At 70.2% G+C, this 56,088-nt stretch carries 50 protein-coding genes and 1 pseudogene (2 of these 51 only partly in view); 30 read left to right on the forward strand and 21 right to left on the reverse strand.

Features of this window, described 5'->3' with window-relative positions:
* The 12 genes from ACZ7L4_RS03665 to ACZ7L4_RS03720 form a co-directional block, all read left to right on the forward strand.
* Window positions 1-380: the end of a thiamine pyrophosphate-binding protein gene (locus ACZ7L4_RS03665; protein ID WP_472099353.1), read on the forward strand. It extends 1,273 nt beyond the left edge of the window; the window shows 380 of its 1,653 coding nt (coding positions 1,274-1,653); its start codon lies beyond the left edge, outside the window; it ends in the stop codon at window positions 378-380.
* Between the two features lie 5 nt (window positions 381-385).
* Window positions 386-1,297, forward strand: coding sequence for a substrate-binding domain-containing protein (locus ACZ7L4_RS03670; RefSeq protein WP_472099355.1), 912 nt, complete (start codon window positions 386-388; stop codon window positions 1,295-1,297).
* A 70-nt stretch (window positions 1,298-1,367) separates the two neighbouring features.
* A complete protein-coding gene (locus ACZ7L4_RS03675; protein WP_472099357.1) occupies window positions 1,368-2,525 on the forward strand; it encodes a DUF3500 domain-containing protein in 1,158 nt (385 codons plus the stop codon).
* A 10-nt stretch (window positions 2,526-2,535) separates the two neighbouring features.
* Complete coding sequence (locus tag ACZ7L4_RS03680; RefSeq protein WP_472099359.1) at window positions 2,536-3,414, forward strand: substrate-binding domain-containing protein; 879 nt, start codon at window positions 2,536-2,538, stop codon at window positions 3,412-3,414.
* 59 nt (window positions 3,415-3,473) lie between these two features.
* Window positions 3,474-4,457, forward strand: coding sequence for an ABC transporter substrate-binding protein (locus ACZ7L4_RS03685; protein WP_472099361.1), 984 nt, complete (start codon window positions 3,474-3,476; stop codon window positions 4,455-4,457).
* 55 nt (window positions 4,458-4,512) lie between these two features.
* Entirely contained in the window at window positions 4,513-5,364 is an 852-nt protein-coding gene (locus ACZ7L4_RS03690) for an amidohydrolase family protein (RefSeq protein ID WP_472099363.1), read from the forward strand.
* A gap of 75 nt (window positions 5,365-5,439) precedes the next feature.
* Window positions 5,440-6,141, forward strand: a complete 702-nt coding sequence (locus ACZ7L4_RS03695) for a GntR family transcriptional regulator (protein ID WP_472099364.1) — start codon at window positions 5,440-5,442, stop codon at window positions 6,139-6,141.
* A gap of 26 nt (window positions 6,142-6,167) precedes the next feature.
* Entirely contained in the window at window positions 6,168-7,748 is a 1,581-nt protein-coding gene (locus ACZ7L4_RS03700; protein WP_472099365.1) for a carboxylesterase/lipase family protein, read from the forward strand.
* A 14-nt stretch (window positions 7,749-7,762) separates the two neighbouring features.
* Complete coding sequence (locus tag ACZ7L4_RS03705) at window positions 7,763-8,809, forward strand: ABC transporter substrate-binding protein (RefSeq protein WP_472099367.1); 1,047 nt, start codon at window positions 7,763-7,765, stop codon at window positions 8,807-8,809.
* Between the two features lie 32 nt (window positions 8,810-8,841).
* A complete protein-coding gene (locus tag ACZ7L4_RS03710) occupies window positions 8,842-9,708 on the forward strand; it encodes an ABC transporter permease (protein ID WP_472099368.1) in 867 nt (288 codons plus the stop codon).
* A 117-nt stretch (window positions 9,709-9,825) separates the two neighbouring features.
* Window positions 9,826-10,983 (forward strand): lactonase family protein, encoded by a 1,158-nt coding sequence (locus ACZ7L4_RS03715; protein ID WP_472099370.1) that lies wholly within the window; start codon window positions 9,826-9,828, stop codon window positions 10,981-10,983.
* Complete coding sequence (locus tag ACZ7L4_RS03720) at window positions 10,980-12,872, forward strand: TolB family protein (RefSeq protein ID WP_472099372.1); 1,893 nt, start codon at window positions 10,980-10,982, stop codon at window positions 12,870-12,872. Before ACZ7L4_RS03715 ends, ACZ7L4_RS03720 begins: the two co-directional genes overlap by 4 nt.
* 114 nt (window positions 12,873-12,986) lie before the next feature.
* On the opposite strand, the gene ACZ7L4_RS03725 is transcribed toward ACZ7L4_RS03720, so the two are convergent.
* On the reverse strand, window positions 12,987-14,057 hold the full coding sequence (locus ACZ7L4_RS03725; RefSeq protein ID WP_472099374.1) for a saccharopine dehydrogenase NADP-binding domain-containing protein: 1,071 nt from the start codon (window positions 14,055-14,057) through the stop codon (window positions 12,987-12,989).
* Between the two features lie 47 nt (window positions 14,058-14,104).
* The gene (locus ACZ7L4_RS03730) at window positions 14,105-15,037 is read right to left on the reverse strand and encodes an NADP-dependent oxidoreductase (RefSeq protein ID WP_472099375.1); all 933 of its coding nucleotides are present in this window, start codon (window positions 15,035-15,037) and stop codon (window positions 14,105-14,107) included.
* A 118-nt stretch (window positions 15,038-15,155) separates the two neighbouring features.
* Between ACZ7L4_RS03730 and ACZ7L4_RS03735 the strand changes: the two genes are divergently transcribed.
* Window positions 15,156-15,722, forward strand: coding sequence for a TetR family transcriptional regulator (locus ACZ7L4_RS03735; RefSeq protein ID WP_472099376.1), 567 nt, complete (start codon window positions 15,156-15,158; stop codon window positions 15,720-15,722).
* A gap of 102 nt (window positions 15,723-15,824) precedes the next feature.
* Here ACZ7L4_RS03735 and ACZ7L4_RS03740 read toward each other — a convergent pair whose 3' ends face one another.
* The gene (locus ACZ7L4_RS03740) at window positions 15,825-16,565 is read right to left on the reverse strand and encodes an IclR family transcriptional regulator (protein ID WP_472099378.1); all 741 of its coding nucleotides are present in this window, start codon (window positions 16,563-16,565) and stop codon (window positions 15,825-15,827) included.
* 80 nt (window positions 16,566-16,645) lie between these two features.
* Here ACZ7L4_RS03740 and ACZ7L4_RS03745 point away from each other — a divergent pair, with 80 nt between their 5' ends.
* Window positions 16,646-18,553, forward strand: a complete 1,908-nt coding sequence (locus tag ACZ7L4_RS03745; protein ID WP_472099379.1) for an FAD-dependent monooxygenase — start codon at window positions 16,646-16,648, stop codon at window positions 18,551-18,553.
* A 282-nt stretch (window positions 18,554-18,835) separates the two neighbouring features.
* A complete protein-coding gene (locus ACZ7L4_RS03750; protein WP_472099381.1) occupies window positions 18,836-20,140 on the forward strand; it encodes an RNA polymerase sigma factor in 1,305 nt (434 codons plus the stop codon).
* Between the two features lie 11 nt (window positions 20,141-20,151).
* Here ACZ7L4_RS03750 and ACZ7L4_RS03755 read toward each other — a convergent pair whose 3' ends face one another.
* Window positions 20,152-20,493 (reverse strand): YciI family protein, encoded by a 342-nt coding sequence (locus ACZ7L4_RS03755; protein ID WP_472099383.1) that lies wholly within the window; start codon window positions 20,491-20,493, stop codon window positions 20,152-20,154.
* Window positions 20,494-20,641: 148 nt separating this feature from the next.
* Between ACZ7L4_RS03755 and ACZ7L4_RS03760 the strand changes: the two genes are divergently transcribed.
* The 3 genes and pseudogenes from ACZ7L4_RS03760 to ACZ7L4_RS03770 all read left to right on the forward strand — a co-directional run.
* Window positions 20,642-21,355, forward strand: coding sequence for a DUF899 domain-containing protein (locus ACZ7L4_RS03760; RefSeq protein WP_472099384.1), 714 nt, complete (start codon window positions 20,642-20,644; stop codon window positions 21,353-21,355).
* A 59-nt stretch (window positions 21,356-21,414) separates the two neighbouring features.
* Window positions 21,415-22,695: an MFS transporter gene (locus ACZ7L4_RS03765; RefSeq protein WP_472099386.1), complete on the forward strand. Its 1,281-nt coding sequence runs from the start codon at window positions 21,415-21,417 to the stop codon at window positions 22,693-22,695.
* Window positions 22,696-22,975: 280 nt separating this feature from the next.
* Window positions 22,976-23,165: pseudogene (locus ACZ7L4_RS03770) on the forward strand (NAD-dependent formate dehydrogenase); the annotation flags it as partial.
* Window positions 23,166-23,321: 156 nt separating this feature from the next.
* Here ACZ7L4_RS03770 and ACZ7L4_RS03775 read toward each other — a convergent pair.
* From ACZ7L4_RS03775 to ACZ7L4_RS03785, 3 genes are read right to left on the reverse strand one after another with little or no spacing between them, the layout of a single operon-like run.
* Entirely contained in the window at window positions 23,322-24,713 is a 1,392-nt protein-coding gene (locus tag ACZ7L4_RS03775) for an MFS transporter (RefSeq protein ID WP_472099387.1), read from the reverse strand.
* A 58-nt stretch (window positions 24,714-24,771) separates the two neighbouring features.
* Window positions 24,772-25,692, reverse strand: a complete 921-nt coding sequence (locus ACZ7L4_RS03780) for an amidohydrolase family protein (protein WP_472099389.1) — start codon at window positions 25,690-25,692, stop codon at window positions 24,772-24,774.
* 51 nt (window positions 25,693-25,743) lie between these two features.
* Entirely contained in the window at window positions 25,744-26,769 is a 1,026-nt protein-coding gene (locus tag ACZ7L4_RS03785) for an amidohydrolase family protein (protein WP_472099391.1), read from the reverse strand.
* A gap of 236 nt (window positions 26,770-27,005) precedes the next feature.
* Here ACZ7L4_RS03785 and ACZ7L4_RS03790 point away from each other — a divergent pair, with 236 nt between their 5' ends.
* From ACZ7L4_RS03790 to ACZ7L4_RS03800, 3 genes are read left to right on the forward strand one after another with little or no spacing between them, the layout of a single operon-like run.
* Window positions 27,006-27,689 (forward strand): response regulator transcription factor, encoded by a 684-nt coding sequence (locus tag ACZ7L4_RS03790; RefSeq protein WP_472099392.1) that lies wholly within the window; start codon window positions 27,006-27,008, stop codon window positions 27,687-27,689.
* 11 nt (window positions 27,690-27,700) lie between these two features.
* The gene (locus ACZ7L4_RS03795) at window positions 27,701-29,101 is read left to right on the forward strand and encodes a sensor histidine kinase (RefSeq protein WP_472099393.1); all 1,401 of its coding nucleotides are present in this window, start codon (window positions 27,701-27,703) and stop codon (window positions 29,099-29,101) included.
* Window positions 29,098-30,078, forward strand: coding sequence for a TAXI family TRAP transporter solute-binding subunit (locus ACZ7L4_RS03800; protein WP_472099395.1), 981 nt, complete (start codon window positions 29,098-29,100; stop codon window positions 30,076-30,078). Before ACZ7L4_RS03795 ends, ACZ7L4_RS03800 begins: the two co-directional genes overlap by 4 nt.
* A 329-nt stretch (window positions 30,079-30,407) precedes the next feature.
* On the opposite strand, the gene ACZ7L4_RS03805 is transcribed toward ACZ7L4_RS03800, so the two are convergent.
* The 5 genes from ACZ7L4_RS03805 to ACZ7L4_RS03825 form a co-directional block, all read right to left on the reverse strand.
* On the reverse strand, window positions 30,408-31,097 hold the full coding sequence (locus ACZ7L4_RS03805; protein WP_472099397.1) for a 3'-5' exonuclease family protein: 690 nt from the start codon (window positions 31,095-31,097) through the stop codon (window positions 30,408-30,410).
* A gap of 571 nt (window positions 31,098-31,668) precedes the next feature.
* On the reverse strand, window positions 31,669-32,289 hold the full coding sequence (locus ACZ7L4_RS03810) for a dihydrofolate reductase family protein (protein ID WP_472099399.1): 621 nt from the start codon (window positions 32,287-32,289) through the stop codon (window positions 31,669-31,671).
* Window positions 32,290-32,785: 496 nt separating this feature from the next.
* Window positions 32,786-33,394: a DUF5753 domain-containing protein gene (locus tag ACZ7L4_RS03815; protein ID WP_472099401.1), complete on the reverse strand. Its 609-nt coding sequence runs from the start codon at window positions 33,392-33,394 to the stop codon at window positions 32,786-32,788.
* A gap of 27 nt (window positions 33,395-33,421) precedes the next feature.
* Entirely contained in the window at window positions 33,422-33,811 is a 390-nt protein-coding gene (locus tag ACZ7L4_RS03820) for a nucleoside triphosphate pyrophosphohydrolase family protein (RefSeq protein ID WP_472099403.1), read from the reverse strand.
* A gap of 25 nt (window positions 33,812-33,836) precedes the next feature.
* Window positions 33,837-35,606 (reverse strand): ATP-binding cassette domain-containing protein, encoded by a 1,770-nt coding sequence (locus ACZ7L4_RS03825; RefSeq protein WP_472100384.1) that lies wholly within the window; start codon window positions 35,604-35,606, stop codon window positions 33,837-33,839.
* A gap of 997 nt (window positions 35,607-36,603) precedes the next feature.
* Between ACZ7L4_RS03825 and ACZ7L4_RS03830 the strand changes: the two genes are divergently transcribed.
* Window positions 36,604-37,143, forward strand: a complete 540-nt coding sequence (locus ACZ7L4_RS03830; RefSeq protein WP_472099405.1) for a GNAT family N-acetyltransferase — start codon at window positions 36,604-36,606, stop codon at window positions 37,141-37,143.
* A 318-nt stretch (window positions 37,144-37,461) separates the two neighbouring features.
* On the opposite strand, the gene ACZ7L4_RS03835 is transcribed toward ACZ7L4_RS03830, so the two are convergent.
* Window positions 37,462-37,677: a hypothetical protein gene (locus ACZ7L4_RS03835; RefSeq protein ID WP_472099406.1), complete on the reverse strand. Its 216-nt coding sequence runs from the start codon at window positions 37,675-37,677 to the stop codon at window positions 37,462-37,464.
* A gap of 314 nt (window positions 37,678-37,991) precedes the next feature.
* Window positions 37,992-38,957, reverse strand: coding sequence for a pirin family protein (locus ACZ7L4_RS03840; protein ID WP_472099408.1), 966 nt, complete (start codon window positions 38,955-38,957; stop codon window positions 37,992-37,994).
* A 128-nt stretch (window positions 38,958-39,085) separates the two neighbouring features.
* On the opposite strand from ACZ7L4_RS03840, the gene ACZ7L4_RS03845 reads away from it, so the two are divergent.
* The 4 genes from ACZ7L4_RS03845 to ACZ7L4_RS03860 all read left to right on the forward strand — a co-directional run bounded on the left by ACZ7L4_RS03845 (window position 39,086) and on the right by ACZ7L4_RS03860 (window position 42,659).
* The gene (locus tag ACZ7L4_RS03845; RefSeq protein WP_472099410.1) at window positions 39,086-39,781 is read left to right on the forward strand and encodes an ABC transporter permease; all 696 of its coding nucleotides are present in this window, start codon (window positions 39,086-39,088) and stop codon (window positions 39,779-39,781) included.
* Complete coding sequence (locus tag ACZ7L4_RS03850) at window positions 39,778-40,455, forward strand: ABC transporter permease (RefSeq protein ID WP_472099412.1); 678 nt, start codon at window positions 39,778-39,780, stop codon at window positions 40,453-40,455. Before ACZ7L4_RS03845 ends, ACZ7L4_RS03850 begins: the two co-directional genes overlap by 4 nt.
* Window positions 40,455-41,414 carry an ABC transporter substrate-binding protein gene (locus tag ACZ7L4_RS03855; protein WP_472099414.1) on the forward strand — a complete coding sequence of 320 codons (960 nt, stop codon included), beginning with the start codon at window positions 40,455-40,457 and terminating at the stop codon, window positions 41,412-41,414. Before ACZ7L4_RS03850 ends, ACZ7L4_RS03855 begins: the two co-directional genes overlap by 1 nt.
* A 78-nt stretch (window positions 41,415-41,492) precedes the next feature.
* Entirely contained in the window at window positions 41,493-42,659 is a 1,167-nt protein-coding gene (locus tag ACZ7L4_RS03860; RefSeq protein ID WP_472099415.1) for an NAD(P)/FAD-dependent oxidoreductase, read from the forward strand.
* Window positions 42,660-42,697: 38 nt separating this feature from the next.
* Here ACZ7L4_RS03860 and ACZ7L4_RS03865 read toward each other — a convergent pair whose 3' ends face one another.
* The 7 genes from ACZ7L4_RS03865 to rhaI form a co-directional block, all read right to left on the reverse strand.
* Window positions 42,698-43,861, reverse strand: a complete 1,164-nt coding sequence (locus ACZ7L4_RS03865; protein ID WP_472099416.1) for an ABC transporter ATP-binding protein — start codon at window positions 43,859-43,861, stop codon at window positions 42,698-42,700.
* A 23-nt stretch (window positions 43,862-43,884) separates the two neighbouring features.
* Window positions 43,885-44,532 carry a LutC/YkgG family protein gene (locus ACZ7L4_RS03870; protein WP_472099417.1) on the reverse strand — a complete coding sequence of 216 codons (648 nt, stop codon included), beginning with the start codon at window positions 44,530-44,532 and terminating at the stop codon, window positions 43,885-43,887.
* The gene (locus ACZ7L4_RS03875; protein ID WP_472099419.1) at window positions 44,529-46,010 is read right to left on the reverse strand and encodes a LutB/LldF family L-lactate oxidation iron-sulfur protein; all 1,482 of its coding nucleotides are present in this window, start codon (window positions 46,008-46,010) and stop codon (window positions 44,529-44,531) included. Before ACZ7L4_RS03875 ends, ACZ7L4_RS03870 begins: the two co-directional genes overlap by 4 nt.
* Complete coding sequence (locus ACZ7L4_RS03880; protein WP_472099421.1) at window positions 46,007-46,783, reverse strand: (Fe-S)-binding protein; 777 nt, start codon at window positions 46,781-46,783, stop codon at window positions 46,007-46,009. Before ACZ7L4_RS03880 ends, ACZ7L4_RS03875 begins: the two co-directional genes overlap by 4 nt.
* A gap of 92 nt (window positions 46,784-46,875) precedes the next feature.
* Window positions 46,876-48,318 (reverse strand): rhamnulokinase, encoded by a 1,443-nt coding sequence (locus ACZ7L4_RS03885; RefSeq protein ID WP_472099422.1) that lies wholly within the window; start codon window positions 48,316-48,318, stop codon window positions 46,876-46,878.
* Between the two features lie 397 nt (window positions 48,319-48,715).
* The gene (locus ACZ7L4_RS03890; RefSeq protein WP_472099424.1) at window positions 48,716-50,755 is read right to left on the reverse strand and encodes a bifunctional aldolase/short-chain dehydrogenase; all 2,040 of its coding nucleotides are present in this window, start codon (window positions 50,753-50,755) and stop codon (window positions 48,716-48,718) included.
* A gap of 52 nt (window positions 50,756-50,807) precedes the next feature.
* A complete protein-coding gene (rhaI, locus tag ACZ7L4_RS03895; RefSeq protein WP_450809123.1) occupies window positions 50,808-51,974 on the reverse strand; it encodes an L-rhamnose isomerase in 1,167 nt (388 codons plus the stop codon).
* Between the two features lie 276 nt (window positions 51,975-52,250).
* On the opposite strand from rhaI, the gene ACZ7L4_RS03900 reads away from it, so the two are divergent.
* From ACZ7L4_RS03900 to rhaS, 4 genes are all read left to right on the forward strand, one after another.
* Entirely contained in the window at window positions 52,251-53,762 is a 1,512-nt protein-coding gene (locus tag ACZ7L4_RS03900; RefSeq protein ID WP_472099426.1) for a sugar ABC transporter ATP-binding protein, read from the forward strand.
* A 232-nt stretch (window positions 53,763-53,994) separates the two neighbouring features.
* Window positions 53,995-55,050 carry an ABC transporter permease gene (locus ACZ7L4_RS03905; RefSeq protein WP_326014948.1) on the forward strand — a complete coding sequence of 352 codons (1,056 nt, stop codon included), beginning with the start codon at window positions 53,995-53,997 and terminating at the stop codon, window positions 55,048-55,050.
* Window positions 55,043-56,038 (forward strand): ABC transporter permease, encoded by a 996-nt coding sequence (locus ACZ7L4_RS03910; RefSeq protein ID WP_399237613.1) that lies wholly within the window; start codon window positions 55,043-55,045, stop codon window positions 56,036-56,038. The genes ACZ7L4_RS03905 and ACZ7L4_RS03910 overlap by 8 nt, the downstream gene beginning before the upstream one ends.
* 24 nt (window positions 56,039-56,062) lie before the next feature.
* Window positions 56,063-56,088, forward strand: partial view of a rhamnose ABC transporter substrate-binding protein gene (rhaS, locus tag ACZ7L4_RS03915; protein WP_472099429.1) — the 5' portion only. Its footprint extends 1,054 nt past the window's final position; the window shows 26 of its 1,080 coding nt (coding positions 1-26); it begins with the start codon at window positions 56,063-56,065; its stop codon lies off the right edge, out of view.

Here is a 56,088-nt window from a genome sequence, read left to right on the forward strand (position 1 = left end):
TCGCCCAGGGCAACAAGCCCGGCTTCGTGGTGGAGGGCGACGCGAGCTTCATCATGCACCTGGCCGAGTTCGAGACAGCGGTCCGCTACGACGTCCCGCTCCTGGTCGTGGTGATGAACGACCAGGGCCTCGGCGCTGAGTACCACAAGGCAAAGGCCAAGGGTCTCGACCCGGATCTCGCGACCATCTCCACGCCCGAACTCGGCACGGTGGCGCAGTCGTTGGGCGGCGGCGGAGCCACGGTCCGCACGGCACAGGAACTGCGCGACGCGCTCGCGGAGTACGTGCGCGAGCCCCGGCCCACCGTGATCGATGTCCGGATCACCCGCGAGGTGCTGAGTACCCCCTACCGGCGCATCCAGTACGGCGAGGACGTGTGAGCGGCATGAGCGAGACGCACAAGAAGACACCGCTGAGCGTGGTCCTCGGCAACCACCCGCACACCCGTCCGCTGAAGGACGGCACCGTGCCCGTGGACGGAGCGGAGTGTCTCTACCCGGAGTTCGCCCCGCTGCCGCCGGCCTTCGCCCGGATGGTCCGTGACCTGGCCTACGACATCTGCGAGATGCCGATGGCGACCTACCTCCAGGCCCGCGACGCCGGTGTGCCGGTGACCCTGCTGCCGGTGGTCCTGGTGGGAAGCACCCACCACCGCTCGCTGACCCGGCTGCCCGAGGGCGAGGCGCTGAGCCCCAAGGAGCTCGTCGGCCGACGCGTCGGTGTGCGTTCCTACGGCCAGACCACCGGCCTGTGGGTACGGGGCTGGCTGCGCGAGGAGTACGGCGTCGAGTCCTCGGACGTCACGTGGGTGACCACCGAGGACGTCCACGTCGCCCAGTACCGCAACCCCGCCAACGTGGAGCGGTCGGACAGCGAGCGGGTCGCCGACCTGCTGCGCGCCGGAGATGTCTCGGCGGCGGTGCTCGGTCCGAAGGCGATCGGCGGGCAGGGAGCGGGACTCGTCCCCCTCGTCAAGGACGCCGAGGACGCCGGACAGGCGTGGATCGAGCGGCACGGCACGGTTCCGGCGAACCATCTGCTGGTGGTGCGCGACGACATCCTGCGCGACCGGGAGGACGAAGTGACCGCCGTGTACCGGGCGTTGAAGGACGCGATCGCGTCGACCGCGGGGGAGCGCGACGACTCGCCGGCCGGACGCGCGGTGGCGGCCGGCTGGAGCGACTCGCTCACCGCCTGCCTCGAGATCGCCGGCCAGTACGCCCTGGAACAGGGCCTCATCGGGGAACCGGTGGACGTCGCGGCGATCGAGGAGAAGGCGGCCTTCCTCGCCACATGAGGCGGCGAGCGGCACGGGTGCGCCCTCGGGCGGCGCACCCGCCATGGAACAGCGACAAGGAGGAGCGGCGATGGTGGCGCTGCGTAAGAGGGGCAACGCGCCCACGCGGAAGCCGGAGGTCTGGACGCCGGATCTGCTCGAGAAGGTCGCCTGGCGCGTGAAGGCGGCGAACGAGCCCTTTCGTGGAGTGGGGACGTCGGACGGTATCCGCCCGGACCTGTTCCCGCTGCGCGGCACGGGCGCGAACGTCCGCCCGGTGTACAGGGCGGCGGAGGACTACCTCGCGGGCCTGACGGAGAAGCAGCTCGCCGATGGCCGCTTCCCCGTCGACGACGTGAGCTGGCGGCACTGGAACAACGGCGCCCGCTACTTCCTGCGGCACGGCATCTGCCTGGAGGAGCTCGACGACACCCAGCGGCAGCGGGCCATGGCCGTCATCCGGGAGAGCCTCAGCGCGGACGGCTACGGCCAGATGGTCGACCTGATGCATCTCAACCTGACCATCGGCGAGTTGAGCGACAACGAGGACGGCCTCAACGAGTGGCTGTACTGGTTCTCCGTGTACGGGGAGCCCGAGAACGGCGGCCCCTGGGGCTGGCAGCTCGACGGCCACCACGTGAACGTCAACTGCGTGTTCGTCGGCGACCAGATGGTCCTCACCCCGTCCTTCCTCGGCGCCGAACCGGTGATCGCCGGCTCCGGGAAGTACGCCGGAACCGTCGCCTTCCGCCGCGAGGAAGCGCTCGGCCATGAACTCTTCACCGACCTCGGCTCCCGGCAGCGCGAGCGCGCCGTCATCGCCGACACCCTGCCGACGGACCTCTTCGTCGGAGCCTTCCGGGACAACTTCGAGCTCAACCACCACGGGCTGCCGCTGAGCCAGATGTCCGCCGGCCAGCGCGACACCGCGCTCCAGCTCCTCGGCCTGTACGTCAACCGGGCCGGCGACCACCACGCCAAGGTGCGCATGGAGGAGGTCCTGGCCCACGAGGGAGACACCCACTTCGCCTGGGCCGGGGACCCCGACGGCACCTTCTACTACCGGTTCCACAGCCCGGTGATCCTCGTCGAGTTCGAGCACATGCCCGGCGTCATCTTCGGCAACGACTACCACTCGCGCCGGCACATCCACACCATCGTCCGCACCCCCAATGCCGGCGACTACGGCGCCGACCTGTTGCGCCAGCACCACGAACGGCACCACGGGCCACGGACGACGAAGGCATAAGGAGACAGACATGAAGTTGGTGCTCGGCCGCGACGACCTCGCGGCAGCCGCGCAGGCGGCGATCCGCGAGAGCGGAACCGAACCCGAGCGGCTCGACATCAGCCCGGTGCACAAGGCGTCCCGCGGCTTCGTGAACCAGTCGAAGGCGGACCTGTGCGAAGTCGCCATCGCGACCGTCCTCCAGGCCGTCGACCGGGGCAAGCCGGTACTGCTCCTTCCGGTCACCACCCTGGGACGCCACCAGCACCAGACCCTGGTCACCCTCGGCAAACTGTCGGTCGCCGACGTCGAGGGACACAGCGTCGGCGTCCGCTCCTGGAGCCAGACCACCGGTGTGTGGATGCGCGGCTTCCTCAGCGAGCAGTACGGCGTCGACCTGCGCAAGGCCGACTGGACGACGTACGAGGGCAGCCACGTCGACGGCGCCGACGACCCCTCGTGGGTGCGGCGGGCACCGGAGGACGCCAAGCTGCAGGCGGACTTCCTCGAAGGCCGGCTCGACTTCGGAATCATGGGCAACGGGCTCCCGGACGACGACCGCATCCGCACGGCCATCGACAACGCCCGCGAAACCGCCGAACAGTGGTCCAAGGACCAGGGATTCATCCCGGTCAACCACGTCGTCGGCGTGTCCGAACAGGCCGCCGCGGAGCACTCCGCCGCCATCCTCGCCGCCTACGACGCGATGAAGTCCGCACTCACCGCCGATGCCGAGCCGGGCCCCGTGCCGCTGCACCCCGTGGGCTTCGAGGCACTGCGCGGCGCGTTCACCAAGGCCGCCTCCTATGCCTACGAGCAGGGCGTGATCGAGCGGGCGGTCGACTACGACGAGATCGTCGAACGGTCCTGCGCGGCGCTCAAGGTGACACCGGACCGCCTCGGCGGCTGAAGCCGCACACGTACAGCAGCCACCACCACCAGACGTACAGAAGCAGGAGAAAGCTGCGCATGGACAAGCTCACGATGGTTCTCGGGGAGTACCCGCACGGCCGGCCGCTGCTCGACGGCGACGTCGAGATCGACGGCTACGCGGTCGACCCGGTGGAGGTCAAGCCGGTCATCGGCGCCTACCGGCGAATGATCCGGGACCTGGAGTTCGACGTGTGCGAACTGGCCCCGGTCTCCTACCTGATGGCCCGCCAGGAAGGGATCGCGCTGACCGCGGTGCCCGTGTTCCTCAACCGGCGCTTCCACCACGGCGACGTGCAGTGCGCCGCGAACTCCGGCATCCGTGTGCCGCGCGACCTGGAGGGGCGCCGCATCGGTGTGCGCGCCTACTCGGTCAGCACCGGTGTGTGGGTGCGCGGTGTGCTGCGCGACGAGTACGGCGTGGACATCGACAAGATCACGTGGGTGGTCGACGACGACGACCACATCGAGGGACGGGTCCCCGCCAACGTCGAGCGCGTCACCGACGGCCGCTCGCTGGGCGAACTGCTGCGCGCCGGGGAGATCGACGCCGCGCTCACCGGCAACGCCGGCACCGGCCGGGCCGGTGCGCCGCGGGCCGGCTGGACCGCGGCGGCCGAACCGGAGCCCGGAGCCGACGACAGCCCGTACCCGCTCTTCCCCGAGGCCGGCACGCTCGCCGTGGACCACTACCTGCGCAAGGGTGTCTACCCGCTGCACTCGCTGATCTCTGTGCGCACCGAGCTGGTGGAGCGGGACCCCGAACTGCCGACGAAGCTGTACGCGGCGTTCGCGGAGAGCAAGCGCCGCCACCTCGCGGAGCAGCCCGAGTGGGCGGCCGTGCCCCGCCTCGCCCGCCAGGGACGCGCCATCGCCGCCGACCCCGTCCCCTACGGCATCGGGGCCAACGAGCCCAGCCTGCACGCCATGGTGCGGTTCGCGAAGGACCAGGGACTGCTCGACCAGGACTTCCCCGCCGACCTGCGCTCGCTGTTCGCCGCGGGCGACTACCCGGACGCCTGACACCTGACCGAGCCGGATCCCCACAGCCCACCCCGAAGAACAAGGGAGCACCTTCATGCACATCGTCGACGCGCACTGCCACATCATCTCCGAGGACGAGACCGCCTACCCCCGGGCCCCGCTCGGGGGCAAGCAGTCGACGTGGGCCGCGACCCGGCCGGTCAGCGCCGAGGGCATGGTCAGCCGCATGGACGAGACGGGCATCGACCAAGCCGTTCTGGTCCAGGCCACCACGAACTACGGCTACGACAACTCCTACGTGCTCGACAGCTGTCGGCGCTGGCCCGAGCGCTTCGTCGCCGTCGGCACCGTCGACCCGCTGCGGCCCGACGCCGCGAGCTCCCTCAAGGCCGCGGTCGGCGACGGCGGGCTCTCCGGGGTCCGGCTCTTCACCAGCGGCAGCACGGTGCCCACGCAGGGGGAGTGGTTCGCCGCCCCGGAGACGTACCCCTTCTGGGAGCAGGCCGGGGAACTCGGTGTGCCGGTGTGTCTCCAGATGCGCCTCGGCCCCGCCACCAAGCAGCTGGTGGAGCTCCTCGAGCGGTTCCCGGGTGTGACCGTGCTCCTCGACCACATCGGCTACCCCGACATCGCGGCCTCGCCCGCGCAGGCGGGCGCCGAGGTGGCGGAGCTCGCCGTGCACCCGGGCCTGCACCTCAAGCTGACCCACCGCAACCTCGAACGGCTGCAGGACGCCGGCGAGCGAGCCGGCGACTTCCTCACCCCGGTCGTCGAGGCCTTCGGCGCCGAGCGGATCGCCTGGGGCTCGAACTGCCCGGCGGCCGAGCAGTCCCTGCCCGAGCTGCTCGTCCTCGCCGAGGACGTTCTCGCGGGCCTTTCGGAACAGGACCGGCGGCAGATCTTCGCGGGCACGTCCCGGCGTCTGTACGCGGGCCTGGGCGGATAGGGAGCTGGGCTGACATGCCGTCGGTTACTGTTCCCGCCTCGGCCCTCATCTCCACGGAACGTAAAGGCGGTCAAGGTGAACAGCTCGGACAGCGAGAGCATCGGTGTGGAACCCGGGGCGAAGGCGTCGGGCACGCGCTACAGCCACGCGTACGAGGGGCTGCGCTCCCTGCTTCTTTCGGGCAGCATCCCGCCCGACACGCGGCTGACCGAGGCGGACCTGACCCGGATGTTCGACGTGTCACGGAGCACCATGCGTACGGCCCTCGCACGCCTTACGCAGGAGGGCTACATCACCGGGGAGGTCAACCGCGGGGTGCGGACCAGGAGCTTCTCCGTCGAGGAGGCGGCGGACATCCTGGAGGCGCGGGAGATCCTGGAGGCCGCGCTCGCCGCGAAGGCGGCGGAGCGGGCCACGGAAGAGGAGATCGAGGAACTGCGCCGCATCCTTCAGGACATGGAGGAGGCACAGTCCCGGGGCGACCAGGACACCTACTCGCGGGGCAACCGGCGCTTCCACCAGCAGATGAAGGCCGCCGCACACCAGCAGACCCTGGCCCGCGCCTACGACACGCTGCTGTACCCGCTGGTGATGCGCCAGTACCGCAATCTGGCCGCTCCGCACCCCAGGACCGGCTCGCTGGAGGAACACCAGGCCATCTTCCTGGCCGTCGTCACCCGCAATCCGGATGCCGCGCACGCCGCGATGCGCCACCACGTGGGCTCCGCCCGCAGGGCGCTGCTGCTCGACAAGTCCCCGGAGCCGCCCACCAGCTGACGGGCGGCCGGGGCGGAAAGGACCGCATGCACCGCCCCATCGCGGACACCGAGGCCGGCCCTGTCCAGGGCATCCTCTGCCGGGACCGCACCGTCACCGTCTTTCGAGGCATCCCCTACGCCGCCCCGCCCGTGGGCGAACTGCGCTGGCGGCCGCCCGAGCCACCGCACCGGTGGGAGGGCGTCCGGCCGGCGGACCGGTTCGGCCCCATGTGCCCGCAGGCACCCACTGAGGCGGCGGCGACCGGCGTCGACGTGCCCATGAGCGAGGACTGCCTGAGCCTGAACATCTGGACGGGCGCCGCCTCCCTCGATGAACGCAGACCGGTCCTCGTCTGGATCTACGGGGGCGGCTTCCGCGAGGGCACCGGGGCACATCCCCGCTTCGACGGCGAGAACCTGGCCCGCCAGGGCACCGTCGTCGTCACCTTCAACTACCGCCTCGGCGCCCTCGGATTCCTCGCCGCCCCCGAGCTGAGCGAGGAGTCCGAACACGGCTCCTCCGGCAACTACGGACTGCTCGACTGCGTCGCCGCCCTGCGCTGGGTGCACGACAACATCGAGAGCTTCGGCGGCGACCCCGGCCGTGTCACCATCGCAGGCCAGTCCGCGGGCGCGGGCCTCGTCAACTTCCTGGCCATGTCCCCGCTCGCCGAGGGCCTGTTCCACCGTGCGATCGCGCAGAGCCACGCCCGCTACTCCCGCGATCCCGAACTGCGCTACCTCTCCACCTCGTACCGCCTTTCGGCCGATGCCGAGAGGGCGGGCACCCGGTACATACGCGAGCACGGCGCACGCACCATCCGTGACCTGCGCACGATGGACTGGCACAAGCTGATCGACGGCAACCACCCCGTCGACTCCGGCGTCGACACCGGCGGAGCCGCGGCACCCCCGCTGCTGCGCCCGGTCCTCGACGGGTGGGCGATCCCCGCCGGCTACGACGAGACGTACACCAAGGGCCTGCAGAACGACGTCGACTACCTCACCGGGAACAACCTCGACGAGAGCGGGGCGGTGCCCGGGACACTCGTCGCCGCGCTGCGCACCGGCCGGCGTACGATCCGGCCCGGATCACCTCCGGTCCATGTGACGCTGGAGCAGCACCAGGCCGCCGCGCACCGCAAGTTCGGCCCGCTCGCCGAGGAGTTCCTGCGGCTGTACCCGGCCACCACGGACGACGAGGCGGCGCGTGCGAGCAGTGAGGCGGCGCGCGACAACTCCCGCATCTCCACGTACTTGTGGGGCCAGGACTGGAGCCGACACACCACCGGCAGGCTGCACACCTACTTCTGGACCCACCGCACCGCGTCGGTCCACGGGGCCTTCCACGGCTCGGAGATCGACTACGTCTTCGGCAACCCGAAGGGCGGTACCGCCTCGTGGACCGAGCAGGACCACGAGATCGCCCGCACCCTGCGCACGTACTGGACCAACTTCGCGGCCACCGGCGATCCCAACAGCCCGGGCCTGCCCGAGTGGCCCGCCTTCTCGACGGACGCCGCGGCCGTGATGGAGGTCGGCGCGCACTTCCGCCCGATCCCGGTCTCGGACCCGGAGCACCTCGACTTCTGGACCCGCTTCTTCAGATCCCAACAAGCCTGGTGAACAAAGGAGTTCCCATGAACCACCGGATCCACCGTGTGAAGCACTCCTCCCTCGCGCTGGCCGCCTCCGCGACCTGCGCGGCCGCGCTGCTGACCGCGTGCGGCAACGACGGCTCGTCGTCGGTCGGCTCCGACGGCAAGACGACCGTCTCGGTCGGAGTGAGCGGCAACGTCTTCGACCTGTCGATACGCCTGGCAGAGGAGAAGGGTTACTTCGACAAGCAGAACATCAAGATCAAGTACGTGACACTGACCGCCGCGACCGGCACCTCGGCCCTGCAGTCGGGTTCGGTGCAGTTCCTCAACTCCAGCCCGACGAGCTACCTCGCGGGCCTCGCCAAGGGGCTGCCCGAACTGTCCGTCGCGCACAATGGCGGCGGCAACCCGCTCGGCATCGTCGTCAGCACGGCGTTCGCGAAGAAGCACCAGCTGACCGCGAAGACACCCGCCGCGAAGGTGGCCAAGGCGCTGGCCGACTCCACGGCCGGCGCCAGCTCCGCCAACACCAAGGCCGAGGCGGGCATCTTCCTCAAGGCCCACGGTGTCGATCCGGGCAAGCTGAAATGGGTGTCCCTGCCCAGCCCCGCCGCCGACAAGGCCGCGCTCGCCAAGGGCGAGGTCGACTGGTTCATCACCTCTGAACCCATCCCGCTCCAGGTGCAGCACGAGGGCGACGGCGTCGTGGTCGCCGACCCGACCAAGGTGCCCGAGTGGTCGTACGAGCAGGCCGGCTACGGCCAGGCCGTCGTGGTCAAGAAGAGCTACGCCAAGACCGACGCGAAGACCGTGAAGGGCTTCGCCACCGCCGTCCAACAGGCGACGAACTACCTCGCATCGAATCCCTCGAACGACAAGAGCGTGCTCGCCGCGTCGCGCAAGACCCTGCCGGGCGTGCCGGACGACGTGCTCAGCGGGGCCGTCGAGCAGGTCGAGTGGCCCAAGAGCGCCAAGCAGGACGAGGCCGGATGGAAGAAGACGGTCGCCTTCGTCAAGGACGGCATCGGCGCGGTGCCCGACGCGAAGGTCACCACCGACAACTGGACCAACACCTACCTGCCGTGAATCGGCCGACCCCGAACGGAACGGAGCAGACCATGGCAACCGTCACCCAGAAGGCCATGCCCGAGCCCGACACCGGGAGCCGGGGCCGGCCCGCCAAGCAGCGGCGTACCGGCGGGCAGAAGAACACCACCGTCATCGCGCTCCGCTTGCTGGTGATCGTGGTCGCCCTCGTCCTGTGGCAGGTGATGAGCGGGCCGATCGTCCCCGAGTACGCGGTCAGCAAGCCCACCGAGGTGTACGACGCGCTGGTCGAGATGCTCGGCTCGGCGACCGGCTGGAACGACATCCGGGTCACCGCCGTCGAGGTGCTCGCCGGCTTCGGCCTCGGCGTCGCGGCCGGAACCGTGATGGGTCTGGTCCTCGGCTCGTTCCCGCTGCTCGGCCGCGTCCTCGAACCGCTCGTCGCGGCCCTCAACGGCATCCCGAAGATCGCCCTGGCCCCGCTGTTCCTGCTGTTCTTCGGCATCGGCCCCTGGTCGAAGATCACCATCGCGATGACCGGCGTCGCCTTCGTGGTCTTCTACAACGTCTACCTGGGCCTGCGGCTGCGTGAGCGCGAACTCGTCGAGGTCGTCCAGGTGATGGGCGGACGCCGCCACCATGTCCTGGGCTACGTCACCATCCCCACGCTCGCGGCGCCCTTCTTCGCCGCCCTCAAGACCGGCGGACCGCTCGCCATCCTCGGTGTCATCGGCGGCGAGTTCATCGCCTCCTCCGAGGGCGTCGGCCACGAGCTGTTCACCGCGGCCCAGAACCTCGACGCGGCGAGCGAGTTCGCCGGCCTCATCGTCCTGGTCGCCCTCACCCTCGCCCTCAACGGCGTCCTTAGCGCGCTCGACACCTACGCCCTCAAGCGCCTCGGCCTCGCGGCGCGCCGCCGCCCCCAGCCCAAGGGCTGACCCCGCAACGCCTTCCGAGAAAGGCATCCGCCTGCCATGAACGAGCCGCAGCACATACCGCCGGACGCCGGGGCGCCACCGGCCCGGCGTCCTTCCCGAAGAAGCGTCCTCGCCGCCATGACGGCATCGAGCGCCCTGTCGCTGGCCACCACCGCACCGGCCGCCGCCGCGACGCGTCCCAGCGACCTGCTCTGCGTGGGCACCTGGGGCGACAACCAGGTGCACACCATCCGCTTCGACCCCGCCCGCGGCACCATGACTCCGCTGGGTGTGATGGCGGAGGTCAGCTCGAACTGGATCACCGTCCACCCGACACGGCCCGTCCTCTACGTCGCGGGCGGCGAGCAGGGCGGATACATCCGCACCTTTGCCATCGACGACGCGTCCGGTGCCCTGCGCCGCACCGGCGAACTGCGCACCGAGGCGGTCCCGGGCGGCAGCGGAGGACTGTCGTACGTCGGTCTCGACGACGAGGACACCTTGCTGGTCGCCGACTTCGCGACCGGCACCGCCTCGACCGTCCCCGTCCACCGCGACGGCGGCCTCGGCAAGGTGGCCTCCACTGTGCGGCACACCGGCTCGGGACCCAATCCACGCCAGGCAGGCCCGCACACCCACCATGTCGTCCTCGACCCGAGCCGCCGGTTCGCGCTCGTCGCCGACTTCGGCGCGGACCGCGTGTTCGTGCACCGCTACGACGCCAACACGCGGCGGCTGACAGCCGGTTCGGTACGGGAGTATGCGACGGCTCCGGGATCCGGGCCGCGCCGCATCGCGTTCCATCCGCGCGGCCGCACGGTGTACCTGCTGAACGAACTGACGGCTGACATCGAGGCCCTGGCGTGGGACCCGGACAAGGGTGAACTGACACCCCGCCAACTCCTCACCACGAACGCGCCCGGACACACCGGCGCTACCAGCGCCGCCGAACTCGCCGTCAGCCACGACGGCCGGCACGTCTACGTCTCCAACCGCGGGGACAACGCCCTGGTCGTCCTCGCCGTCGACCGGAGGACCGGGCTGCTCAGTGAGGCGCAGCGGCTGCCCTGTGGGGGAGTGACCCCGTGGAGCCTCACCCTGCACCCCGAGGGGCGGTGGCTGTTCGTCGCGAACAAGGCGAGCGGCACGGTCGACCTCTTCGGCGTGGACCCGGCCTCCGGCCGACTCCGCGCCACCGGCACCTCCGTGGCCGTCCCCGACGCCGACTGCGTCGGCGTCCACCAACCGCGCGTACCCCTTTCCACCCGTGATCGAAAGGACTCCGTACAGCGATGACTCCCGACCTGAAGCGCAGAGCATTCCTCGCGGCCGGAGCGGCTGTCGCCGGAGCCGCGTTCCTGCCCGCCCCCTTCGCCGTGGCGGCGGCAGCCGAGGGCAAGAAGGGCGTGATGCTGATGAACCGCATCGGCCCGTCCGGCGCCACCCTCTACATCAGCGACGCCGACGGCTCCAACGAACGCACGCTGCTGCGGGACGCGTCCTTCGACCACCACGCCGCCCTGTCCGCCGACGGCAAGTCGGTGTTCTTCACCTCGGAACGCACCGGGGACGGACACTCGTGTCTGTACCGCGCGAAGGCCGACGGCACGGGCGTGCAGTGCCTGCTGTCGGACGCGGCGATGAACGACTGGCCGGTCCCGTCGCCCGACGGCAAGAAGTTGGCCTATGTGTCGACGAGCGGCGACCACAAGACGCACATCTGGGTGCTCGACCTCGCCACGAACCGGCGCACCAACCTGACCGGCACGGCCGCGCTCGCCGGTGACCCGGCAAGCCCCGACGGCCACTTCCGCCCCGCCTGGTCGCCCGACGGCAAGTGGCTCGCCTTCTCCAGCGACCGCAACACCACCTGGCGCGGCCACGGCAACGGCACCGGCTGGGAACACACCCAGGAGCTGAGCATCTACGTGATCCGGCCGGACGGCACCGGATTCCGCCAGGTCGCGACCCGCGACGGCTACTGCCTCGGCTCACCGAAGTGGTCGCCCGACGGCTCCCGGATCGTCTTCTACGAGATCACCGTCGAGGGCACCTGGGGCGCCCACCGACCCGAGGCGATCGGCACCGTCGAGTCCCAGATCGTCTCGGTGGACGTCACGACCGGTGCACGCGTGGAGCACACCTCGGGGCCCAACCTGAAGGTCGCGCCCCAGTACGTGTCGGCGACGGAGATCGGCTACCTGGTCAAGGGCGGCGCGGACGAGGGCCTCGCGTACGTCTCGGGCACCCTCCCCTCCGTCAAGCGGGCGCTGCGCTCCCCGGCCTGGTCGCGGGACGGGAAGTCGGTGGTCTACGAGAAGCTGGACTACACGACGCGCCCACTGGACGCCCCGCTGTACAGCTGGGACCCCGACTGGGACTACCGCCACTGCGACGTGTTCCCCGCGCTGTCCAGGGACGGGCGCCTCGCCCTCACCAACAAGCAGCTCGGCAACTCCTCGATCGTCACCATGCGTGCGGACGGCTCGGACGAGAAGGTCGTCTTCGACACCGCCACATCGGGCCTGGACCCCACGCAGGTGCAGCACGGGCTGGCCGGCGCCTTCCGGCCCACCTGGTCGCCCGACGGAAAGTGGATCGCGTTCGGCCTCGGCGGCTGGTTCCAGACCCGCGCCACGAGCACCGCGAAGCTGATGCGGGTGGCCGACGACGGCTCCTCGCACCAGGAGCTCACGGACGGATCGACCAATGCCGGCTTCCCGAGCTACTCCGAGGACGGCAACCGGATCGTCTACCGGGTGTGGGGCGAGGAGATGGGGCTGCGCATCCTCGACCTGAGGACGGGCGCGACGACGGTCCTCACCACCGAGTCCGACAACCTGCCGGACTGGTCCGCGGACGGCAAGCTCATCCTCTTCACGCGGAAGACGAGCGCGACCAACTTCGACGTGTGCACCATCAAGCCCGACGGCAGCGGCCTGAAGGTGCTCACGAGCAGCGGCGCCAACGACGGCCACGCGGTCTGGAACCACGACGGCCGCATCCTCTACAACAGCGGCATGTACGGCTTCCGCGAGGAGGCCGCCCTGTACGACGACACCTTCCAGCCCTACGGCCAGATCTTCAGCATGAACGCGGACGGCAGCGACAAGAAGCTGCTGACGGACAGTCAGTGGGAGGACTCGATGCCGCTCTTCCTCACGCAGGACATCTTGTCCGGGTGACGGACCCACCCACCGGTCAGCACGATCCTTCGGGCCCCGCCTCCGGTTCGCCCGGGGCGGGGCCCGAACTGCTCGTGCATGCGGCCTTGCCCGGGATCGACTGGTGATCGTGGGTCACCGTAGGCCGGGCTGGTCCAGCAGGTACGTCGCGCCACACGATTCGGCGAGAGTGGGGCCGAAGAGGGCGGCGGGGGTGTAGGCGCCGGATTGGCCCTCTCCGGCCAGCAGCCGCCGGGCGACCTCCGCGGACACTGCTCCGGTGTACTCCTGCGCGTCGCCCAGGCGCAGCCAGCCCTCTCGGGTCTCGCCGTCCGCCCAGGTCACGACGGCGTGGCCCCAGGAGTGATCGCGGGGGCGTTCCTTTGCCTTGACGCGTGCCCGGGCGAGGTGGCGTGTCGTGAATGTGCGCAGCCGTTCCCATCGCATGAGGGTGCTCAGGGCGGGCATCACCACCCGGAAGACGGGGGAGGACGGCGCTTCGCTGGTCGCCGAGAGCACGTGGCGGGCCCCGCTTGCTCGGTGAGCCGCGAGCAGTTCGCCCGACGGCATGCCCGCGGTGGTGACCTGGGAGCCGTCCGGCAGGGTGAGGCGCTCCGGGTCGCTGAAGATCGGGGCCGGTGCCAGGTGGCCGTCGGAGATCCGGCGGCCGTGCAGGCTCCCCAAGAGAGTGCCGATCAGGGCCTCACCAGCGGTGCCTTCCTCCATCGCCATCGACGGCACCATGTCCACGCGCACCCGAAGCGGTGCGGGTCGGCCCTCACAGAGCTTCACCACGACGCTCTCGGTGGCGGTCACGCCGAACCCGGCACCGGTGACCAGTGTGTGACCTGCCTGGGTGGCCGCGTCGTGCATCTCGTACGCGGCCGAGAGCGCCGCGACATCGTTCGCCAGGTCGATGTAATGGCTGCCGGCGGCCCGGCAGGCGCCGATGATTTCAGGGGCCGTCGTGGTGAACGGTCCGACCGTGTTGACGACCACGGCGGGGCGTTGCCGGCGGATTTCCGCTGCGGCGGCCGCGAGGGAAGGGGCCGGCAGTGTTTCGCTGCCGGTGGGTTCTGCCGCGGTGCGCAGGCGGTCCGCGTCGCGGCCGACGAGGACGGCCGTCAGACCGAGCCGGGCGAGGTGTGTGGCGATGGTGCGGCCGCTGCGCCCGGTGCCGCCGAGTACCCAGATCTGAGCAGTCATTCGAAGGAGCTCCTGTAGTGGGGGCGAGGATCGGCCGGATGTGAGGGTCAGTCGGTCGTGATGACGAGCTTGCCGCCCTTGGGTGTGCCGTCGCGCTCGAGTTCGGTGAGCGCCTTGATGGCCTCGGTGAGCGGCACCGTGCGGGCGATCGGCACCCGCAGCGTGCCGCGTCCGGCGGCGCGTGCGACCTCCTCGAGGTCCGCCGTGACGGGCCTGGTGATCAGGACGTTGTACGGGCCCGGGAGCGCGCTCTTGGCGATGCTCGCGGGGGTGGGGTGGATGCTGACGATGCGTCCGCCCGGCCTCAGCATCTTCTTGGCTGCGTCGGTCGGGAGCGTGTCGGCGGTGTCGAGGACGAGGTCGAACCGTCCGCTGAGCGTCGTCGGGTCGAAGCCGAATTCGACGATCGGGTCGAGGCCGAGGTCGCGCGCGTCGTGTGTGGCGGTGGCGCGGCAGCTGCCTCCCACTGAGGCGCCGTGCGCCAGAGCGAATTGTGCGCCGGCCCGGCCGACTCCGCCGAGGCAGCCGTTGACGAAGACCGATTGCCCGGGCTGCAGCTTGCCCTTCTGAAGCACGGCCTGGTAGGCGGTGAGGCCGACGGTCGGGATGGCGGCGGCCTCCTCGAAGGAGAGGTGCGCGGGCTTCTTCACCACACCCTTCTCCTCGGCCAGAACCATCTCGGCGAAGGCCCCCGACGCCTTGATCGACGCCCCGCCGAGCACTTCGTCGCCGACGGCGAGCCGGGTGACGCCCTCGCCGACCGCCTCGACGACGCCGGCGAAGTCGTAGCCCAGTGCGCGCGGAAACTTCCGTCCCGTCACCAGCTTCATGGCGCCGCTGCGGATGCCCCAGTCCATCGGATTGGCCGCGGCCGCCCGCACGCGGACCAGGACCTCGCCGGACCCGGGACGGGCCGGCTCGAAGTCCTCCAGGCGCATCACTTCCGGCCCGCCGTACTGGTGGTACTGAATGCGCTTCATCGGGGCCTCCATGAACTGATGTCATTGAATGACATCACTCTACCACGGTGATGTCATCGAGTGACATCACCGTCGATGGAGTGGAGTGTCAGGAGGTGACATCACCTACACTCGCGGCATGGGACGGTGGAAGCCTGGGGCCGGTGACCGGCTGCGCGAGGCAGCGCTGTCGCTCTATCTGGAGCGCGGCTTCGAGCAGACGACGGTGGCGGACATCGCCGAGCGGGCGGGTGTCACGGCGCGCACGTTCTTCCGGTATTTCGCCGACAAGCGCGAGGTCCTCTTCGGTGATTCCTCCGCCCTGGAAGAGAAGTCGCTGGCTGTTCTTGAGGGGGTGCCGGACACGGCGTCGGCGCTGGATGCCGTCGCGGCCGTACTCGGCACCGTGGCCGAGTTGGTGGGTGGCAACCGTGAGTTCGCAGGGAGGCGGCAGGCCGTGATCATGGCCAACGCCGATCTCCGTGAACGCGAGTTGATCAAACTCACCTCTCTGTCGGCCGCCCTGGCCGACAGGTTGCGACAGAGGGGCATCGGCGACATCGAGGCCGGCCTGGCCGCCGAGACCAGCATCGCCGTGTTCCGCGTCGCCTTCTCGCGATGGGTCACCGCCACCGACGATCAAGACCTGCGAGACGTCATTCGCGAAACCCTGGACCGGCTGCGGACCCTCGCCGCCGGCGGCTGAACCCCGTTCCGGCTTGCCCACGCCCGTCAATGCTGAACAGCCAGTACTCGCCCGCTCGCCATCTGTGCCACGCACACGACGGTGCGGAGCTGCGCCGCCCCCTCAGCCCTCCGCGATACGCGCCGCGGCAGCCTTGAGCGCGCTCGACATGGACGGCAGTAGTTCGCGGGACCAGCGGGCCGACGGTATGGACAGGGAGATCGCGGCGGGTGGGTAGTCGGCCGTGCCGGTGGGCAGGGCGACGCCCACCGCCGTGAGGCCGGTCTCGGTGGCCTCCTGGTTGAGGGCGTGGCCCTCGCGGCGGGCGCGTTGGATGGCGCGCCGGTGGACGACGCGCTGGTCCGGGGCGAGGCCGCAGCGTTCCAGGACCGCCTCTACGGCGGCGTCGTCGTACCGGGCGAGCAGGGCGCGGCCGCCGGATGCGGCGTAGGCGGGCAGGATGCGGCCGGTGCGGTCGCCGACGCGGAGCACTTGGTCGGCCTCCTCGGTGGCGAGGAAGCGGACCCCGGTGCCCTCTTCGTCAAGGAGCAGAAGGTTGGCGGTCTCGTGCCAGTGGTCGCGCAGCGCGCGCAGCTGCGGACCGGCGGCCTCGCGCAGCCGGGCCACGGGTGCGCGGGAGGGGGCCTGGCCCAGCTGCGGGCCGGCGTCGTAGCGGCGGTCGGGCAGCTGCACGGCGAAGTCGCGGTGCACGAGTGTGGCGAGCAGCCGGTGTGCGGTCGAGACGGACACCCCGACCCGCTGTGCGGCGTCGGTGACCCGCATCGGACCCTCCTGGCGCAGCACGATCGCAAGCAGCAGGGCGGAGTCCACGGAGCCGACGGCGTAGGCAGGTTTGTTCCGCATAGCAGAAAAGTCTATCCCTCATCGTGGGACGTGCGGAGAATCGTGGCGTCGTCCGCCCCCTCTGCCAAGGAGTTCGCATCGTGCAGTTCCATCTCGACGGATACCGTCCCGGCGACCCTTCGGTGAAGGAGGCGCATCCCGCCGCCCAGGCCCCGGACGCCGGCCTGCCCGAGACCGCCGACGTGCTGATCGTCGGCTGCGGTCCCGCCGGTCTCGTACTGGCGGCGCAGCTGGCGGCCTTCCCCGGGATCAGGACCGTCGTGGTGGACCGCAAGGACGGGCCGCTGCAGGTGGGCCAGGCCGACGGGGTCGCCTGCCGCACCGTGGAGATGTTCGAGGCATTCGGCCTGGCCGAGCAGCTGAAGCAGGAGGCGTACCAGGTCAACGAGGTCACCTTCTGGAAACCCGACCCCACGAACAGCTCCGCGATCGTCCGCACCGGCCGGATCGACGACGTCGAGGAGGGCATCTCCGAGATGCCGCACCTGATCGTGAACCAGGCCCGCATGCTCGACTTCCTGCGCGAGCACATGGCCCGCTCGGCGTCCCGGACGGTCCCGCACTACTCCTTGAACGCCACCGCCGTGGACATCGCCCAGGGCCCGGACGCGGGGGAGTACCCGGTCACCGTCACCCTGGAGAACGGGAGCGGCGGCGCCTCCGTGGTGCGCGCCAAGTACGTGGTCGGCACCGACGGCGCGCGCAGCTCGGTGCGCAAGGCGATCGGCCGGCGGCTGGAGGGCGACGCGCTGAACCAGACCTGGGGCGTCCTGGACGTCCTGGTGGACACCGACTTCCCCGACATCCGGCTGAAGTCCGTGATCCAGTCCGAGGCCGGCTCACTGCTGATCATTCCGCGTGAGGGCGGCTACCTGGTGCGGCTCTACATCGAGCTGGACGCGGAGCGGTACGGGGACCTGCTGCGGGAGAAGGCCGTCACCCCCGAGGTGCTCGCCGGGGCCGCGAACCGGATCCTGTCGCCGTACCGGGTCGAGGTGAAGGACGTCGGCTGGTGGGCGGTGTACGAGGTCGGCCAGCGGCTGTGCGCGAAGTTCGACGACGTGCCGCAGGAGGAGACGGGCGACCGGCTGCCCCGCGTCTTCATCGCGGGCGACGCCTGCCACACCCACAGCGCCAAGGCCGGACAGGGCATGAACGTGTCGATGGCCGACGCCTTCAACCTCGGCTGGAAGCTGGCCGCCGTGCTGACCGGCACGGCGACCCCCGAACTGCTGCACACCTACTCCGAGGAGCGGCAGCGGGTCGCCCAGGACCTCATCGACTTCGACCGCGACTTCGCCTCCAAGATGGCCGCGGGAGGGGGCGACAAGACGGCCGCGCCGGAAGGCGCACGGGAGGAGTTCTCCGACTACTTCCGCGCCCAGGGCCTCTACACCGCCGGTCTGTCCGTCCGCTACGAACCGTCGATGATCATGGGCACCGGTGAGCACCAGCACCTCGCCAAGGGTTTCCCGGTCGGGATGCGATTCCACTCCGCGCCGGTGGTGCGCCTTGCGGACGCCCGGCCCGTGCAGTTGGGGCACGCCGCCCGGGCCGACGGCGCCTGGAGGCTCTACCTCTTCGCCGACCGGGTGGGCCCGCAGGCCGCCGACGGCCCGTTCCGCCGACTCTGCGACCATCTCGCCTCCGCGGCCTCCCCGTTGGCCCGCTTCACCCCCGGGGACGCCGACCCGGATGCGGTCCTCGACGTCCGTGCGATCCTGCAACAGCCGCACCGCACCCTCGAGCCGACCGCGCTGCCTGCGGTGCTGCGCCCCCGCAAGGGCCGCCTCGCCCTGGTGGACCACGAGAAGGCCTTCTGCCCCGACCCGCGGCAGGCGGACATCTTCGACCTGCGCGGAATCGACCGGGACCGGGGCTGCATGGTGCTGGTCCGACCCGACCAGTACGTCGCCCACGTCCTGCCGCTGGACGCCACCGCGGAGCTGTCCGACTTCCTCCAGGGGGTCCTGCGCGAAGCGGGCTGAGGCCGACGCATCGACCGGTTCACCTGGCGCCTTCGCCTCGGCGGGCCCTCTGCCGGGGCTGCCTCGCTGGCTCCCGGCCGGCCGGGGACGGTGTCGGCGGGTACGACACCACGGGGGTGACGGAGGCCAAGGAACTCACCTTCACCACACGGCAGCTGGGGCGCCGGGGGTATGTCGCCGCGGGACCGCACCCTCCGGACGTCATGGGCCCCCGTCGTGACGTGCGCTCCGATAGGTGGACCGGGCCGTCCTCTGCGTCACCCGGTTGTGCATCATGAGGGCATGACGACGGCCCGCGAGATCGACAGCCTGCTGCGCGCACTGGCGCCGCGGGTGCTCGGTACGCTCGTGCACCGGTACGGCGACTTCGACACGTGTGAGGACGCCGTGCAGGAGGCGTTGCTTGCGGCGGCCGGCCAGTGGCCGCAGGAGGGCGTTCCGGACAACCCCTGGGGCTGGCTGCTCACCGTGGCCACGCGCAGGCTGGTCGACCAGTACCGCAGCGAACTGGCGCGCAGGAAGCGCGAGGTGGCCACGGCTGTGCGGGAGCCGGCCGACCACTACCGGATCCCGGGCCCGGACAGCGACCAGGACCGGCCGCCCGAGCGGGACGACACACTGACGCTGCTGTTTCTGTGCTGCCACCCCTCGCTCTCGCCCGTCTCCCAGGCGGCGTTGACGCTGCGTGCGGTGGGCGGGCTGACCACCCCGGAGATTGCCCGCGCGTTCCTCATCTCCGAGACGTCGATGAAGCAGCGGATCACGCGCGCCAAGCAGCGCATCAGGGCCAGCGGCGTCCCGTTCCGGCTGCCGCCCGAGGCGGAGCGGGCGCCGCGGCTGCGCGTGGTCCTGCACATCCTGTACCTGATCTTCAACGAGGGGTACGCCACCCACTCCGGCCCCGAACTGCAGCGCGGCGACCTCACCCGTGAAGCGATCCGGCTCACCCGCGAGGTGCGGCGCATGCAGCCGCGGGAGAACGAGGTCGCCGGCCTTCTGGCACTGATGCTCCTCACCGACGCCCGCCGGGACGCACGGACCGCCCCCGACGGAACCCCGGTGCCGCTCGACGAACAGGACCGCGGCAGCTGGGACCGGGACGCCATCCGGGAAGGCATCGAGCTGATCACCGCCACCCTGCCCATCGGCCCCGCCGGGCCCTACCAGCTCCAGGCCGCGATCGCGGCGGTGCACGCGGAGGCGGCGCGGGCCGAGGACACGGACTGGCCGCAGATCCTCGGCCTGTACGACCTGCTGCTGCGTGTCGTCGACAGTCCGGTGGTGCGCCTCAACCGCGCGGTGGCGGTGGGTATGGTGCACGGGCCGGGGCCCGCGCTCGACCTGCTGCGGAACCTGGAGAGCGACGGCAGCCTCGCGGGGCAGCACCGGTTGGCGGCGGTGCGCGCCCACCTGCTGGAGACGGCCGGGGAGCGCCGGGCCGCGCGGGCCTCCTACGAGCAGGCGGCGGCCCGTACGAACAGCCCGTCGGAGCGCCGGTACCTGGAGGCGCGGGCGGCAACTCTGGAGGCGGCCGACGCCGGGCGCCCGCCTGCGCCCCGTCCGGGGCAGTGCGGGACCACGGCCTGATCCGGAGCCGGTCAGGCCTGCCAGAGCGGGCGCAGTTCGACGATCCCGTGCGCGGCGCCGGGGTGCCGTGCGGCGATCTCGACGGCCTCGTCCAGGTCGGCGCACTCGAGCACGTCGAAGCCGGCCATCTGCTCCTTGGTCTCCGCGAACGGCCCGTCGGACACCAACAGTTCGTCCTGCCGTACCCGCACCGAGACGGCGTCGTCGGCCGGGCGGAGACGGTCGCCCATGACGCGTACGCCCCGGTCCTCCATCTCGCGGACCCAGGCGCCGACCGCCTCCAGATGCGCGGCGTCCTCCTCGGGAGTCATGCGGAGCGATTCGTCGGCGCAGACCATCAGCAGATACTTCATCGTCCCCTCGTTTCCGACCGCCTCCCCGGCGGACAGTGGTCGCCAGGAACTTAACAAGGTTTCCGATCTCAGGATGTCGCCTCCCGGCGATCGGCTCCGACCTCTTGTCAAAGGCCTCGATCGAGGCACGTGAACGAGGAGGAGAACGATGAGCGATCCGCAGGTGGTCACGAGGGACGTCTGGCGCACGGCCCGACGGGAGCTGCTCGCTCGGGAGCAGGAGGCCATGCGGGTGCTGGCGGAGGCCGGCGCTGCCCGCAGGACACTGCCGATGGTGGCGGTCGACAAGGAGTACGTCCTCGAAGGCCCCGACGGCAAGGTCCGGCTGCCCGACCTGTTCGAGGGGCGCGGCCAACTGATCGTTTACCACTTCATGTTCGACCCGGCCTGGGACGCCGGCTGCAGGTTCTGCTCGTACCTGGTCGACAGCATCGGCGACCGCTCGCACCTGCACGCGCGGGACACCACGCTCGCGCTCGTCTCCCGGGCGCCGATCGCGAAGATCGAGGCGTTCCGCTCTCGCATGGGCTGGACCGTGCCCTGGTACTCCGCGTACGGCAGCGACTTCAACTACGACTTCCACGTGACCCAGGACGAGGCGGTCGCCCCCGTCGAGTACGGCTTCCAGGACAAAGAGGCCCTGCTGCGCGGCGGCGAGGAGTGGCGGACCCGGGGCGAGCAGTCCGGGCTCAGCGTCTTCGTCCGGCGCGCGGACGTCGTGCACCACGCCTACTCGGCGTACGGGGACGGCACCGACCTGCTGCTCGGGACCGACAACTACCTCGATCTCACCCCGCAGGGAAGGCCGTCGCCCGGTGCGAAGGGCACGTGGCTGCGGCATCACGACAGGTACGAGCCGTAGGCCCGCGGCGCGAACTCCTGGACAACCACCGCCTCTTCACCTCACCAAGGAAACCAAGCATGTCGAAGCAGAGCAGTCGTGCCGCAACCCGGCCGGAGGGCGCCGCACCCGGAGCCGGGCGGTCGGAGTCGGGCGGCCTCCTGGATCCCGGCGCGGCGGTGCGCGCCCGCTGGGCGATCACCGCGGTGTTCTTCATCAACGGGCTGTTGTTGGCCAGTTACATCGTGCGGATCCCGTCGCTGAAGGCCGACCTGGGGCTCACCTCGTCCCAACTTGGCGTCCTCCTGACGCTTTTCGGGGTGTCGGCCCTGTTCACCATGCAGTTCGTCGGGCGGCTCGTCGCCCGGTTCGGCAGCGTGCGCCTGATCCGGCTCACCCTGGGGCTGCTGCCCCTGGCGCTGGGCGGGGTCGGCCTCGCCCACGACGCTGTACGTCTGGCCCTCGCGCTGATCGTGATGGGCACCGTGCACGGCACCCTCGACGTGGCCATGAACGGCCACGCGGTGGTGGTGGAACGCCTGCGGCAACGCCCGATCATGAACGGCTGCCATGCGGCCTGGAGTGTCAGCGCCGTCCTCGGCTCGCTGATCGGCTCGGCGGTGCTGCGGGCCGGCGTGTCCCCGGCGGGGCATCTGCTGTGGGTCGGCGGGGTGCTGCTGCCGGTCGGACTGGCCGCCTCGGTGTGGCTGCTGCCCGCGGCGGCGGACCGCGCGAGCGGGCCCGCGGCCGGGCCGAAGCGGTCCCGCGTCCGACGGCGCGACGGCTGGAGCGGGCGGATCCTGGTCCTCGGCGCGATGGGCCTGGCGCTGATGATCTGCGAGGCCGCGGTGACCAGTTGGAGCGGGGTGTTCCTGCACGACAGCCGGGGCGCGACGCTCAGCGCGGCGGCCCTCGGGTACACCGCCTTCACCCTGTGCCAAGCGGTCGGTCGGCTGGTCGGTGACCGGCTGACCGAGCGGGTGGGCGGCCGGAGGCTGTTCCGGCTCAACGGCTCGATCACCGTGGTGGGCCTGGTCGTCGTGGTCGTGGGCCCGTCTCAGCTCGTCTCCACGGTGGGCTTCGCGGTGATGGGGATCGGTACGTCAGTGCTGGTCCCGCTGATCTTCAGCGCGGCGGGCCACGCCGGCGGCCAGGGGCCGGGCGCCGCTATGTTCGTCTCCCGGGTCACCACGTTTACCTACGCGGGCGTCCTGGCGGGTCCGGCGCTGGTGGGCTGGCTTGCCCAGGTGTTCGACCTGGCGTGGACCTTCGCCGGGATCATTCCGGTGATGCTCGCCGTGGTCCTCGGCGCCCGGACCATGGCCGCGGCGGGCACCGAGGAGGCCGCCCCGAAGACCTGACGCCACCGATGCCCTGATCATGGCCCGCAGTCCGCCCCTCAGTGGCCGTAGCCGACGGTCAGGGTGTCGAAGACGGGGAATGTCCGGCCGGCAGGTACTCCTGCGCTGATTCGAGGGCCCGGACGGAAACTGATCTGTTGGCCAGGTGATGTGAGGCATTGGTGGTGGCCGTAGCGATGGTGGGGCGTTGCGTGACTTGTGAGTCCTCGACGCCCTTACCGCCGTGACATTCCGATGCTCGCTGGACGGTGAACGAGCCCGTGTTCGTGACATGGGCGCCGACTTCACACCCGGTCACCTGCTCGGCAGCGTCTCCGGTGAGCTGGGCCTGCGGGCCCTCCTGGAAAGCCGTGGCCTCACCCCGTTCGTCACCTCCGGCTAAAGAGGGCGACGGCAGCGTCTTCGACCGCGATCTGCCCGACGCAGACGTCGTGATCTCGCAGCCGTTCTGGCCCGCCGACCTCATCGCAGCCGCCAAGAACGCTCGTATGTCGCCGCGGGACTGCCGCCTCGTCACCGAGGTTGTTCCCCGCCGGCGGGCCCAGTAGCAGCAACGGCTGCGCAGACACTCGGCTGGAAGATGCACTCACGTTGGCGGAGTGCATCCGTCGGCCCTGATGCACTCCTTACGGGCTCTGCGGTTCGGCTGCCCGTCGTCCGCCTGACGCGGTCGCCTCTTCGCGTGCTTCGGCCAGGATGAGGCGGGCGCGGCGGGTGCGGGGGCCGAACAGGGCCAGGGCGATGGCGCCCACCAGCCAGGTGCCGGCGATGAAGTAGAAGACGCTGCGGTAGCCGTGGTTGGTGTACAGCGCCGCGACGATCAGCGGGCCCGCCGCGTTCGACAGGCGGCCGAGACCGTACGAGACGCTCGTGCCCAGGGAGCGGCCGCGGGTGTCGAAGAGCTCGGGGGAGTAGGCGTACGCCAGCGCGGTGTAGCCACGCTCGAAGAAGTTCACCAGGAAGCCGAACACGACGATGAAGACCGGACTGAACGTGAGCCCGTACAGCAGGCCGCACACCGCGATGACCGTGCCGAACACCGTCAGCGACCACTTGCGCTCGAAACGGTCCGTGACCAGCGACGCCAGGTACGAGCCGAGCGGTGCGCCGACCGTGGTGAGTGCCACGTAGAAGACGGACTTCTCGACGCTGAGGCCCTCCTTGGCCAGCAGGGTCGGTGCCCAGCTCGAATAGCCGAAGAAGCCGATGGTCTGGGTCACCCACAGGACGGTCAGGAGGAGGGTCGGAAGCAGGTACTTCTTCTGGAGGAGCAGCTTCAACGGGGCCTTCTGGGCCGGGACTTCCTCCGCCGGTGGTGCCGGTTCCGGAAGCGGGCCCTTCTCCGCGGCGACCTGGTCCTCGATCTCGCGCAGCACGTGGTCCGCCGCCGCGTGCTCGCCCCGGCTCTCCAGCCAGCGCGGCGACTCCTTGAGGTGCCGGGTGAACAGGACCAGCAGGATGCCGAGCGAGCCCCACAGGTAGACCAGGCGCCACGACCAGTCGCTGAGCGGGACGACGAGGCTGGCGATGAGGTTGGTGACCGGGGTGCCGCAGATGCCGATGACGATGGCGTACGCCTGGTACTTGCCGCGCACCGCCGCCGGATACATCTCGTTGACGTAGACGACGGCGACCACCGTCATAGCCGACAGGCCCGCCGATGTCAGGACGCGGAACACACCGAGGGACACCAGGTCCCAGGCGAACACCGAGGTGAACGAGAAGAACGCGAAGAACAGCGTTGTCTGCACCAGGGCCCGTTTGCGTCCCCACCGGTCCGCGACGGCGCCACCGACGATCGAGCCGATGAACATGCCGACGAAGGAGAGGGAGGTGACGTAGGCGACTTGATTGACCGTCACCCCCCATACGTCGACGAGTTTCGGTGCTGTGGTGGCGAAGCTGTTGATGTCGGCGAACTCGAAGAAGTAGGCGAACGACACGGCGAGCAGGGTGAGTTTGTGGAACCGGGATATCGGCAGCCTGTCGATCCGGTTGAGTGCGTTGGAGGGGGACATGTGACGCCTTCGTCAGGTGAGTCGGGGAGGGGGAGGCCGAGCCGAGCGGGCCGGGGGCTCAGAGGGTTTCGTCGGGCCAGTACAGGCGCATCGGGTTGTCGACGAGGAGCCTGTGCTGCTCGTCGGCGGTCGTCGCCACCTGCGGCACGTAGTCGACCAGGAGGCCGTCGTCGGGCATGTGGTCGGTGAGGTTGGGGTGCGGCCAGTCCGTGCCCCACAGCGCGCGGTCGCCGAACTCCTCGATCACGCGGCGGCCGAAGGGGACGACGTCCGTGTACGCGCGCCGCTGTCCGTCGAGCGCGGCGGGGCCGGTGACGGTGAGGCGCTCGGGGCATGTCACCTTCACCCACACGTCGTTGCGGTCGACGAAGCGCAGAAAGCGGCTGAATTCCGGGCCGTTCACGGGCTCGCGCACGTCCGGGCGCCCCATGTGGTCGATGACCAGGGGAGTGGGCAGCGAGCCGAAGAAGTCCTCCAGGTCGGGCAGGTCGGCGCTCTCGAAGTACAGGACGATGTGCCAGCCCAGCGGGGCGATCTTCCGCGCGATCGTACGGAGCGCGTCCTTGGGCGAGGTGTCCACCAGGCGTCGTACGAAGTTGAAGCGGACTCCGCGCACCCCCGCCGCGTCGAGCTCGCGCAGCTCGGCCTCGGTGATGTCCGGGCGGACGGTGGCGATGCCCCGCGCCCTGCCGCCCGCGGAGCGGACGGCGTCGACCATGGCGGAGTTGTCCGCTCCGTGACAGGTGGCCTGCACGATCACATTGCGGGCGAGGCCCAAGTGGTCGCGGAGGGCGAACAGTTGGTCCTTGCCGCCATCGCACGGTGTGTACTTGCGTTCCGGCGCGAAAGGGAAGTCGGCCTGCGGGCCGAAGACGTGACAGTGGGTGTCGACGGCTCCGGCCGGCAGCCGGAACGTCGGCGCGGACGGTCCTTCGTACCAGTCGAGCCATCCGGGGGTCTTGGGGGCAAGGGTGTGCACTGCTCTGCTCTCCGTACGGGGTGGTGTGTCGGGCGCGGTGGTGTGTGTGGCTCAGCGGCCCTGGCGCTTCAGCAGTGCGTCCAGGCGGGGGTACACGGCGCGGGTGTTGTACTCCTGGATCGCCGCGAGGTCGTCCGTGGGCAGTCCGGCCGCCTCGGTGTACCGGCGTGTGTCGTCGAAGTGGTGGCCGGTGCACGGGTCGATGTCGCGGACGGCGCCGATCATCTCGGAGGCGAAGAGGATGTTCCGCGACGGAATGACGTCGTACAGGAGGTCGGATCCCGGTTGGTGGTAGACGCAGGTGTCGAAGAAGACGTTGCCGAGGACGTGGTCCTCCAGGGGCGGCTTGCCGAGAGCCATCGCCAGGCCGCGGAAGCGCCCCCAGTGGTACGGGACGGCGCCGCCACCGTGCGGGATGACCAGCCGCAGCGTCGGGAAGTCGGTGAACAGGTCGCCCTGGACGAGCTGCATGAACGCCGTGGTGTCGGCGTTGAGGTAGTGCGCGCCGGTGGTGTGGAAGGCCGGGTTGACGCTCGTACTGACATGGACCATCGCCGGGATGTCGTACTCCACCATCTTCTCGTAGACGGGGTACCAGGAGCGGTCGGTGAGCGGCGGCGCGGTCCAGTGCCCGCCCGAGGGGTCGGGGTTGAGGTTGAGTGCGACCGCCCCCAACTCCTCGACGCATCGCGTGAGTTCGGGGATGCAGGTGGCCGGGTCGACGCCGGGGGACTGCGGGAGCATCGCGGCGGGGGCGAAACGCTCGGGGTAGAGCTGTGCGACGCGGTGGCACAGGTCGTTGCAGATCGACGCCCAGGCCGCCGAGGTGGCGAAGTCACCGATGTGGTGTGCCATGAAAGAGGCGCGCGGCGAGAAGACGGTCAGGTCGATGCCACGTTCGTCCATCAGGCGCAGCTGGTTCGGTTCGATGCTCTCGCGCAGCTCGTCGTCGCTGATCTGCAGCTCGCTTCGCGCGGGGGAGGGTGTGTCGCCGGTGAGCGAGGCGATCTGCCGCTTGCGCCAGGATTCGAGCGCCGACGGTGCGGTCGTGTAGTGGCCGTGGCAGTCGATGATCATGTGCTGTGTCCTTAGGGGCCGGCTCTGTCGTCTTCGACGGCAGCACCCTCACCCCGGACCGTGCGGACCCGCGACGGCCCCGCACACGGACCTAACCGTCCCTTAACATTCCGGGCCCTCCGAGGAGCCCGTCGACCGGTTCCCGCTCACCGGCCACGGAGTGTGCTCAGGGGCGTGGTCTACATTCGGGCGTGAGCGGTTTCCGCGTAGACACCGCTGATGGGAGGCGGGAGACAGTGCAGATACTGCTTGCGGAGGACGACGACGGGGTGGCCGCGGCGCTCCTCGAGGTCCTCTACGACCACGGCCATGTCGCCCGGCGGGTCAAGCACGGCAGGGACGTCCTGACCTACCACCGCAGCTCCGACCTGCTGCTCCTCGATCTGGGCCTGCCCGACATGGACGGCCTCGACGTACTGCGGTCCCTGCGTGCGGTGAGTGACATGCCGGTGGTGGTGCTGACCGCGCGTGGCGACGAGCGTTCGGTGGTGCGCGGGCTGCGGCTCGGCGCCGACGACTACCTGGTGAAGCCCGTTCGGCTCGCGGAACTGCTCGCCCGCATCGACACCGTCACCCGGCGCAGTGCCGCGAAGAGCGCCCCGGCGGCGAGCAGAGTCCTGGCCGGTGACGTCGAGGTCGACCTCGACGCACGGCGGGTCCAGGCAGGCGGGGCGGACGTCGAGCTGACCACCAAGGAGTTCGACATCCTCGCCGTGCTCGCCACGCATGCCGGAACGGCCGTGAGCCGCGAGCAGGTCCTGGACGAGGTGTGGGGCGACGCCCACCACGGTGTGTCCCGCTCGCTCGACGTGCACCTCACCCAGCTGCGGGCCAAGCTGTCTCGTCCCGAGCTGCTCACGACGATCCGCGGCTTCGGCTACCGCTTCGGTGACGACGCCGCGTCCGGCCGCACGGACTGAGGATCGGTCACGTGCGCAACCGGGTCCAGGCGGCACTCCTCGCGTTCGTGGTGCTCGCTGTGGCCGCGTTCGCCGTACCGCTGCTGGTGTCCACCGCATCCGACCGCACACAGCAGCTGGTGCTCGCCCGCAGTTCCGACCTCGACCGCTTCGCCTCGCTGATGGACCAGGCGGCGACCACCGGGGACACCGCCGCGGTGGTCGCCGAGGCGCGGCGCTACACCCGGCTGTACGGGGAGGCGCTCGTCGTCACCGACGCGCGCCACAAGCCGGTGGTGCAAACCGGTGGGATGCGGGCCGCCGATCCGGCCGTGTCACGTCTCATCGACGCGGCCCTGCGCAATCAGACCGCGCACCCCACGGGCTCGCTGACGCCCTGGTCGGGAGGGCACAGGATGTTCGCCGAGCCCGCGGGCACCGGCACCCAGGTGTCCGGCGCCATCGTCCTGCGGGCCTCCGTACGGGCGGCGGCCGGTGACATCGCCTGGCGCTGGGCAGTTGTCCTCGCCGCGGCGGCCGCGGTCGCGCTTGCCTGCACGGCCCTCGCTCGCGCGGTGACCCGCTGGGTGGTCAGACCGCTGCGCCGCCTCGATCGCGCCGTCGGTCAGCTCGCCGCAGGACTGCCCCCGGAACACACCCACGCCTCCGGGCCGCCCGAACTGCGCCAACTGGCCACCGGATTCAACCGGATGGCCAGCACCGTGACCTCCGCCCTGGAACAACAGCGCCGGCTCGTCGCCGACACCTCCCACCAGATGCGCAACCCCATGGCCGCTCTCAGGCTTCGTGTCGACGCGCTGCACGCCCACCTGCCCGCCGTGGCGGACCGCACGTACACCGGAGTCACCACCGAACTCGACCGGTTGGAGACACTCCTCGACGACATGCTGGTGCTCGCCACGGCGGAACACCGGGCCGGTGAGCTGACGGTGACCGATGGACCGTACGCACCCTGCGACGCGGCGGCCGTCGCGGCCGAGCAGCACCGCCTGTGGGAACCGGTCGCCCGCCGCTCCGGAGCACACCTCACCACGCATCCCGCGGTCCCCGTCCTCGTCGCTTGCACGGAACACGAGCTCGCCCAGATCACCGACATCCTCCTCGACAACGCCATCAAGTACGCGGGCCAGGACGCCGCGATCACGCTGGGCTGCACCGTGGAGGGCCCGAACGCAGTCCTCACGGTGACGGACGACGGCCCCGGCCTGGACGCCGAGGAACTCACCCGCGCCACGGAACGGTTCTGGCGTTCGGGCAAGCAGTCCGGCACGACGGGCACGGGTCTCGGCCTCGCCATCGCGGAACAGCTCCTCGCGGGGCGCGGCGGACACCTGGAACTCGGCCCGGCGCGGCCTCGCGGGCTGCGCGCGCGAGCGGTCGTGCCACGGGCCGCCGAGGAGGCTCCCCGATGAACCGCCGTACGGTCGTGCGCGCCGCGCTCGGCACCGCGGGCGGCGTCGCCCTCGGCGGCGCTCTCACCGGAGACATCTCCGGGATCGGCCGCGGTCCCAGCGGAGTGCTGCGCCTGGCGACCGGAGAACCGACCGCCTTCTACGAGGCTTTCGGGCACCTCCTGGCCGATGAACTCACGGCGGCACACCCCGGCCTGCAATGCCACGTCCGCACCACTTCGGGCAGCGTCGACAACATCAAGCGGCTGCGGGACGGCCGGGCCGATCTCGCCCTCGTCCTCACCGCCACCGCACAGGACGCCGCGGGCACCGACGTGTTCGCACGACCTGTGCCGCTGCGGGCGATCGGCCGGGTCTACGAGACCTACCTCCAGTTCGCGGTGCGCGCCGACACGGGTGTGCGGACCGTGGCCGACCTGAGCGGACACGTCGTCTCACTGGGGGCCCCGGGCTCCGGGGCGGCCGTCTTCGGGGAACGGCTGCTGCGCGCGGCGGGCCTGTCGGCCGGAACCGACGTGCGCGTACGCCATCTGCCGTTGAACGACGCGGCGGACGCCATGGCGGCCGGGTCCGTGGACGGGCTGCTCGTGGCGGGCGGCGTGCCCCTGCCCGCGCTCAAGGACCTCGACCAGCGGCCGGGCCTGCGCTTCCTGCCGCTGGCCGAGCTGTTGCCCCGGATGGGCGGCCGCGACGCACGGGCAGCTTCGGGTCTTGAACAGGTGGCGCTGCCCCAGGATGCGTACCGGGCGGCAGGCGGGGTGGCCACCATAGGTGTTTCGAACCTCTTGGTGTGCCGCCCCGACCTCGACCGGGACGTGGCCGGAGCGCTCACTCGCCTGCTGGTCCGGCGTGCCACGTCCCTCGTCCCGGACAACGCTGTGGGCACCCAGTTCCTCGACGTCCGCAGCCTGATCGGCACCGGAGGCGTCGCCCTGCACCCAGGGGCGCTCGCGGCGTACCGGGCGCTGCACGGCTGATCGACACAACTGCGAGCTGCCGCGATCGCCTCGGTGAGGAGCGAATCGTTGCCGTGAGCAGTCGTTGCCGTGACCGCCTTGGCGCCCGAAGCTGTCCACGGCCATCGGGCTCCCCTCCATCCGCCCCGCCCGCAGCAACGCGACCAATCCCAACATCGGTCGCGGGAAGGTGATCCGCCTGGCACCGCTCGCTGGTTCAGCAAGCTACGCAGAGGCCACAAGGAGGGCCTGCAACATTGCCGACCAGATATTCGTCATTGGGGTGCCGCGCCGCTTTGCCCCCTGGACGCGCCGGGGACCACCGTGGTGCGGTATGCGCCAGCCTGTTGTCAGGCGGGAGCGTGGTCGATCCAGGCTGACATCTCGACGGTTTCCAGGGGCCAGTGGCGGTCGGTGGTGATCCCGGGGCGACGCGCCTCCAGCTTCTCGATGAACTGGCTGTGCCAAAGCATCTGTTGCCGGTGCAGGGCGGGTCGTGACAGGCGTCCGATGGCGGGGTGGCAGGCCGCGATGACCTGTGCGAGGACGAGGGAGGTCTCCGCGTCGCTGGCGGGGTTGCTGGGGTCGTCATGGTGGACGCCGTACCACTCGGCGACGTTCTGGAGGCGGCGCACGCCGGAGCGGCAAGGCTCGGCGTGCCGGTCCAGCACGAGGGGGTCGCAGATCGGGGACAGGCCGCTGGGTAGTCGGGCGGACAACGGTGCGAGTCCGGGCCGGGTCAACTCCGTTTCCAGGATGGTGAGTACGAACGGGGCGTACCAGACGACCAAGGGCTCTTTGGCGGCCAGGTACTCGGTCACCATCGTTGCCAACTCGCCCAGCACCTCGGCGGCAGCGACCCCTTCGGCGCGTGCCTGCTCCACGGTGATGTGGTGGCTCTTGGACGGTGCGACGGACAGCGGACCGGTGCCCGGGTCGACAAGCCAGCACTTTCGCGTCCCGTCCGTGGTGCACACCGCCGCGCCCAGGATGCGGTCGAGGCTGTAGCGGTTGCCCGTGGTCGCGATGTCCAGAGCCATGAGGTGGCGCCGCTGCCAGCCCGAGTGACGGCGACGGGGCGGCGGCGCGGGCTCCCGGACATGTTCACGGTGGTACACGTCCCAACCGCCGAACACAGTGTTCGCCACCACCCCCGAGCCTGCCGCGACTGTCTTCCCGCACGTCTCGCACTGCCCGTCTCGCTGGTTGGGACGCAGCGCGGAGGGGTCCGAGGTGGTGCCGTCCGGGTCGGGTGTCGGGGCGTGCGCCGGATGGTAGATCACCCACCGGCCCCACGCGCTGCGCAGCAGTGTTCCGGCCTCGGCTTCGACTTGCTCGCCGCACCGAGCGCACTGACTTGCGTACCGGTTCGTCCGTGCAGGATCAGTCACTGTGCACCTCCCGGGAATGGCATGCAACCACCAACGACTTGAATCGTCCATCCGCCGGGCGCATGGGGGCGGCCTGGGCTGGATGCCAGTAAGAAGGTTTGAGGAGTACCTGGCCAGGGGGCACTCCGACCTGCACCCTCAACGGGCAGCCCGCCGTCGTCGACGATGGCAGGCTCGAAGGCACGACCAACGACGAGACCATTCGAGCGACGCCCTGCGCTCAGGGCAGCACGCGATAGGTCACGTGTGTGACCGAGTCCGCTGCTCGCGACTCCACCTGTTCGAGATTCAGTGACGGCACGCCGTCGAACAGCCGCGTACCGGCGCCGAGCGTGAACGGCACAATGTGCAGCCGCAGCTCGTCGATCAAGCCTGCGGCGAGGTACTGGTTGATGGTGGTCGCACCCCCGTGGATCGACACGTTGCGGCCCCCGGCAGCCTCGCGAGCCTGCCGCAGGGCGGATTCAATGCCGTCGGTGACGAAGTGGAAAGTGGTGCCGCCGTCCATCGGTTGCGGGTCACGCGGGTGGTGGGTGAGCACGAACACCGGTGCGTGGTATGGCGGATTGTCGCCCCACCAGCCCTTCCACTGTCGATCCCATGCACCGCGTACGGGGCCGAACATGTTGCGCCCCATGATGAAGGCGCCGACCACCGTCAGTCGGTCGAGCTCAGCCTGCCGCTGCTCCGGGGTTTCGAACATCCAGGCGTGCAGCCTGTCGCCCCAGCCATCACCGGCGTCGTCGCCGAACGGGCGCTCCTCGGTCTGGTTGAGTCCGGCCGAGTACCCGTCGACGGAGATCGAGAGGTCGCAGGTCACCTTGCCAAAATGTTGGGTCATAGTGCCGTCCCCTTCGTGGCAGCCTTCCGTGCTTTTGCATAGCAGTCCGATCGGTTCTCACTGGGGTGGAACGTTCCGGGCCAGCTAACTCATCGTGCGGCCATACTGCCGTCCCGGAGCTACTCAACTTGCCCGCGCCCTTTGGCCCTGTACTCAACCTTCGACGACACGAACTCGCGTCCGCCGAGGTTCGACCGCGAGCTGACACTGAAGCTCTGACGGCGCCGCTTCCAGCCGCGCGTGCGGATGTCGACGCCGTGGCCGGCTTGACCGGCTCGGCCTCGGATCCATCTTTGCGGCTGTTTCCTCGCCGCCGCTTGTGCGGGGGCCGCGCACGACTGGAAGAGGTACTCCTGCCAGAGTGCGCGGCCCTCATTCGATGCGAGCCATGCCGTCGCAGTCGGCACCCGTATATCTCCATGCCCCGGCTACCGTCACGGGTGGACACAGGGGCGACCACCTGTGACAGCACGGAACGTGGGTGGGCTCGGATCTGTTACAGCTCGCGGAGTTCGGCTCGGATCAGGGCGCGGGCCTCGTCGCCGTAAACGGCACTTCGCGTCAGAATCCCGAACGCGCGGCGGTAGATGGCGACTTGCGTGTCTTCTGTGATGGTCGGAGTGTCCCCGTAGTTCTCGATCTCAACGCGCGTGCCGTCGAAGAGGCCGAACGAGTTCCCGGGATAGATCTCAAGCTGCGCACGGTCGGGGATGATGCCCAAAGCAAGTCCGTGCAGATCGATCGACTCCAGTAGGCGCTCCAGTTGTCCATGCATCACCTGCGTGCCGCCTACGTTGCGGCGCAGGGCGGACTCGCCGAGCAGGACGTGGTGGGTGCGCCCGCCTTGGCCGATCAGGTTCGCACGAGCTGTTCGGGCGGTGACTCCGGCTTCGATGTCGTCGGGAAAGCCGTGGAAGTCGACAACCAGCCGCAGCATCGCGCGAGCGTAGTCGGGTGTCTGGAGGTTCCCCCAGATGATGTTCTGGCAGTAGTGCTCCGAATGCGATGTGTTGCGAACGAGGTCAAGGAAGGCTTCTTGAGTGGGGCCCATTCCTTCCTGATGGAGTTGCGACCAGGGCTTCGTCGGCGGCGTCGGGTTGGTCATGGAGTCGTCCCTTCGGTGGCGCTGAAATCAGCTGGGCTGGTCTGTGGACAGCGATTTGGAGGCTGAAGAGTCAGGCCCTTCTGGAGCGTGCGCCATAGGAGGGTTCGAAAGAAGGTCTCGGTCGATGATGCGCTGCATGTGGCCCGTGAATACAGATTCCGCATCGGGGTTCATGCGCATCAGCGCGACCATGCCAGTGACGATGACGTCGCACACCTCGGCTTCCACGTCCTGCCACGTGTGGGAATAGCCCTTGCGGGGGTTCTGGCCGGCGGCCCCGATGGCAGCTTCGGCGACTTCGCCGGCTTCCTCCTGGATCTTGAGTAGTTGGAACAGGATGCGATGTTCGTGGTCGTACCCGGAGTGGTCGTCGAGTCGACCTGCGAGCTGCTTGATGGCCTGCCAGGTGTCATTCATGTCTTCGCTCCTGTGGGGCAGTTGATCAGCGGTCTTTGGCGAGAGCGACGAGTTCTGCGAAGTGGCCGTTGGCGGCGACGAGTTCGTCGTAGGTTCCGTGCTCGACGACGCGGCCCTGGTCCATGACGAGGATGCGGTCGGCTAGCTTGGTATTGGCCAGTTGGTGGGTGACCACGATCGTCATGCGTTCGGCGGCCAGTCGTTTGATCTCGGTGAAGATGGCGTGTTCGCCGCGGGCGTCCATCTGTGAGGTCGGTTCGTCCAGCACGATCAGCGGGGTGCGGCGGTAGAGGGCGCGGCCGCAGACCAGGCGCTGCCATTGCCCGCCGGACAGCTCGACGCCACTCCAGAGTTCGCGGGCGAGGAGCGTGTCGAGCTGCTGGGGCAGTTTCTCGATCTCCGCACGCATGCCGACAGCGTCGACGACGTCCCACACCGGCCCGTCGTCGAGGGTCTTGGGCTGTCCGAGGGTGATGTTCTCTCGGACTCGCAGCGGCCAGCAGGCGAAGTTCTGCGGCACCAGCGCGGTGCGTGACCACACCGAGTCGGGTGCGGCCTGCGCGAGGTCGATGCCGTCCCAGAGGACGCGCCCCTTGTCGGCGAGGAGGATCCCCGTGATCGCTTTCACGAGGGTGGACTTGCCCGATCCGTTCTCGCCGACGACGGCGAGGATCTCACCGCGCCGCAGGGTGAGCGACACTCCGTCGACGGCTGGCGAGTCCTTGCCCGGGTACTGGTAGACCACTTCGTCCAGGCGGATCTCGTCGACGCGCTCCGGGATGGTCAGCGCGCCTCTTTTCGGGGCGCGTTCGTGCGCCAGGTCGAGGAAGGAGCGCATGTCGGCCAGGTAGAGCGAAGTGTGGAACAGTGCCGCGCCGTGGATGACGAACTGCGACAGCGCGCCCAGCGTCGTCTGCACGGCGACCAGGGCGGTGGCAGCGACGGGCAGGGCGATGCGGCCGGTGGCGGCCAGCCAGGCGAGGGTGGCCCAGGTGCCGAACAAGAAGGTGCCGCCGAGCGCGCTGGTGGCCAGGACGATGCGCAGCATCCTGGGGGCCGCGGTCAGGGTGCGGGCGTCGATGCGCTCCGACAGGGCCCGGTACCAGTACGTGAGGTAGCTGGTCATGCCGTTGGCGCGGACCTCGTCGCCGTAGCGGGAGTACGTGGCCACCCACCGCATCATCGAGCGCACGTTGCGGTCGCCGACGTTGAGGTAGTGGGTCTCGTAGTCCACCCGGGCGGAGAGCACGGCTCCCACTCCGGCCGGGACGACGGCGAGCAGGAGCAGCGGCAGCAGCAGCGGGTGCAGGGCGGTGATGACGCTGCCGGCGGCGAGCATCCGGATCGCGGCGGACATGAACCGCTGGGCGTCCTGGATCATCAACCGGGTGCGGGTGACGCCGACTTCGGCGGCCTCTTGACGGTCGGTGAAGCCGTCTTCGCTGTATGCCGCCGATTCCACGCGCCAGACGGCCTCGACGAGCGCGACGTCCGCCTCGGTGAGCAGTACGGGCGTGATCCGGCCGTCCGCGTAGCTGGACAGGGCGCTGCTGATCCGACCGACTACCGCAGCCGCCGTCACGATGATCAGAGCGGGCAGTGCGCCGTGCAGACGTTCGGACACGGAGCCCGTACCCAGCAGGTGCGTCATCGATCGGGCTGTGAAGGCGAGCATCACGGCGGCCGCGATTCCGGTGAGCAGCTGGCAGGCCAGGAGCAGAAGGACGCCGGCTCTGTCGACGGCCCACGCCATGCGGGCGGTCTGCGCCAGGACGGTGGGCAGGCGACGGCACATGGCGCCGAAACTGGCGTCTGCCAGCGGGTTCTTGCCGAACTTGCCCACAAAGTTGAGATCAGCAGGTGGGGGAGGGGGCGGTGTCGTCGGGGTTGATGTTGAGGCGTCAGATACTGGCACCTGCACCCTCCTTGGCGGGTCAGCGGCGAGCCCGGGCGGCTCGGCGATGCTCGGGTTAACGACGCATCGCGGTTTTCGAACGCGCTCGATTTCGGACGCGTCGGGGGCCGTCTGGGACAAGGCGACGGATGTAGCGATGCCGACGTCGCCGCACGCGATGCAGCACCTGTCGTGGCCGAATCGCCGACCTCCGATACGCGTGTGACCTATGAGGTTTCGACACCTGGGGATGGCGCATTCTTCGAGGAGTCAATGCCCGAGTGCGGCCTCCCGTGCTGCCCGTGCCCAGATGGCCCGTTGAGGGAGGGAGAAGCCCATCCGGTTCCGGTGGAAGAGGGCGTGCCGAGCGAGGATGCCGCGCTTGCCGAGCCTGAGCTGGCTTTCCGTTCTCCGCAGCGCTTGCCACCGCCCGCCCGCTGTCTTCCAGCCCTTCGAGCCAGGGGCGCACGAGGGAGAGGGACCCGGATTCCAGTAGGGGGGGGCGGGCGTCGCTGAGGAGCAGGCGTCGCATGGGGACGGTCATGGCGTTCACCTGCTCGGGGTCGACCTCATCGGGCAGGGGACGGTGCTGTTTCCATCTGCCCCCAGACGCCGCCCTGCTCACGCCACTCCCCGCGGGCGGCGCGCATCATGAGCGCCATCCCGATCAGGGATACGGCCTTGTCGTCCCATCCCTGGCGGGCGTCAGGTTCGTCGTGCGAGTAAGCGGAACTGCACTCGCTCGCGCTGAGCGTCCACCTCACCGCCGGGGGCTGGGCCTCAGCCCGAGGTTTTCCCGCATGCTGCAAGAGTTCAGCCTTGCCCTGCGCGCCACCGCAGCGGGCAGCACCAGCGTGCACAACTGGACAGAGCAGACCGCCGCATGGAGGTTCACCGCATGACTTCGGCCCCCGCCATCGAACTCCGTACATTCACCGACCTGGACGCCGCCCGCGGTGACCTGCTCGACGTGTACGCCGAAGTACGCGCCCCACTCCTGCACCTTCCGAATTACGCCGTCACCTCCTTCAGGGATCGCCTGGACCGGCACGGCACGGAACCGGGCTTCAATGCCGTGCTCGCCTACGACGACGAGCACCCGGTGGGCTACGTCTACGGCAACCGGATCGAGGACGGTGATCGCTACTGGCAGCGCACCAGCCCGCCTCCGAGCGAGAAGTACACGGAGCGGCCCGCGATCGCGCTCAAAGAGATCGGCGTACGTCCGGGCTGGCGCGGCACCGGGGTCTCGCGCTGCATCCACGACGAGCTCCTGGCCGGTCGGGAGGAGCCGTACGTCACGCTCATGGTCAACGAGGCGGCGGGGGACGGAAAGGTGCATGCCCTGTACCGGTCTTGGCGGTACGAGGACATCGGCCACAGCCAGCCTTCCCCGGCTTCTCCACGGCTGACTGTGATGATTCGGGCTACTCAATAGCGCGTGTGCCGTTGGGTGCGAAGGGCCCCTGCCGACTGACGGCTCGCGCCCGCCCCGGTCCGTACCCACGCTTTCGAGGCCATGCGCGCTGTCGAGGCCGCGCTCACCGCGTGCGCCGACGACATCGCCCGCCAAGTGCAGCGCGTGCGGTGGCGATGCCGAGGGCCCGTCGCGCGGCGTACGAGAACCAGCGGGACGCGTCAACCCGCTGGACCGCGGGGCGTGACACCCTCCCCTCTCACGGTCGTTGAGCGGCGGGATGATGGGGCAGCACCCCGGTCGGCCGCAGTCCTCGAACCCTGCGGCCGGCTGGACCCGTCAGTGCGCCCAATGGTCCGGGCCTCCGCCGCGCCACTCGATCAGCCCGGAGTAGGCGACGCGCGTCTCGTCGAAGGCGCGTAGCCCGGCCTCGTGCAAGATCGCGGCCACGTCCTTCACGGACAATGCCCGGCCAAGGATCGCGCCGTCGATACGGACGCGACGGCCACCCTCCTCGTCGGGCGGATAGATCACAACAGGCTGCGCAGAGGTCATGCTGCCATCGTGAAACGAGCCCAGCGGACCCGCAGCTCGAACATCGGCTGACCCCGGCACGCGCCTGGGGACGGGCAAGGTGCCGTGTTTGGGTGGCGGCGGCCGTAAGGCGGTCAGAGCCGATGACCCGTGACGAAAGTCGGCATTGGGTCAGCATCAGGCTCACCAGACGTGCTCGCAGATGGCGAAACCTACGTTTCGAACCTGCGCGCTCGGAAGCTTCGGTGGGCATTTGCGATCACAGGGCATGAGTGCTGGAGGGGGCACCCCTGAGCCCACCCGGGCTTGCGTGGCTCATGCTGGGAAAGTTCAGCTCAGCGCACCCGTCCCCGGGGCTTGAGCGGCACAGGCGGCAGTTCCGGAGCGTCCAGACGGTCCCCGTCGTACCCCTTCACCTCGCCGAACCGGGACCCCGTCATCCAGTCCTCCCGCGCCTGCGTGATCTCGTCCTGATTGCGGCCGATGAAGTTCCAGAACATCACCAACTCCTCCTCGAACGGCTCCCCGCCCAGCAGCATCAGACCCGCGTCCGACGCCGCGCGCAGCGGGAGTTCGGTGCGGCCGCAGCCGAGGTAGAGCATCGAGCCGGGGAGCAGGGGGACGTCGTCGACGTGGGCCTCGCCGGACATCGACAGGACCGCGTACTCGAAGTCCGGGTTCAGGGGGAGGCGGGTCTCCGTGCCGTGGGCGAGGGACAGGTCCGCGCCCACGATCGGGGTGTATGTCGTGCCGGGGGACGCCGCGCCGTCCAGTGAACCGAGGATGACCGTGGCCGTGAGGCCGGGCGCCGTCACCGTCGGCAGCGCTCCGTGGTGCTCGAAGTGCGGGTCCACGTGGCGGTGGGAGTCGGGGAGTGCCACCCAGAGCTGCGCGCCGTGCAGGAAGCGGGCGTGCGACTTGGGGCTCTCCTCGGAGTGGGAGATCGCCCGGCCCGAGGTCATCAGGCCCAGCTCGCGAGGGCGGATGGTCTGGAGGCTGCCCGTCGAATCACGGTGCAGGACCTCGCCCTCGTGCAGCCAGCTCACCGTTTGCAGGCCCATGTGCGGGTGCGGCGGTACCTGCATGCCGGGCTCGTCCGCGATGTCGTCCGGGCCGTAGTGGTCGACGAACGACCAGGCCCCGACCATGCGGCGGCCCAGGTTGGGCAGGAGGCGGCGCACCTCCGTGGAGCCGCCGAGGCGCACGCGGCGCGGGCTGAGGAGTTCGCGCACCGGTTCCGCCACGACGAAGCCGCGTCCGCCGCACACCGAGGGCACTGGTTCGCGGTCAAGATTGCTCATGACGCAGACCCTAGCCCTGGTGCCGCGCCGCGTCAGGTGTGCGGGGCGGGGAACGCCGCGCGCCGCCCGTACGGGTCACCCGGCGCGCAGAGCTTGGGCCGAGCCACTGGAATGGTCGGGTGCGCCTCGTGAACGGTGGGCCCGGCACCGCGCCGCCCGACGACTGTCTCGCCCGCAACGACTGGATCTGCGGCGAGTACCTGAGCACGCGTCGGCACATGCTCGTCGATGCCACCGTGCAGCATCTGGAGATCACGCTCGTCGCCGTGGCCATCGCCGTCGTCATCGCCGTGCCGCTCGCGCTGTTCGCGCGGCGGTGGGGGTGGGCCGCCGGGCCCGTGCTCGCGCTGACGACCGTGCTCTACACGATCCCGTCGCTCGCCATGTTCTCCCTGCTGCTGCCCGTCTACGGACTGTCCGCCACGCTGGTCATCGCCGGGCTCGTGCTCTACTCGCTCACCCTCCTCGTACGGAACATCCTCGCGGGGCTGCGCTCCGTGCCCGAGGACACCCGGCAGGCCGCCCGCGGCATGGGGTACGGGCCGATCCGGCTGCTGCTGACGGTCGAACTGCCGCTCGCGCTGCCGGCGGCCCTTGCCGGGCTGCGCATCGCCACCGTGTCCGCCGTCTCGCTCGTGACCGTCGGCGCCATCGTCGGCTACGGCGGGCTCGGCAATCTCATCTACAGCGGCATGAACACGTACTTCAAGGCGCAAGTCCTCACCGCCTCCGTGCTGTGTGTCGTCATCGCGCTCGTCGCTGATGTCGTGCTCCTTGCCATCGGGCGGGTGCTGACCCCCTGGACGAGAGCGAGTCGCGCGTGAAGCTGCTCTCCGACTCCTGGAACTGGCTCGCCGACTCCGCGCACTGGGCCGGCGACAACGGCGTCTGGCACCGGCTCGCCCAGCACGTGACGCTGACCGTCGTCTGTCTCGTCATCAGCTGTCTGATTGCCTTGCCGATCGCCCTTGTCCTTGGTCACCTCGGGAAGGGCGGGGCGCTCGCAGTCAACATCGCCAACGTGGGGCGCGCCGTTCCCACCTTCGCCGTCCTCGTGCTGTTGCTGCTCACGCCGCTCGGGCAGTACAGCGAGGGGCCCACCGTCGTCGCCCTCGTGCTGTTCGCGGTGCCGCCGCTGCTCACCAACGCGTACGTCGGGATGCGCGGCGTCGACCGGGAAGTCGTGCGGGCCGCGCGGGGCATGGGGATGACCGGGCGGCAGATGCTGCTGAGGGTCGAGGCGCCGCTCGCGCTGCCGATGATCCTCAACGGGGTCCGGATCGCCGCCGTGCAACTCGTCGCCACCGCCACCATCGCTGCCATCGCCGGAGGCGGCGGCCTCGGGCGGATCATCACCGCCGGGTTCAACCTCGCGAGTACGCCGCAGGTGGTGGCGGGTGCCGTGCTCGTCGCCGTCTTCGCGCTGATCGTCGAGGGGCTGTTCGAGCTCGTCGAGCGGTTCGGTCCCGGATGGCTGCGGGGGAGGAGGGCCGGATGATGAGCAAGGTGTTGCGTCGGGTCGCGCTGCTTCTCGGGCTCCTGCTGTTCGTCGGCGGGTGTGCCACGGGGCCCTCGTTGGAGGATCAGGGCGAGGTGACCGCGCCGCCCGGTGACAGCAAGCACCTCGTCATCGGCTCCGCCGGATTCACCGAGAGCGATCTGCTCGCCAACATGTACGCGCTGCTGCTGAAGCAGGCGGGGTACGGGACCGAGCTGCTGTCCGTCGGCAACCGCGAGCTGTACGAACCCGCCCTGGAGTCCGGGCAGATCGACGTCGTGCCCGAGTACGCCGCCACCTTCGCCGACTGGCTCAACGCCAAGGCCAACGGCGCCGACGCGAAACCCGTCGGCTCGCCCGATCTCGACGCCACCATGAAGAGCCTGCGGGCGCTCGCCAAGCCCCGCGGGCTCGACGTGCTCGACGCGGGGAAGGCCGTCGACCAGAACGCGTTCGCGGTGACCGAGGCCTACGCGAAGAAGCACGACCTCAAGACGCTCAGCGACCTCGGTGCCTCCGGCCTGAAGGTGCGGATCGCCGCAGGTGACGAGTGCGTACAGCGGCCCTACTGCCAGCCGGGCCTGGAGAAGGTCTACGGCATCGACGTCACAGGGATCGACCCCAAGGGCGTCGGCACCACGCAGGCCAAGAACGCCGTGCAGAACGGCCAGGACCAGATGGTGCTCACCACGACCACCGACGCCACCCTCGGCGACTTCGGCCTCGTGCTGCTCGACGACGACAAGAAGCTGCAGAACGCCGACTACCTCGTGCCCGTCGTCAACCGCTCACGGGCGGGCAACGAGAAGGTCGCGAAGGCGCTCGGCGCGCTCAACTCCGTCCTCACCACCGACGACCTCGCCTCCATGAACCAGCAGGTCGACAGCTGGCGACGGCTCCCCGAGGACGTCGCGCGGACCTATCTGGAGGACAAGGGACTGCTGCGGCAGGGCGGCTGAGAGGTGTGTGTCGCGGTTCGGTGGGCAACCGGTGGACCTACCCATCGCCGCAGCACCCGGACACGTACAGGAAGCCGCATGAATCGAGCCGTCGTCGTCGGAGCGGGCGTGCTGGGCGCCTGCGTCGCCTACCACCTCGCCCGCGCGGGCGTCGAAGTCGTCGTCCTGGAGGAGGCCGGACCCGCCTCCGGCACCTCCAGCGCCACCTTCGCCGCCGACGTCACCCACCTCAAGACGCCACACGCCTACTACCGCCTGAACCGCCAGGGCTCCGACGGCCACCGCGCCCTCGCCGAGGAACTCGACGGGCCCACCTGGCGGCATCCGGTGCCGCTCGTGCAGTGGGCCGACGGCGAGGACGCACAGCGCACACTGCGCGAACGGGCACGTCGGGTACGGGAATGGGGCCACGAATGCCGCACAGCCCCGGCCTCAGTACTGCGCGAACTCGCGCCCGCCGCCGACCCGGCCGCCTGCCCCGTCGACGAGATCGTCGTGCACACCGGCACCGCCTGGTTCGACGCCCCGCGCCTGGTGCGCACCCTGCTGGACGCGGCCGTCCGCAGGCACGGCGCCGAGACGCACTACGGCACCCGCGTCACCGGCCTGCTCCGCCGCGGCGCCCGGGTCGTCGGGGTGGAGGCAGGGGAGCGCAGCTGGGGCGCGGACACCGTCGTGAACTGTGCGGGGCCCGCCGCCGACCAGATCGCCGCGCTCGCCGGGGCGCGGCTTCCGCTGCGCCACGTGCCGGGACTCGTCGCGGAAAGCGCGCCACTGGCCGAGGAACCGCTGACCGCGATCCTCTCGGCACCCGGCATCGACCTGCGGCCCACGGCCGACGGCGGGGTGCTCGCCCTGTCGTGGGAGGTCGACGCGCGCCTGGAGGGGACGGCCGCCGACGGCCTGCCGTCCGAGCTGCACCGGCGCGCGAGCACCGTCGTGCCGGGCCTCGACGGCACCCGGATCGCCGACGCGCGCATAGGCGTACGCCCCGTGCCACTCGACGGGCTGCCGCTGGTCGGCGAGGCGGACACGGCGCCCGGCCTGTACCACCTGGTGTCGCACAGCGCGGTGACGCTCGCGCCGGTGCTCGGGCGGCTCGTCGCGCAGGAGATCACTAGCGGTACGCCGGCCGAGGAAATGGAGGCGTACCGCCCCGGCCGGGACATCGACGACGGCGACGTACAGGACGAGAATCTGCGCGCGATGAACCACCGAGGGGCGGACCCTCAACCTCAACTTTAGGGTTACGTGTTTACGTGTGGGGTGCCTGCGTGGCTCGATCAGGCGTCCGCCACCGAGTCGAACTCGACCTCGTCGCGCGCCACGCCCTGCGCATCAGCGTCCACCGACCGCCGCAGCGCCTCGTGCAGCTTCGCCGGGGTCAGCACGCCGAGGAAACGGGCGCCGTCGAGCACCGCGACCCAGCCCGCGTCGTGCTGGAGCATCACGCCGAACGCCTGCTTGAGCGGCGCGCCGACCGGCACCCACGCCCGCATCCGGTGCGCCAGATCGCCGACCCGGCCGTCGGGACCGGCCAGCGACGCCTCGTCGACGCCGACCCAACCGTGCAGGTCGCCCGCCTCGTCGAGCACCACGGCCCACCGCGACCCGTCCTCGCGCATCCGGGCGGCGGCCCGCGCGGGCTGCTCGTCGAAGCGGGCCACCGACGGCTGCTCCAGGTCGTCCGGCTCGATCTCGGTGACCGACAACCGCTTCAGCCCCCGGTCCGCGCCGACGAACTCGGCGACGTACGGGGTGGCCGGCGAGCCGAGCACCGCACCCGGTGTGTCGTACTGCTCGATGCGCCCCTGCCCGTACACCGCGATGCGGTCACCGAGCCGGACCGCCTCCTCGATGTCGTGCGTGACCAGCAGAACCGTCTTGCGCACGGCCGCCTGCATCTTCAGGAACTCGTCCTGCAGCTGCTCGCGTACGACCGGGTCGACGGCCCCGAACGGCTCGTCCATGAGGAGAACCGGCGGGTCCGCGGCGAGCGCACGGGCGACGCCGACGCGCTGGCGCTGGCCGCCGGACAGCTGCTCCGGGTAGCGGCTCCCGTACGTGGCCGGGTCCAGGCCCACCAGTTCGAGCAGCTCGGCGGCGCGCGCCCTGGCCTTCGCCTTCTTCCAGCCGATGAGCGCGGGCACGGTCGCCGTGTTGTCGAGGATCGTGCGGTGCGGGAAGAGGCCGACCTGCTGGATCACGTACCCGATGCGGCGGCGCAGCTGCACCGGGTCGACGCCGGAGATGTCCTGGCCCTCGACGTGGATGTGACCCGACGTCGGCTCGATCAGCCGGTTCACCATCATCATCGTGGTGGTCTTGCCGCAGCCGGACGGGCCGACGAGCGTGACCAGTTCGCCCTCGTTCACCTCGAACGAGAGATCGTCCACCGCCGTTGTGCCGTCCGCGTACCGCTTGGTGACATGGTCGAACCGGATCATGTCACCAACGCTAGCCGCGCCCTTCAGCCCCCGCTCACCAGAACGACCTCCAGGGTGCGCGGCCCGTGCACGCCCTCGACCCGGTCGAGCTCGATGTCGCTGGTCGCGGACGGGCCCGAGATCCACGTCAGGGGGCGGGTGGGGTCCAGCCGTTCGAGGGCCTGCGGGACCGAGGACACCACCTGGTCCGGGACGCTCACGATGCAGATGTGGTGGTCGGGGACGAGGGTGATGCGGCGGCGGCCCTGGTCGGGGGAGCCGTCCAGGACGATGGTGCCGGTCTCGGCGATGGCGACGGCGCAGGCGGTGACGACGCTGTCGACGGCGTCGAGTTCGGTTGGTGTGTTTTCGGGGCTGTCGGCGACGCGGGGTGTCTCGGTGTCGGCCAGCCAGCCCTCTGGCAGTTCGGGCGGTACCGCCACCGACCGTGAACCGTGCTCGGCGAGGAGCCGGGCCACAGTGGCCGGAAGCTCGTCGCTGGTGGCGCGGTGCACGATCGCGCGGTAATCGGCGAGGTTCTCGGCGAGGAGTTCGACCGTCTGCTCGGTGGTGCGGTTGCCGTGTTCGCGCAGGTAGCCGCGGTCGATGTCGGTGGCGTACGTGTCCGGGGCCTGGATGGGTCCGCCGAGGGCGCGGCGGACCCGGCCGAGGATGACGTCTCTGCTGCTCACTTCGTGGTGTCCTTTCCGCCGTGCGTACGCTTCCACCAGTCGCGGAACGGTTCCGCGGGCACCTTCGGCAGGTCGCGGCTGTCCGTCCAGGCCTTGCCGGGGCCGGGCATCGTGCGCGGATGGAAGCGCCGGGTGCGCGAGGCCAGCCGCTGGCCGGTCGCGAGCGCCCCGGGGTGGGTGAAGGCCCAGGTGGAGGCGCGCATCGCGGCGCGTTCGGCGGCGTGGCCCTTCGCGGGGCGGAGCATGACCCTGTTGCCGCTACGGGTGGCGGGGCCGCCGGCCACGACGCGCTCGCGCAGGTGGACGAGGACCTCGGGGATGTCGATGGCGACTGGACACACCTCGTAACACGCACCGCACAGTGACGACGCGTACGGCAGGGAGGCGTCGATGTCGCTGCCGGTGCCGCGCAGTTGCGGGCTGAGGATCGCGCCGATCGGGCCCGGGTAGACCGAGCCGTAGGCGTGCCCGCCGGCCCGCTCGTAGACGGGGCAGACGTTCAGGCAGGCGGAGCAGCGGATGCAGCGCAGTGCCTGGCGGCCGACCTCGTCGGCGAGGGTGTCGGTGCGGCCGTTGTCGATCAGGACGAGGTGGAAGGTCTGGGGGCCGTCGGAGTCGGTGGTGCCCGTCCAGGTGGAGGTGTACGGGTTCATCCGCTCGGCCGTCGAGGAGCGCGGCAGCGTCTGGAGGAACACCTCCAGGTCCCGCCACGTCGGCACGATTTTTTCAATGCCGACGACGGAGATGAGGGTCTCGGGCAGCGTCAGGCACATGCGTCCGTTGCCCTCGGACTCGACCACGACCAGGGTGCCGGTCTCGGCGACCATGAAGTTCGCCCCGGAGATGCCGACCTTGGCGCGCAGGAACTTCTCCCGCAGATGCAGGCGGGCCGCCTCGGCCAGCTCGGCCGGTGTGTCGGTCAGCCCGTCCGGCGCCGGGCGCCCCCAACTGGCCATCTCCTTCTCGAAGATGTCGCGGATCTCGCCGCGGTTGCGGTGGATCGCGGGGACCAGGATGTGTGAGGGGCGGTCGTCGCCGAGCTGCACGATCAGTTCGGCGAGGTCGGTCTCGTAGGCGTTGATGCCCTCGGCGGCGAGGTGTTCGTTGAGGCCGATCTCCTGGGTGGCCATCGACTTGACCTTGACGACCTCGGACTCGCCGGTCTCGCGGACCAGGGAGGTGACGATGCGGTTGGCCTCGTCGGCGTCGCGCGCCCAGTGCACGTTGCCGCCGGCGGCCGTCACGGACTCCTCCAGCTGGACGAGGTAGTGCTCCAGGTGGTGGAGGGTGTGGTCCTTGATCTCCTTGCCGGCCTGACGCAGGTGCGCCCAGTCGTCGAGTTCGGCCACCGCGCGTTCGCGTTTGTCGCGGATCGTGTGGGTGGCGTGCTTCAGGTTGGCGCGCAGGGTGGTGTTGCGTACGGCGTCGTGCGCGGCCTTCGGGAAGGCCGGCATCCCGACAAACGTTCCGCCGCTCATGCGTGGGCCTCCTCGTCCTCGGTGCCGGCCAGGATCTCCGCGATGTGGACGGGGCGCATGCCGACCTTCAGGCGGGACATGGTGCCGCCGATGTGCATCAGGCAGGAATTGTCGGCCGCGCACAGGACGTCCGCGCCGGTCGATTCCGCGTTGCGGACCTTGTCGGTGCCCATCGCCGTCGATACGTCCGCGTTCTTCACGGCGAAGGTGCCGCCGAAGCCGCAGCACTCGGCCGCGCCCGGCAGCTCCACCAGCTCAAGTCCCTTGACCGCTCTGAGGAGTTGGGTCGGACGGTCACCCAGGCCGAGGGAGCGCAGGCCGTGACAGGTCGGGTGGTACGTCACCTTGTGCGGGTAGTACGCGCCGACGTCCGTCACCTTGAGTACGTCGACCAGGAACTCGGTCAGCTCGTACGTCTTCGGGATCACCGGCGCGAGGGTCGTCGTGAGGGTGTCGCCACGGCCCTCCGAGCGGGCCCGTTCGCCCATCCGCGGGTACAGCTCACGCACCATCGCCGCGCACGATCCGGACGGCGTGATGATTGCGTCGTAATCACCCGAGGCGAGGCCGGGGCCGAAGGTGTCGGCGTAGTGGGTGGCCAGTGGCTCGGCCTCGCGGCGGTAGCCGGTGTTGTAGTGCGGCTGGCCGCAACAGGTCTGTGCCGCCGGAAAGTCGACGTCCACGCCGAGCCGGTTCAGGAGCTTCACGACGGCGCGGCCCGTGTCCGGGTACAGCGTGTCGTTGACACAGGTCAGGAAGAGCGCGACACGCATCGGGGCCCCTTCGGTCGGTCGGATTCGGTTGACGCGGACGGTCTGTGAGTGATCATCGGACGGGTGCAGCGTACGTCGTGGACGGGTGTGGGTCACGGGGTGTGCACGCGTGCCGCCGCCGCGTCCCACGCGCCGCGGTCGCCGCTCGGCTCGTAGCGTGCGAGCGGCTGGGTGTCGGCGACGAGTCGGCGCATCGCGGCGCGGTCGCCGATGACACCGTCGGCCCGCGCCTGCACGAGTACGTTGCCCAGCGCGGCGCCCTCGGCGGGGCCCGCCACGACCGGCAGACCGCAGGCGTCGGCCGTGAGTTGGCACAGCAGGGCGCCACGGGCGCCACCGCCGACGATGTGCACCACGTCGACCGGGCGGTCGGCCAGGCGGGACGCCTCCTCGATGGCGCGGCGGTGGGCGAGGGCGAGCGAGTCGAGGATGCAGCGGGTGATCTCGGCGCGGGTGCGGGGTTCCGGCTGGCCGGTGGCGCGGCAGGCGGCGGCGATGCGGTCCGGCATGCCGCCGGGCGGCAGGAAGGTGGGGTCGCCGGCGTCGACGACCGAGCGCAGCGGGGTCGCCTTCGCGGCCTCGTCGAGGAGGGTGGTCAAGTCCGGTTCGTTCCAGGCGCGTTGGCATTCCTGGAGGAGCCACAGGCCCATGATGTTGCGGAGGTAGCGGACCGTGCCGTCGATGCCGAGCTCGTTCGTGAAGTTCGCGGCGCGGCTCTCCTCCGTGAGGACGGGCGCGTCCAGTTCGAGTCCGGCGAGGGACCAGGTGCCGGTGCAGATGTACGCGAAGTTCTCCTCGGTCGCCGGGACGGCGGCCACGGCCGACGCGGTGTCGTGCGAGGCGACGGTGGTGACCGGGACGGGTCCTGTGAGGCCGGTCTCGTCGAGGACGTGGGGGAGGAGCTCGCCCGCCGGGTCGCCGGGGCGGCGGATCGGGGCGAAGAGGTTCACGTCGATGCCGGCGCGGGTGGCGATGTCGTGGGACCAGTCGCCGGTGCGGGGGTCGATGAGCTGGGTGGTGGAGGCGTTGGTCAGCTCGGTGCCCTGCTGTCCCGTCAGCCAGTAGGCGAGGAGGTCGGGGATCATCAACAGGCTGCGGGCGGCGTCGAGTTGTGCGGTGCCGCGGGCTGCGGTGAGCTGGTAGATCGTGTTGAACGGGACGTACTGGAGGCCGGTGGCCGCGTACAGCTCCTGCGGTGGGATCGTCGCCCACAGCTTCTCGGCGGTGTGGTCCGTGCGGGTGTCGCGGTAGTGGAACGGGTTGCCGAGCAGGGTGTTGTCCGCGTCGAGGAGGCCGTAGTCGACGGCCCAGCTGTCGATGCCGATGGAGCGGACCGGGCCGGTCTTGCGGAGGCCCTCGAGGATGCCGGCGTAGAGCCCGAGGATGTCCCAGTGGAGGCCGTCGGGGGTGCGGACGGGGGTGTTCGGGAAGCGGTGGGCCTCGGTGAGGGCGAGGGTGTCGCGGGTGACGCGGGCCGTCATGACCCGGCCGCTGGAGGCGCCCAGGTCTATCGCGGCGTAGGGGGTGGTGGGCATGAGGTTGGCCTTTGTGAGTGTGCGGTGTGGTGGGTGGCGGGGGAGTGGAATCGCCCCCGCCGCCCCTTCCCGTCCCAAACCGGGGCCGGCCCCGGACCCCGCGCGGGGTTGGCGCCGGCCGCCTTCTTGCGCGGCACCGGGGCGCCGCCTTGCCCACCCTGCCGCCCCAGGCGGCAGACTGCCCAAGGCGGCGAGGGCGTGCGCTGCCCCGCGGGTGGGAGGGAGATGAGCGGAGGGTCTCTGGGTCTTTTAAGCCCCTGCGGCGATTGAGCAGCGGGGTCCGGGGCGGAGCCCCGTGCGGGTGGGCGCGCCCATACGGGCCGGAAGAGCCACGCCGACCGAAGCGAGCCCGCCCACTGGTGGGCGCGCCGGGACGGCAGGGCGCGCCCACGACGGGTCAGCGGAGGAACGCCGCCGCGACGCCCGCATCCACCGGAACATGCAACCCCGTCGTATGCGTAAGGTCGCCCCCGGTCAACGCGAACACCGCGTTGGCGACATGCTCCGGCAGCACCTCCCGCTTCAAGAGGGTCCGCTGCGCGTAGAACTCGCCCAGCTTCTCCTCCTCCACCCCGTACACCGCGGCGCGCTTCGCTCCCCAGCCACCGGCGAAGATCCCGGACCCGCGAACGACCCCGTCCGGGTTGACCCCGTTGACCCGGATCCCGTCCCCGCCCAACTCGGCTGCCAGCAACCGCACTTGGTGGGCCTGGTCCGCCTTCGTCGCCGAGTACGCCACGTTGTTCGGGCCCGCGAACACCGCGTTCTTCGACGCGATGTAGACGATGTCGCCACCCATCTCCTGCGCCCGCATCACCCGCGCCGCCTCCCGCGAGACGAGGAACGAGCCGCGCGCCATGATGTCGTGCTGAAGGTCCCAGTCCTTGGCCGTCGTCTCCAGAAGCGGCTTCGAGATCGAGATGCCCGCATTGTTGACGACCAGGTCGACCCCACCAAAGGCCAGCGCCGCCGCCTTGAACGCGTCCGCGATCTGCTCCTCGGACGTGACATCGACCGTCACGGCGACCGCCTTGTCCGGGCCGCCCAGTTCCTCGGCCACCGCTGCCGCACCGTCCGCGTTCAGGTCGGCGACGACCACGCACGCGCCCTCGGCGACGAGCCGGTGCGCGATGGCCTTGCCGATGCCCGAGCCCGCGCCCGTCACCAGCGCCACCCGCGTGGCGAGCGGCTTCGGCTTCGGCATCCGCTGGAGCTTGGCCTCCTCAAGGGCCCAGTACTCGATGCGGAACTTCTCCGACTCCTCGATCGGCGCGTACGTGGACACCGCCTCCGCGCCGCGCATCACGTTGATCGCGTTGAGGTAGAACTCGCCCGCCACCCGCGCCGTCTGCTTGTCCTTGCCGAACGAGAACATGCCGACACCCGGCACCAGCACGATCGCCGGGTCGGCGCCGCGCATCGCGGGGGAGTCGGCGCTCGCGTGCCGCTCGTAGTACGCCGCGTACTCGGTGCGGTACTCGGCGTGCAGCTCCTTCAACCGTTCGGCCACGGCGTCGAGTTCGGCCGTGGGCGGCAGGTCGAGGACGAGCGGGCGGACCTTCGTACGCAGGAAGTGGTCCGGGCAGGACGTGCCGAGCGCGGCGAGGCGTGGGTGCTCGGCGGAGGCCAGGAAGTCCAGGACGGGGCCCGAGTCGTCGAAGTGGCCGACCTGCGGGCGGTCCGTGGAGGCCAGGCCCCGGATCAGCGGGGCGAGTTCGGCGGCCCGCGCCCGGCGCTCGGCCGCGCCCAACGCCGCGTAGCCCTCGATGACCGGGCCGAACGGCTCCTCCTTGCCGCGCTCGGCGAGGAACGTCTCGGCGGTGCGGATCATGTAGAGCGAGTTGGCCTCGCACTCCTCGGCCGTGTCACCCCATGCCGTGATGCCGTGGCCGCCGAGGATGCAGCCGATGGCGCTCGGGTTCGAAGCCTTGATCTCTGCGATGTCCAGGCCGAGTTGGAAGCCAGGGCGCCGCCACGGCACCCACACCACCTTCTCGCCGAAGCACTCGGCGGTCAGCTTCTCACCGTCGGCGGCGCAGGCCAGCGCGATGCCGGAGTCCGGGTGCAGGTGGTCGACGTGCGCCGCGTCCACCAGGCCGTGCATGGCCGTGTCGATGGACGGGGCGGCGCCGCCCTTGCCGTGCAGGCAGTAGTCGAACGCGGCGACCATCTCGTCCTCGCGCTCCACGCCCGGGTACACCTCGGTGAGCGCCTTGAGCCGGTCCACGCGCAGGACGGCGAGCCCGGCCTCCTTGAGCGTGCCCAGGTCGCCGCCCGAGCCCTTGACCCACATCAGTTCGACGTCGCCGCCGGTGACCGGGTCCGTCTCGGTGGCCTTGGCGGAGGTGTTCCCGCCGGCGTAGTTGGTGTTGCGGGGGTCGGCGCCGAGCCGGTTCGAACGGTCGATGAGGGCGGCGACCTGGGGGTGCGTAGCCATGAAAGGTCCTAAATACCTGAGGAGTTGAGTGGGCTGAACGACGAGAGGACGGTTACGCGCCCCACCCCGCCTGCTCCCCGCCGACCCGCTCGGCCACGATCCGCTCTTGCCACCCGCAGGCGGCGTACGCGGCGACGGGGTCCGCCGCGAGTCCCTGCTCCTCGCGCCACTCGGCAAGGAGGGGCCGCACATCGGTGTTGTACGCGTCCATGATCACGGAGTTCGCGGTCAGGACGTCGCCCGCCGCCTGCGCGGCGCTCAGCGCCTCGCGGTCCACGAGCAGCGCCTTCGCGGTGGCCTCCTGCACGTTCATCACGGAGCGGATGACCGCCGGGATCTTCGCCTCGATGTTGTGGCACTGGTCGAGCATGAACGCCACGTTCGTGGCCGGGTCGAAGCCGCCGTTCTTCGCGACCTCGTGCAGGATGCGGAAGAGCTGGAACGGGTCGGCGGCGCCCACCATCAGGTCGTCGTCCGCGTAGAAGCGGGAGTTGAAGTCGAAGCCGCCGAGCTTCTTCTCGCGCAGCAGCAGCGCCACGATGAACTCGATGTTCGTGCCCGGCGCGTGGTGGCCGGTGTCGACGACGACCTGCGCCTTGTCGCCCAGCTTCATGCACTGCATGTACGAGGTGCCCCAGTCCGGCACGTCGGTCGTGTAGAAGGCCGGCTCGAAGAACTTGTACTCCAGGAGCAGTCGCTGGTCGTCGCCGAGGCGCTCGTAGACGGCGGCGAGGGACTCGGCGAGACGGTCCTGGCGGGCCACGATGTCGTCCTGGCCCGGGTAGTTGGTGCCGTCGGCCAGCCAGATCTTCAGGTCCTTGGAGCCCGTGGCGTCCATGATGTCGACGCAGTCCAGGAGGTGGTCGAGGGCCTTGCGGCGGACCTTCGGGTCCGGGTGGCAGACGCTGCCGAACTTGTAGTCGTCGTCCTGGAAGGTGTTGGAGTTGATGGTGCCGAGCTCGACACCGCGCTCCTTGGCGTACGCCGACAGGGCTGCGTAGTCGTCGACCTTGTCCCACGGGATGTGCAGGGCGACCTTCGGGGCGATGCCGGTGAACTCGTGCACCTTCGCCGCGTCGTCGAGCTTCTCGTGCGGCGTGCGGGGCACGCCGGCCTGGGCGAACACCTTGAACCGGGTGCCGGAGTTGCCGTAGCCCCAGGACGGCGTCTCGATCCGCTGGTTGGCGAGTGCGGCCTTCACGGCAGCGATGTCAGGCATGTTCACCTCTGAGTACACGGGTCTGCGAGCCGTCCGATGAATCGTCTGTCCAATGAATCCTCTGTGAATCGATTCATTGTGCAGCGAAGCTAGTCCCCCTCGTGGGGTGCGTCAAGGGGGTGTGCGAGGACTTCCGTGCGTTACGGAATCGTTTCGTACGTCGACGTATTCGGGCCGCTCAGACCCCTTGACCGGAGTGCCGGGGCGTGGCTAGCTTCCGGAACGTTTCACTGAAACATTTCACGTCGGGTGCCCTTCGACCCCTGGAGACCTGTCATGACGCCACCTGAACCGGAGAACACTCCGGTGCTCGCCCTGGAGGGGGTGAGCAAGTCCTTCGGTGCCGTGCGCGCCCTGCGCGGTGTGTCACTGAGCCTGCACGCCGGTGAGGCGCACGCCCTCGCCGGTGAGAACGGCGCGGGAAAGTCGACGCTCATCAAGGCCCTCGCCGGGGTGCACCGCCCGGACACCGGGACGGTTCTGCTCGACGGCTCCCCGGTCGAGTTCCACGGCCCCGCCGACGCCCGCGACGCCGGTGTCGCCGTCATCTACCAGGAGCCGACGCTCTTCCCCGACCTGTCCATCGCCGAGAACATCTTCATGGGCCGCCAGCCGCGCCGCTCCTTCGGCCGCGTCGACCACGCCACGGTCAAGGAGGCCACGGCCGCCCTGTTCAAGCGGCTCGGCGTGGAGCTCGACCCGGACCAGCCGGCCCGCGGACTGTCCATCGCCGACCAGCAGCTCGTCGAGATCGCCAAGGCGCTGTCCTTCGACGCCCGCGTGCTGATCATGGACGAGCCGACCGCCGCGCTCACCGGCAGCGAGGTGGCCCGCCTGTTCGGCGTCGTACGGACGCTGCGTGAGCAGGGCGCGGCCGTGCTGTTCATCTCGCACCGCCTGGAGGAAATCTTCGAGCTGTGCCAGCGCGTCACGACGCTGCGCGACGGGGCGTGGGTGGCGAGCGAACCGGTCGAAGGGCTCACCGAGGACGACCTCGTGCGCCGCATGGTCGGCCGCGACCTCGAAGAGCTGTACCCCAAGCAGGACACCGAACTCGGCGAAGTCGCCCTGAAGGTCAGCCGGTTGACCCGCGAAGGTGTGTTCACCGACGTCTCCTTCGAGGTGCGGCGCGGCGAGATCGTCGGTCTCGCCGGGCTCGTCGGCGCCGGCCGCAGCGAGGTGGCCCGCGCCGTGTTCGGCGTCGACCGCTTCGACGGCGGCGAGGTCGAGGTCCTCGGCAAGAAGCTCAAGCCCGGCGCGCCGAGCCTCGCCATGCACGCGGGCCTCGCGCTCGTCCCCGAGGACCGGCGGGCCCAGGGCCTCGTGATGGACATGTCCATCGAGCGCAACATCGGCCTCACCGGCTTCGCCGACACCTCCCGCGCGGGGCTGATGAACCGCAAGGCGGAACGCAGCCGGTCCCTGGACTGGTCCGTGAAGCTCCAGGTCAAGTACGCGCGCCTCGCCGATGTCGTCGGCACGCTGTCCGGCGGCAACCAGCAGAAGGTGGTCCTCGCCAAGTGGCTCGCCACCGGACCGCAGGTGCTCATCGTCGACGAGCCCACGCGCGGCATCGACGTCGGCACCAAGGCCGAGGTCCACCGGCTGCTGTCCTCGCTCGCGGCCGACGGCGTCGCCGTCCTGATGATCTCCTCCGACCTCCCCGAGATCCTCGGCATGGCCGACCGGGTGCTCGTGATGCACGAGGGCCGGCTCTCCGCGGAGCTGCCGCGCGCCGAGGCGAACGAGGAGTCCGTGATGGCGGCGGCGACCGGGAGGGCGGCATGAGCCTCGCCCCCTTCGGGCCCGTCGCCCGCACCGCTAGGGCCCTTCTGACGGATCTTGCTGGAGTCGCGGGGTCTGGCACGCGCATCTGCGGCGTTGTCGTCGGTTGCCAACGCTCCGCGTTGTCGCCCTCCTCCGCCTTGCAGCTGCACGCACCAGACCCCGCTCGCGGAGCCGAATGGAGCGGCCTCCCCGGGCCCAGCCTGATCCGTCAGAAGGACCCTAGGAGCACCCCATGACCATCACCGCGCCACCCGTCCGCGAGGACGCCGCGCCACCGCCCACCGCCGGGCGGCGGCTGCTCGACAAGGTGTTCAAGGCGCGCGAACTCGCCGTCGCCGCCGTGCTCGTCGTGATGCTGCTCGCCACGCAGGTCTCCAACACCGAGTTCCTGTCGCAGCAGGGCGTCAAGGACCTCCTCCTGAACGCCACCATCCTCGTCCTCGTCGCCACCGGCCAGGCGATCGTCGTCATCACCCGCAACGTCGACCTGTCCGTCGGCTCGGTGCTCGGCATCTCCGCCTTCGCCGCGGGTGACTACCTTCAGGGCGGCGGCAGTTCACTGATCGCCGTCGTGTACGCCGTCGCCATCGGCACCGTCTTCGGCGTCCTCAACGGCGCCCTCGTCAGCCTCGGCAAGGTGCCCGCCCTCGTCGTCACCCTCGGCACCCTGTACGTGGTGCGCGGCATCGACTCCATCTGGGTCGGCTCGCAGCAGATCGTCGCCGCCGACCTGCCCGACGCCTTCGTCGACTTCGGCCACGACGGCATCTGGATCGTGCCCTACCTCGCGCTGCTCGCCGTCGCCGTCCTGCTCTGCGTCGGCTACTACCTGCGCAGCTACCGCAGCGGCCGCGAGATGTACGCCCTCGGCTCCAGCCCCGAGGCCGCGAACCTCGCCGGCATCCCCGTCCGCAAGCGGATCATGACCGCGTACGTGCTGTGCGGCGCGCTCGCCGGACTCGCAGGCGCCCTGTACCTGGCCCGCTTCGGCAACGTCGACTCCGGCACCGGCAACGGCTACGAACTCACTGTCGTCAGCGCCGTCGTCGTCGGCGGCGTCGCCTTCACCGGCGGCGCCGGAACCGTCTACGGCGCGGCCCTCGGCGCACTCCTGCTGACTTCCATCAACAGCGTGCTGCCCGCCATCGGCGTCAGCTCCGTGTGGGTCACCGCCATCAACGGAATCCTGCTGCTGCTCGCCATCGCCGTCGACCGGATCGTCGCGCTGCGCGTCGCCGCAGTGCTGCGCAAGCAGGCCGCACAGATGAGGAGCGCCCGCCATGCCTGATTCGTTGAAGCACTCGGTGCGGTGGGACACCGCCGTCGGCGCCCTGCTCGTCGTCCTGCTGCTCTGCTCGTTCGCGTTCGTCGACAACTTCGGCAACGCGCTCAACCTGTCGTTCCTGATCGGCAACACCCTGCCCATCGCGATCATCGCGCTGCCGATGACGATGCTGGTCATCTCCGGCGAGGTCGACCTGTCGGTCGGCTCCACCGTCGGCCTGTCAGGCGCCGTGATGGGCGCGCTGTGGAACAACGGCATGGCCATCGAGACGATCATCCCGCTGTGCCTGCTCCTCGGCGTCGTCTGCGGACTGATCAACGGGCTGCTCGTCACCCGCCTCGGCCTGCCCTCGCTCGCCGTCACCATCGGCACCATGGCCGCCTACCGCGGCATCGCCCAGATCGTCCTCGGCTCCGACTCGGTCACCGACTTCCCCTCCCAGTACCTGGACTTCGGTGCGAACCGGATCGGCGACACGTTCATCCCGTACGCCGCCCTGCCCTTCGTCGTCCTCCTCGCCATCGCGATCGTCGTGCTGCACGCCACCCGCATGGGCCGCTCCCTCTTCGCGATCGGCGCGAACGAGGAGGCCGCCCGGTTCGCCGGCGTACGCGTCAAGCGGCTCAAGCTGTCGATGTTCGTCACGACGGGAGTGCTCTCCGCGCTCACCGGCGTCTTCTGGGCCCTGCACTACGCCAGCGCCCGCTACGACAACGCCACCGGGCTCGAACTCTCCGTCATCGCCGCCGTGTTGCTCGGCGGCATCGACTTCGACGGAGGAAAGGGCACCCTCGGCGGCGCCATCGCCGGTGTGTTCCTGCTCGGCTCGCTGCAGAACGTGATGAGCCTGCTCAACGTCTCCGCGCAGTCCCAGATCGTCGTCACCGGCGTCCTGCTCGTCATCTCCGTGCTCGCGCCGCGCGTCGGCCGCCAGATCGCGCAGGCGAGGTCCCGCAAGAAGACGGCAACAGCCGCACCCGTCGCTCCGTAGTCCCCCTTCCCGTAAGGAAACGCCATGAACGCTCGTACCCGCCGGCTGTC

It is taken from the genome of Streptomyces sp. NPDC107575, assembly GCF_055657265.1.

What these genes read in the sequence shown, in the direction of transcription:
- ACZ7L4_RS03875 (WP_472099419.1), bottom strand. Translation starts at nt 46,010, where the DNA reads ATGAGCGGCGGAACGTTTGTCGGGATGCCGGCCTTCCCGAAGGCCGCG.
- ACZ7L4_RS03910 (WP_399237613.1), top strand. Translation starts at nt 55,043, where the DNA reads ATGCCTGATTCGTTGAAGCACTCGGTGCGGTGGGACACCGCCGTCGGC.
- ACZ7L4_RS03885 (WP_472099422.1), bottom strand. Translation starts at nt 48,318, where the DNA reads ATGCCCACCACCCCCTACGCCGCGATAGACCTGGGCGCCTCCAGCGGC.
- ACZ7L4_RS03810 (WP_472099399.1), bottom strand. Translation starts at nt 32,289, where the DNA reads ATGACCCAACATTTTGGCAAGGTGACCTGCGACCTCTCGATCTCCGTC.
- ACZ7L4_RS03725 (WP_472099374.1), bottom strand. Translation starts at nt 14,057, where the DNA reads ATGACTGCTCAGATCTGGGTACTCGGCGGCACCGGGCGCAGCGGCCGC.
- ACZ7L4_RS03815 (WP_472099401.1), bottom strand. Translation starts at nt 33,394, where the DNA reads ATGACCAACCCGACGCCGCCGACGAAGCCCTGGTCGCAACTCCATCAG.
- ACZ7L4_RS03775 (WP_472099387.1), bottom strand. Translation starts at nt 24,713, where the DNA reads ATGTCCCCCTCCAACGCACTCAACCGGATCGACAGGCTGCCGATATCC.
- ACZ7L4_RS03675 (WP_472099357.1), top strand. Translation starts at nt 1,368, where the DNA reads ATGGTGGCGCTGCGTAAGAGGGGCAACGCGCCCACGCGGAAGCCGGAG.
- ACZ7L4_RS03685 (WP_472099361.1), top strand. Translation starts at nt 3,474, where the DNA reads ATGGACAAGCTCACGATGGTTCTCGGGGAGTACCCGCACGGCCGGCCG.
- ACZ7L4_RS03825 (WP_472100384.1), bottom strand. Translation starts at nt 35,606, where the DNA reads ATGTGCCGTCGCCTGCCCACCGTCCTGGCGCAGACCGCCCGCATGGCG.
- ACZ7L4_RS03800 (WP_472099395.1), top strand. Translation starts at nt 29,098, where the DNA reads ATGAACCGCCGTACGGTCGTGCGCGCCGCGCTCGGCACCGCGGGCGGC.
- ACZ7L4_RS03715 (WP_472099370.1), top strand. Translation starts at nt 9,826, where the DNA reads ATGACGGCATCGAGCGCCCTGTCGCTGGCCACCACCGCACCGGCCGCC.
- ACZ7L4_RS03865 (WP_472099416.1), bottom strand. Translation starts at nt 43,861, where the DNA reads ATGATCCGGTTCGACCATGTCACCAAGCGGTACGCGGACGGCACAACG.
- ACZ7L4_RS03700 (WP_472099365.1), top strand. Translation starts at nt 6,168, where the DNA reads ATGCACCGCCCCATCGCGGACACCGAGGCCGGCCCTGTCCAGGGCATC.
- ACZ7L4_RS03880 (WP_472099421.1), bottom strand. Translation starts at nt 46,783, where the DNA reads ATGCGTGTCGCGCTCTTCCTGACCTGTGTCAACGACACGCTGTACCCG.
- ACZ7L4_RS03750 (WP_472099381.1), top strand. Translation starts at nt 18,836, where the DNA reads ATGACGACGGCCCGCGAGATCGACAGCCTGCTGCGCGCACTGGCGCCG.
- ACZ7L4_RS03855 (WP_472099414.1), top strand. Translation starts at nt 40,455, where the DNA reads ATGAGCAAGGTGTTGCGTCGGGTCGCGCTGCTTCTCGGGCTCCTGCTG.
- ACZ7L4_RS03735 (WP_472099376.1), top strand. Translation starts at nt 15,156, where the DNA reads ATGGGACGGTGGAAGCCTGGGGCCGGTGACCGGCTGCGCGAGGCAGCG.
- ACZ7L4_RS03785 (WP_472099391.1), bottom strand. Translation starts at nt 26,769, where the DNA reads ATGATCATCGACTGCCACGGCCACTACACGACCGCACCGTCGGCGCTC.
- ACZ7L4_RS03805 (WP_472099397.1), bottom strand. Translation starts at nt 31,097, where the DNA reads ATGGCTCTGGACATCGCGACCACGGGCAACCGCTACAGCCTCGACCGC.
- rhaI (WP_450809123.1), bottom strand. Translation starts at nt 51,974, where the DNA reads ATGCCTGACATCGCTGCCGTGAAGGCCGCACTCGCCAACCAGCGGATC.
- ACZ7L4_RS03760 (WP_472099384.1), top strand. Translation starts at nt 20,642, where the DNA reads ATGAGCGATCCGCAGGTGGTCACGAGGGACGTCTGGCGCACGGCCCGA.
- ACZ7L4_RS03720 (WP_472099372.1), top strand. Translation starts at nt 10,980, where the DNA reads ATGACTCCCGACCTGAAGCGCAGAGCATTCCTCGCGGCCGGAGCGGCT.
- ACZ7L4_RS03730 (WP_472099375.1), bottom strand. Translation starts at nt 15,037, where the DNA reads ATGAAGCGCATTCAGTACCACCAGTACGGCGGGCCGGAAGTGATGCGC.
- ACZ7L4_RS03680 (WP_472099359.1), top strand. Translation starts at nt 2,536, where the DNA reads ATGAAGTTGGTGCTCGGCCGCGACGACCTCGCGGCAGCCGCGCAGGCG.
- ACZ7L4_RS03900 (WP_472099426.1), top strand. Translation starts at nt 52,251, where the DNA reads ATGACGCCACCTGAACCGGAGAACACTCCGGTGCTCGCCCTGGAGGGG.
- ACZ7L4_RS03705 (WP_472099367.1), top strand. Translation starts at nt 7,763, where the DNA reads ATGAACCACCGGATCCACCGTGTGAAGCACTCCTCCCTCGCGCTGGCC.
- ACZ7L4_RS03755 (WP_472099383.1), bottom strand. Translation starts at nt 20,493, where the DNA reads ATGAAGTATCTGCTGATGGTCTGCGCCGACGAATCGCTCCGCATGACT.
- ACZ7L4_RS03740 (WP_472099378.1), bottom strand. Translation starts at nt 16,565, where the DNA reads ATGCGGAACAAACCTGCCTACGCCGTCGGCTCCGTGGACTCCGCCCTG.
- ACZ7L4_RS03765 (WP_472099386.1), top strand. Translation starts at nt 21,415, where the DNA reads ATGTCGAAGCAGAGCAGTCGTGCCGCAACCCGGCCGGAGGGCGCCGCA.
- ACZ7L4_RS03840 (WP_472099408.1), bottom strand. Translation starts at nt 38,957, where the DNA reads ATGAGCAATCTTGACCGCGAACCAGTGCCCTCGGTGTGCGGCGGACGC.
- ACZ7L4_RS03890 (WP_472099424.1), bottom strand. Translation starts at nt 50,755, where the DNA reads ATGGCTACGCACCCCCAGGTCGCCGCCCTCATCGACCGTTCGAACCGG.
- ACZ7L4_RS03830 (WP_472099405.1), top strand. Translation starts at nt 36,604, where the DNA reads ATGACTTCGGCCCCCGCCATCGAACTCCGTACATTCACCGACCTGGAC.
- ACZ7L4_RS03670 (WP_472099355.1), top strand. Translation starts at nt 386, where the DNA reads ATGAGCGAGACGCACAAGAAGACACCGCTGAGCGTGGTCCTCGGCAAC.
- ACZ7L4_RS03835 (WP_472099406.1), bottom strand. Translation starts at nt 37,677, where the DNA reads ATGACCTCTGCGCAGCCTGTTGTGATCTATCCGCCCGACGAGGAGGGT.
- ACZ7L4_RS03710 (WP_472099368.1), top strand. Translation starts at nt 8,842, where the DNA reads ATGGCAACCGTCACCCAGAAGGCCATGCCCGAGCCCGACACCGGGAGC.
- ACZ7L4_RS03820 (WP_472099403.1), bottom strand. Translation starts at nt 33,811, where the DNA reads ATGAATGACACCTGGCAGGCCATCAAGCAGCTCGCAGGTCGACTCGAC.
- ACZ7L4_RS03690 (WP_472099363.1), top strand. Translation starts at nt 4,513, where the DNA reads ATGCACATCGTCGACGCGCACTGCCACATCATCTCCGAGGACGAGACC.
- ACZ7L4_RS03905 (WP_326014948.1), top strand. Translation starts at nt 53,995, where the DNA reads ATGACCATCACCGCGCCACCCGTCCGCGAGGACGCCGCGCCACCGCCC.
- ACZ7L4_RS03860 (WP_472099415.1), top strand. Translation starts at nt 41,493, where the DNA reads ATGAATCGAGCCGTCGTCGTCGGAGCGGGCGTGCTGGGCGCCTGCGTC.